Source organism: Alkanindiges hydrocarboniclasticus (genome assembly GCF_001982605.1).
GTDB lineage: Bacteria > Pseudomonadota > Gammaproteobacteria > Pseudomonadales > Moraxellaceae > Alkanindiges > Alkanindiges hydrocarboniclasticus.
This window is the reverse complement of record NZ_MLCN01000013.1, coordinates 1-56,310: the sequence shown is the minus strand read 5'-3', so window position 1 is coordinate 56,310 and position 56,310 is coordinate 1. Positions and strand designations below refer to the sequence as shown.

Annotated in this window: 62 protein-coding genes, 1 tRNA gene and 2 pseudogenes (1 of these 65 only partly in view); 50 read left to right on the top strand and 15 right to left on the bottom strand. The window is 48.1% G+C overall.

Annotated features, from left to right (window positions below; all coding sequences use genetic code 11):
- On the bottom strand, positions 1–1,575 hold the 5' portion of the coding sequence (gene recG / locus BKE30_RS05555; RefSeq protein WP_076877613.1) for an ATP-dependent DNA helicase RecG. The gene continues 474 nt to the left of window position 1, outside the view; the window shows 1,575 of its 2,049 coding nt (coding positions 1–1,575); its start codon is at positions 1,573–1,575; its stop codon lies beyond the left edge, outside the window.
- A 29-nt stretch (positions 1,576–1,604) separates the two neighbouring features.
- Between recG and BKE30_RS05550 the strand changes: the two genes are divergently transcribed.
- The 3 genes from BKE30_RS05550 (at position 1,605) to BKE30_RS05540 (ending at position 4,822) form a co-directional block, all read left to right on the top strand.
- Positions 1,605–2,426, top strand: a complete 822-nt coding sequence (locus tag BKE30_RS05550) for an SDR family oxidoreductase (RefSeq protein ID WP_076877612.1) — start codon at positions 1,605–1,607, stop codon at positions 2,424–2,426.
- Positions 2,427–2,714: 288 nt separating this feature from the next.
- Positions 2,715–3,722, top strand: a complete 1,008-nt coding sequence (locus tag BKE30_RS05545; protein ID WP_076877611.1) for a putative solute-binding protein — start codon at positions 2,715–2,717, stop codon at positions 3,720–3,722.
- Positions 3,723–3,829: 107 nt separating this feature from the next.
- On the top strand, positions 3,830–4,822 hold the full coding sequence (locus tag BKE30_RS05540; protein WP_076877610.1) for a putative solute-binding protein: 993 nt from the start codon (positions 3,830–3,832) through the stop codon (positions 4,820–4,822).
- Between the two features lie 121 nt (positions 4,823–4,943).
- On the opposite strand, the gene plsB is transcribed toward BKE30_RS05540, so the two are convergent.
- Entirely contained in the window at positions 4,944–7,541 is a 2,598-nt protein-coding gene (plsB, locus tag BKE30_RS05535) for a glycerol-3-phosphate 1-O-acyltransferase PlsB (protein ID WP_076877609.1), read from the bottom strand.
- A gap of 343 nt (positions 7,542–7,884) precedes the next feature.
- Between plsB and BKE30_RS05530 the strand changes: the two genes are divergently transcribed.
- The 3 genes from BKE30_RS05530 (at position 7,885) to BKE30_RS05520 (ending at position 11,436) form a co-directional block, all read left to right on the top strand.
- Positions 7,885–8,943 carry a magnesium and cobalt transport protein CorA gene (locus BKE30_RS05530; protein WP_076877608.1) on the top strand — a complete coding sequence of 353 codons (1,059 nt, stop codon included), beginning with the start codon at positions 7,885–7,887 and terminating at the stop codon, positions 8,941–8,943.
- 123 nt (positions 8,944–9,066) lie between these two features.
- Positions 9,067–9,930, top strand: a complete 864-nt coding sequence (locus BKE30_RS05525) for an acyl-CoA thioesterase (protein WP_076877607.1) — start codon at positions 9,067–9,069, stop codon at positions 9,928–9,930.
- Positions 9,931–10,137: 207 nt separating this feature from the next.
- Positions 10,138–11,436, top strand: a complete 1,299-nt coding sequence (locus BKE30_RS05520; RefSeq protein WP_076877606.1) for a dicarboxylate/amino acid:cation symporter — start codon at positions 10,138–10,140, stop codon at positions 11,434–11,436.
- Positions 11,437–11,442: 6 nt separating this feature from the next.
- Here the strand turns inward: BKE30_RS05520 and BKE30_RS05515 are convergent, their stop codons facing one another.
- On the bottom strand, positions 11,443–11,700 hold the full coding sequence (locus tag BKE30_RS05515; RefSeq protein WP_076877605.1) for a DUF2164 domain-containing protein: 258 nt from the start codon (positions 11,698–11,700) through the stop codon (positions 11,443–11,445).
- 42 nt (positions 11,701–11,742) lie between these two features.
- Here BKE30_RS05515 and BKE30_RS16315 point away from each other — a divergent pair, with 42 nt between their 5' ends.
- Genes BKE30_RS16315 through BKE30_RS05505 form a run of 3 tightly spaced genes read left to right on the top strand, consistent with a single transcriptional unit; the run spans position 11,743 to position 13,308 of the window.
- Positions 11,743–11,916 carry a hypothetical protein gene (locus BKE30_RS16315; protein WP_227518349.1) on the top strand — a complete coding sequence of 58 codons (174 nt, stop codon included), beginning with the start codon at positions 11,743–11,745 and terminating at the stop codon, positions 11,914–11,916.
- Positions 11,917–12,156 carry a GNAT family N-acetyltransferase gene (locus BKE30_RS16310; protein ID WP_227518348.1) on the top strand — a complete coding sequence of 80 codons (240 nt, stop codon included), beginning with the start codon at positions 11,917–11,919 and terminating at the stop codon, positions 12,154–12,156.
- Positions 12,157–12,192: 36 nt separating this feature from the next.
- Positions 12,193–13,308, top strand: coding sequence for a metallophosphoesterase (locus BKE30_RS05505; RefSeq protein ID WP_076877604.1), 1,116 nt, complete (start codon positions 12,193–12,195; stop codon positions 13,306–13,308).
- A gap of 49 nt (positions 13,309–13,357) precedes the next feature.
- Here the strand turns inward: BKE30_RS05505 and yihA are convergent, their stop codons facing one another.
- The 4 genes from yihA to BKE30_RS05485 form a co-directional block, all read right to left on the bottom strand.
- Entirely contained in the window at positions 13,358–14,218 is an 861-nt protein-coding gene (yihA, locus tag BKE30_RS05500; protein WP_076877603.1) for a ribosome biogenesis GTP-binding protein YihA/YsxC, read from the bottom strand.
- Between the two features lie 165 nt (positions 14,219–14,383).
- Positions 14,384–14,848 carry an Rrf2 family transcriptional regulator gene (locus tag BKE30_RS05495; RefSeq protein ID WP_076877602.1) on the bottom strand — a complete coding sequence of 155 codons (465 nt, stop codon included), beginning with the start codon at positions 14,846–14,848 and terminating at the stop codon, positions 14,384–14,386.
- A gap of 161 nt (positions 14,849–15,009) precedes the next feature.
- Entirely contained in the window at positions 15,010–16,224 is a 1,215-nt protein-coding gene (gene hmpA / locus BKE30_RS05490) for an NO-inducible flavohemoprotein (protein WP_076877697.1), read from the bottom strand.
- Between the two features lie 124 nt (positions 16,225–16,348).
- The gene (locus BKE30_RS05485) at positions 16,349–17,572 is read right to left on the bottom strand and encodes a PLP-dependent transferase (RefSeq protein WP_076877601.1); all 1,224 of its coding nucleotides are present in this window, start codon (positions 17,570–17,572) and stop codon (positions 16,349–16,351) included.
- Positions 17,573–17,801: 229 nt separating this feature from the next.
- Between BKE30_RS05485 and BKE30_RS05480 the strand changes: the two genes are divergently transcribed.
- From BKE30_RS05480 to BKE30_RS05335, 31 genes are all read left to right on the top strand, one after another.
- On the top strand, positions 17,802–18,599 hold the full coding sequence (locus BKE30_RS05480) for a type 1 glutamine amidotransferase (protein WP_076877600.1): 798 nt from the start codon (positions 17,802–17,804) through the stop codon (positions 18,597–18,599).
- Between the two features lie 205 nt (positions 18,600–18,804).
- Positions 18,805–19,116: a 30S ribosomal protein S10 gene (gene rpsJ / locus BKE30_RS05475; protein ID WP_026472332.1), complete on the top strand. Its 312-nt coding sequence runs from the start codon at positions 18,805–18,807 to the stop codon at positions 19,114–19,116.
- Between the two features lie 106 nt (positions 19,117–19,222).
- Positions 19,223–19,861, top strand: a complete 639-nt coding sequence (gene rplC / locus BKE30_RS05470; protein WP_076877599.1) for a 50S ribosomal protein L3 — start codon at positions 19,223–19,225, stop codon at positions 19,859–19,861.
- 11 nt (positions 19,862–19,872) lie between these two features.
- A complete protein-coding gene (rplD, locus tag BKE30_RS05465) occupies positions 19,873–20,475 on the top strand; it encodes a 50S ribosomal protein L4 (protein ID WP_076877598.1) in 603 nt (200 codons plus the stop codon).
- Complete coding sequence (rplW, locus tag BKE30_RS05460; RefSeq protein WP_026472335.1) at positions 20,472–20,792, top strand: 50S ribosomal protein L23; 321 nt, start codon at positions 20,472–20,474, stop codon at positions 20,790–20,792. Before rplD ends, rplW begins: the two co-directional genes overlap by 4 nt.
- An 11-nt stretch (positions 20,793–20,803) precedes the next feature.
- Positions 20,804–21,628, top strand: a complete 825-nt coding sequence (rplB, locus tag BKE30_RS05455) for a 50S ribosomal protein L2 (protein WP_076877597.1) — start codon at positions 20,804–20,806, stop codon at positions 21,626–21,628.
- A gap of 11 nt (positions 21,629–21,639) precedes the next feature.
- Entirely contained in the window at positions 21,640–21,915 is a 276-nt protein-coding gene (gene rpsS / locus BKE30_RS15725; RefSeq protein WP_026472337.1) for a 30S ribosomal protein S19, read from the top strand.
- Between the two features lie 9 nt (positions 21,916–21,924).
- Complete coding sequence (gene rplV / locus BKE30_RS15720) at positions 21,925–22,254, top strand: 50S ribosomal protein L22 (RefSeq protein ID WP_026472338.1); 330 nt, start codon at positions 21,925–21,927, stop codon at positions 22,252–22,254.
- A 1-nt stretch (position 22,255) separates the two neighbouring features.
- A complete protein-coding gene (gene rpsC / locus BKE30_RS05445; RefSeq protein ID WP_076877596.1) occupies positions 22,256–23,053 on the top strand; it encodes a 30S ribosomal protein S3 in 798 nt (265 codons plus the stop codon).
- A gap of 3 nt (positions 23,054–23,056) precedes the next feature.
- Positions 23,057–23,470, top strand: coding sequence for a 50S ribosomal protein L16 (rplP, locus tag BKE30_RS05440; RefSeq protein WP_076877595.1), 414 nt, complete (start codon positions 23,057–23,059; stop codon positions 23,468–23,470).
- Positions 23,470–23,667 carry a 50S ribosomal protein L29 gene (gene rpmC / locus BKE30_RS05435; protein ID WP_076877594.1) on the top strand — a complete coding sequence of 66 codons (198 nt, stop codon included), beginning with the start codon at positions 23,470–23,472 and terminating at the stop codon, positions 23,665–23,667. Before rplP ends, rpmC begins: the two co-directional genes overlap by 1 nt.
- Entirely contained in the window at positions 23,664–23,927 is a 264-nt protein-coding gene (rpsQ, locus tag BKE30_RS05430) for a 30S ribosomal protein S17 (protein ID WP_076877593.1), read from the top strand. Before rpmC ends, rpsQ begins: the two co-directional genes overlap by 4 nt.
- 82 nt (positions 23,928–24,009) lie before the next feature.
- Positions 24,010–24,378 carry a 50S ribosomal protein L14 gene (gene rplN / locus BKE30_RS05425; protein WP_005018345.1) on the top strand — a complete coding sequence of 123 codons (369 nt, stop codon included), beginning with the start codon at positions 24,010–24,012 and terminating at the stop codon, positions 24,376–24,378.
- 9 nt (positions 24,379–24,387) lie between these two features.
- Positions 24,388–24,708: a 50S ribosomal protein L24 gene (gene rplX / locus BKE30_RS05420; RefSeq protein WP_026472343.1), complete on the top strand. Its 321-nt coding sequence runs from the start codon at positions 24,388–24,390 to the stop codon at positions 24,706–24,708.
- Positions 24,709–24,722: 14 nt separating this feature from the next.
- Positions 24,723–25,259, top strand: coding sequence for a 50S ribosomal protein L5 (rplE, locus tag BKE30_RS05415; protein WP_076877592.1), 537 nt, complete (start codon positions 24,723–24,725; stop codon positions 25,257–25,259).
- A 9-nt stretch (positions 25,260–25,268) separates the two neighbouring features.
- Positions 25,269–25,574 carry a 30S ribosomal protein S14 gene (rpsN, locus tag BKE30_RS05410; protein WP_076877591.1) on the top strand — a complete coding sequence of 102 codons (306 nt, stop codon included), beginning with the start codon at positions 25,269–25,271 and terminating at the stop codon, positions 25,572–25,574.
- A 12-nt stretch (positions 25,575–25,586) separates the two neighbouring features.
- Entirely contained in the window at positions 25,587–25,982 is a 396-nt protein-coding gene (rpsH, locus tag BKE30_RS05405; RefSeq protein WP_026472346.1) for a 30S ribosomal protein S8, read from the top strand.
- 13 nt (positions 25,983–25,995) lie between these two features.
- A complete protein-coding gene (gene rplF / locus BKE30_RS05400; protein ID WP_076877590.1) occupies positions 25,996–26,529 on the top strand; it encodes a 50S ribosomal protein L6 in 534 nt (177 codons plus the stop codon).
- Between the two features lie 15 nt (positions 26,530–26,544).
- On the top strand, positions 26,545–26,895 hold the full coding sequence (gene rplR, locus BKE30_RS05395) for a 50S ribosomal protein L18 (RefSeq protein ID WP_076877589.1): 351 nt from the start codon (positions 26,545–26,547) through the stop codon (positions 26,893–26,895).
- 2 nt (positions 26,896–26,897) lie between these two features.
- Positions 26,898–27,395: a 30S ribosomal protein S5 gene (gene rpsE, locus BKE30_RS05390; protein WP_076877588.1), complete on the top strand. Its 498-nt coding sequence runs from the start codon at positions 26,898–26,900 to the stop codon at positions 27,393–27,395.
- 6 nt (positions 27,396–27,401) lie between these two features.
- A complete protein-coding gene (gene rpmD, locus BKE30_RS05385) occupies positions 27,402–27,599 on the top strand; it encodes a 50S ribosomal protein L30 (protein ID WP_026472350.1) in 198 nt (65 codons plus the stop codon).
- Positions 27,596–28,036 (top strand): 50S ribosomal protein L15, encoded by a 441-nt coding sequence (rplO, locus tag BKE30_RS05380; RefSeq protein ID WP_076877587.1) that lies wholly within the window; start codon positions 27,596–27,598, stop codon positions 28,034–28,036. The genes rpmD and rplO overlap by 4 nt, the downstream gene beginning before the upstream one ends.
- Before the next feature lie 51 nt (positions 28,037–28,087).
- Positions 28,088–29,407: a preprotein translocase subunit SecY gene (gene secY / locus BKE30_RS05375; protein WP_198938046.1), complete on the top strand. Its 1,320-nt coding sequence runs from the start codon at positions 28,088–28,090 to the stop codon at positions 29,405–29,407.
- Between the two features lie 34 nt (positions 29,408–29,441).
- Positions 29,442–29,558: a 50S ribosomal protein L36 gene (gene rpmJ / locus BKE30_RS05370; protein WP_039619814.1), complete on the top strand. Its 117-nt coding sequence runs from the start codon at positions 29,442–29,444 to the stop codon at positions 29,556–29,558.
- A gap of 113 nt (positions 29,559–29,671) precedes the next feature.
- The gene (rpsM, locus tag BKE30_RS05365; RefSeq protein ID WP_076877585.1) at positions 29,672–30,028 is read left to right on the top strand and encodes a 30S ribosomal protein S13; all 357 of its coding nucleotides are present in this window, start codon (positions 29,672–29,674) and stop codon (positions 30,026–30,028) included.
- 19 nt (positions 30,029–30,047) lie between these two features.
- Positions 30,048–30,434 carry a 30S ribosomal protein S11 gene (gene rpsK / locus BKE30_RS05360; RefSeq protein WP_026472354.1) on the top strand — a complete coding sequence of 129 codons (387 nt, stop codon included), beginning with the start codon at positions 30,048–30,050 and terminating at the stop codon, positions 30,432–30,434.
- Positions 30,435–30,446: 12 nt separating this feature from the next.
- Positions 30,447–31,070 carry a 30S ribosomal protein S4 gene (rpsD, locus tag BKE30_RS05355; protein WP_076877584.1) on the top strand — a complete coding sequence of 208 codons (624 nt, stop codon included), beginning with the start codon at positions 30,447–30,449 and terminating at the stop codon, positions 31,068–31,070.
- Between the two features lie 17 nt (positions 31,071–31,087).
- A complete protein-coding gene (locus tag BKE30_RS05350; RefSeq protein WP_026472356.1) occupies positions 31,088–32,095 on the top strand; it encodes a DNA-directed RNA polymerase subunit alpha in 1,008 nt (335 codons plus the stop codon).
- Positions 32,096–32,113: 18 nt separating this feature from the next.
- Positions 32,114–32,494 carry a 50S ribosomal protein L17 gene (gene rplQ, locus BKE30_RS05345; protein WP_076877583.1) on the top strand — a complete coding sequence of 127 codons (381 nt, stop codon included), beginning with the start codon at positions 32,114–32,116 and terminating at the stop codon, positions 32,492–32,494.
- A gap of 121 nt (positions 32,495–32,615) precedes the next feature.
- Entirely contained in the window at positions 32,616–33,299 is a 684-nt protein-coding gene (locus tag BKE30_RS05340) for an alpha/beta hydrolase (protein ID WP_076877582.1), read from the top strand.
- Between the two features lie 129 nt (positions 33,300–33,428).
- Positions 33,429–34,919, top strand: a complete 1,491-nt coding sequence (locus BKE30_RS05335) for a flavin-containing monooxygenase (RefSeq protein ID WP_076877581.1) — start codon at positions 33,429–33,431, stop codon at positions 34,917–34,919.
- A 40-nt stretch (positions 34,920–34,959) separates the two neighbouring features.
- Here BKE30_RS05335 and BKE30_RS05330 read toward each other — a convergent pair whose 3' ends face one another.
- Complete coding sequence (locus BKE30_RS05330) at positions 34,960–36,051, bottom strand: hypothetical protein (protein WP_076877580.1); 1,092 nt, start codon at positions 36,049–36,051, stop codon at positions 34,960–34,962.
- Between the two features lie 218 nt (positions 36,052–36,269).
- Complete coding sequence (locus tag BKE30_RS05325; protein WP_076877579.1) at positions 36,270–37,445, bottom strand: acyl-CoA dehydrogenase family protein; 1,176 nt, start codon at positions 37,443–37,445, stop codon at positions 36,270–36,272.
- A 212-nt stretch (positions 37,446–37,657) separates the two neighbouring features.
- Between BKE30_RS05325 and BKE30_RS05320 the strand changes: the two genes are divergently transcribed.
- From BKE30_RS05320 to BKE30_RS05295, 5 genes are all read left to right on the top strand, one after another.
- The gene (locus tag BKE30_RS05320) at positions 37,658–37,912 is read left to right on the top strand and encodes an FAD assembly factor SdhE (RefSeq protein WP_076877578.1); all 255 of its coding nucleotides are present in this window, start codon (positions 37,658–37,660) and stop codon (positions 37,910–37,912) included.
- Positions 37,913–37,933: 21 nt separating this feature from the next.
- On the top strand, positions 37,934–38,353 hold the full coding sequence (locus BKE30_RS05315; RefSeq protein WP_076877577.1) for a protein YgfX: 420 nt from the start codon (positions 37,934–37,936) through the stop codon (positions 38,351–38,353).
- Between the two features lie 327 nt (positions 38,354–38,680).
- Positions 38,681–39,277 (top strand): YidB family protein, encoded by a 597-nt coding sequence (locus tag BKE30_RS05305; RefSeq protein ID WP_076877575.1) that lies wholly within the window; start codon positions 38,681–38,683, stop codon positions 39,275–39,277.
- Between the two features lie 374 nt (positions 39,278–39,651).
- On the top strand, positions 39,652–39,834 hold the full coding sequence (locus tag BKE30_RS05300) for a hypothetical protein (protein ID WP_076877574.1): 183 nt from the start codon (positions 39,652–39,654) through the stop codon (positions 39,832–39,834).
- Positions 39,835–40,168: 334 nt separating this feature from the next.
- Positions 40,169–41,290, top strand: coding sequence for an aldo/keto reductase (locus BKE30_RS05295; RefSeq protein ID WP_227518347.1), 1,122 nt, complete (start codon positions 40,169–40,171; stop codon positions 41,288–41,290).
- 257 nt (positions 41,291–41,547) lie between these two features.
- Here the strand turns inward: BKE30_RS05295 and BKE30_RS05290 are convergent.
- The 4 genes and pseudogenes from BKE30_RS05290 to BKE30_RS16580 form a co-directional block, all read right to left on the bottom strand.
- Positions 41,548–41,623 (bottom strand) — tRNA-Lys (locus BKE30_RS05290).
- A 148-nt stretch (positions 41,624–41,771) separates the two neighbouring features.
- Positions 41,772–43,613 (bottom strand): long-chain-acyl-CoA synthetase, encoded by a 1,842-nt coding sequence (locus BKE30_RS05285; RefSeq protein ID WP_076877573.1) that lies wholly within the window; start codon positions 43,611–43,613, stop codon positions 41,772–41,774.
- Positions 43,614–43,759: 146 nt separating this feature from the next.
- Positions 43,760–44,539 carry a MerR family transcriptional regulator gene (locus tag BKE30_RS05280; protein ID WP_076877572.1) on the bottom strand — a complete coding sequence of 260 codons (780 nt, stop codon included), beginning with the start codon at positions 44,537–44,539 and terminating at the stop codon, positions 43,760–43,762.
- Between the two features lie 1,685 nt (positions 44,540–46,224).
- Positions 46,225–48,010 (bottom strand): annotated as a pseudogene (locus BKE30_RS16580) (Rne/Rng family ribonuclease); the annotation flags it as partial.
- A gap of 855 nt (positions 48,011–48,865) precedes the next feature.
- Between BKE30_RS16580 and BKE30_RS05270 the strand changes: the two are divergent.
- From BKE30_RS05270 to BKE30_RS05255, 4 genes are read left to right on the top strand one after another with little or no spacing between them, the layout of a single operon-like run.
- Positions 48,866–49,792 (top strand): RluA family pseudouridine synthase, encoded by a 927-nt coding sequence (locus tag BKE30_RS05270; RefSeq protein WP_076877570.1) that lies wholly within the window; start codon positions 48,866–48,868, stop codon positions 49,790–49,792.
- 59 nt (positions 49,793–49,851) lie between these two features.
- On the top strand, positions 49,852–50,520 hold the full coding sequence (locus BKE30_RS05265) for an HAD family hydrolase (RefSeq protein ID WP_076877569.1): 669 nt from the start codon (positions 49,852–49,854) through the stop codon (positions 50,518–50,520).
- A 29-nt stretch (positions 50,521–50,549) separates the two neighbouring features.
- Positions 50,550–51,233: an HAD family hydrolase gene (locus tag BKE30_RS05260; protein ID WP_076877568.1), complete on the top strand. Its 684-nt coding sequence runs from the start codon at positions 50,550–50,552 to the stop codon at positions 51,231–51,233.
- A complete protein-coding gene (locus tag BKE30_RS05255) occupies positions 51,230–51,880 on the top strand; it encodes an HAD family hydrolase (protein WP_076877567.1) in 651 nt (216 codons plus the stop codon). The genes BKE30_RS05260 and BKE30_RS05255 overlap by 4 nt, the downstream gene beginning before the upstream one ends.
- 35 nt (positions 51,881–51,915) lie before the next feature.
- On the opposite strand, the gene BKE30_RS05250 is transcribed toward BKE30_RS05255, so the two are convergent.
- Together BKE30_RS05250 and BKE30_RS05245 are read right to left on the bottom strand one after the other, a co-directional pair.
- Positions 51,916–53,409 carry a catalase gene (locus BKE30_RS05250; RefSeq protein WP_076877695.1) on the bottom strand — a complete coding sequence of 498 codons (1,494 nt, stop codon included), beginning with the start codon at positions 53,407–53,409 and terminating at the stop codon, positions 51,916–51,918.
- 319 nt (positions 53,410–53,728) lie between these two features.
- A complete protein-coding gene (locus BKE30_RS05245; protein ID WP_076877566.1) occupies positions 53,729–55,465 on the bottom strand; it encodes a poly alpha-glucosyltransferase in 1,737 nt (578 codons plus the stop codon).
- Positions 55,466–55,843: 378 nt separating this feature from the next.
- On the opposite strand from BKE30_RS05245, the pseudogene BKE30_RS15965 reads away from it, so the two are divergent.
- Positions 55,844–56,310: pseudogene (locus BKE30_RS15965) on the top strand (BapA/Bap/LapF family prefix-like domain-containing protein); the annotation flags it as partial.

Below are 56,310 nucleotides of genomic sequence, written 5' to 3'. Positions count from 1 at the left end.
CATGACGGCCTGTTTTTCTTCCGGCTTCATGCGGCCATGCACCAGCCCTAACTTAAGATGCGGCAAGCGTTCCGACAGGTCGGCAAAGGTGTCCTCAGCCGCTTGTGCATCCAGACTTTCTGATTGCTCTACCAGCGTACATACCCAGTAAGCTTGGCGGCCTTCGGTACAATTTGCTGCTACCCGTGCAATGACCTGTTCCCGTTTTTCAAACGGAATAGTGACCGTGGTAATCGGGGTGCGACCCGGTGGCAGTTCATCAATAATGGAGGTGTCCAGATCCCCATAAGCGCTCATGGCCAGCGTGCGTGGGATTGGCGTTGCGGTCATTACCAACTGGTGCGGTGTTGTGCCTGCACTGCCTTTTTCACGCAGGGCCAGCCGCTGGTCAACACCAAAACGGTGCTGTTCATCAATAATGACTAAGCCCAATTGTTTAAAGGTCACATTGGCCTGAAACAGCGCATGCGTGCCAATTACCAGTTGCGCCTGTCCGGTTCTGACCAGATGTTCAGCCAGCTCGCGTGCCTTGCCTTTTTGCTTGCCGGATAGCCAGGCCACCTGAATGCCCAATGGCTCAAACCACTGGCTAAAGTTAATAAAATGCTGTTCGGCCAGAATCTCAGTAGGGGCCATCAGTGCTACCTGCCAGTTGCTTTCCAGCACGTGACAGGCGGCCATGGCAGCCACCAGTGTCTTGCCTGCGCCCACATCTCCTTGCACCAGCCTTAGCATGGGCTTGCTTTGGCTTAAATCCTGCAATATTTCCATACTTACCCGCTGCTGGGCATTGGTGGGTTTAAAGGCAAGGCCCGCTAGCAGTTCTGTAATCAGTTGCTTGCTGGGCAAAATGGCAGGCGCGGCAATGGATTGAATATAATAACGGCGTGTAAGCATGCTAATCTGATGGGCAACCAGTTCCTCAAAAATCAGGCGTTGCTGGGCCGGGTGACGGCCTTCAGCCAAATCAAAGACATTGGCATCCACCGGGGGCTGATGGATATAACGCAAGGCGGCCTGCATGTCATAGTGCTTGACACACTGGCTGGGCAAAAGTTCCGGCAGATGCTGCGAATAATTGTTCAGTGCCTGATCCACAAACTGGCGCAGCTTGGCCTGCGTAAGCCCTTCGGTGGTGGGATAAATGGCAGTTAGGCGCGAGGCAGGCAGTGGTTCATCCGGACTGACGAACTGGTATTCGGGGTGATACAGCTCAAGGCCCCGCGCGCCTACCCGCACCTCGCCAAACACCCGCACGCTACTGCCGACCTTGAATCGTTCTTTAAGGCTTTTGTACACCTGATAAAACCGCAACGTGACCTTGCCCATGCCATCACTGATCTGAATGGCCATGGAGGCACGCTTGCCCGGAGGAAAGTCCACCGACTGAATAGTGCCTTGCAACAGCGCCGTTTTGCCGACAAATAGCTGGCTCATGGGAATGATGCGGCTACGGTCTTCATAGTCGCGCGGCAGGTGAAACAGCAAGTCTACAGGCGTGTAAATATGCAGCTTGGCCAGCAGTTGTGCGGCAGCTTCTCCTACACCCGACAAGTCACGAACAGTTATACTCATGCGCAAAGTGTAATGGCAGTTGATGAAAAATGCATGTGTTGATTGTAGGGCTGGGCAGCATTGGCAGCCTGCTTGCGACAAATCTGGTCGCCATGGGCCATCAGGTAACTGGTCTTAGCCGGCGCTCCCGATCCATAGCAGGAGTAACCTCAATAACACAGACGGTCCATCAGGCCAGTCTGGATCAACTGTCTCCCGTAGACTGGGTTTATGTTGTGCTGACCCCCGATGAAAGAACGGCTGACAGCTACCGGCATATTTTTATAGACAGCATTGCGCCACTGCATCAGGCACTGCGGCAGCATCCGGTGCAGCGTGTGGTTTTTATATCGTCCAGTAGTGTATACGGCAGTGGACAGGGCGAGTGGATGGATGAAAGCACGCCAGCACAGCCGGATACGCCCACTGCTCAGGTATTATGGCAGGCCGAGCAGCACTGGTTTAATACATGGGGCAGCACCCTGAGTATCGTACGGCCCAGTGGGATTTATGGACCGGGGCGCTTGCGGCTGATTGACTGGGTGAAACAGGGAAAACCCGTCAAGCACAACCAGTGGACTAACCGTATACACAGTGATGACCTTGCAGGATTTCTGGCCCATCTGACGACCTGCGCTGTACCTGAACCCCTGTATCTGGCGACAGACATGCAGCCCAGCCTGCAACATGAGGTGCTGGCTTATCTGGCACAGCAACAGGGGCTTGAACATGTGCGGGCTACTGAAGCACCCGTTACTGGAAAACGGTTGCATTGCCATGGTTTAACTCAAAGCGGCTACCGGTTGAAATACCCGGGTTATCAGGACGGCTATAGCATGATTCTGGCATTATCCAGCGAAAACAGACACTAAATGATTATTGGTAAAACAAATACCTGTCCAGCAGTTTGACTGTTTTTTTGATAAATATGGGTGGTTTTTGCACTTGCAATGTGAATGGATTTGGTTTTTGATTGGGGGTTAGCAACAGTATCTTTTTATTGCTGCTAATCAATGACAGGATTAATCCCGGGGAAAAGATTTCGGTGATAGCAAACCGGATTAAGCAGGTCAGGAAATGGCCAGTGCAGAGAAGCCGGGGATACTTTTAATACCGCGTGTAATGGGCTACACGGAACAACAAGATAGGGACTTGCTATCATGGATAAAAAAGGTAAATCGTCAGTAAAAAACCTGCTGGTACTGACTGGTCTTTTGGGGCTAATGAGCAGCGCAAGTGCACAAACCATCTGTGCGTTTGACCTTGGTGGGGCTTCTGGCGATAACTATGCGCTCATGAAAGACTACGTGCTGACTGCCAAAAAATGGAATGTGGACATTACCCTCAAGCCGTATAGTAATGAAGGTGCGGCCCTTCAGGATTTTAAGGCCGGGCAGTGTGATGGGCTGGTGGCAACCAGCTTTGTTACCCGTAACTTTAACAGCTATACCGGTTCAATCAATGCCATTGGGGCCATTCCCAGCAACGTGATTGCGCGCAACCTGATGTTACTGATGGGAAACCCCAAGGTGGCGGGCGACATGGTTGAAGGCGATTATGAAGCTGCGGGCATTATTCCTATTGGCTCTGCCTATTTGACCACCAAGGATCGCACCACCAATACACTGGCCAAGATTGAAAACAAGCGCATTGGTGTGCTTGAGGTTGATCCGGTACAGCGCCGCATGGCCATCAAGGTCGGTGCCAAGCCGGTATTGATGACCATTGATAATGCCGGCAACAAGTTTGAGGCTGGACAAATTGATATTTTACCTGCTCCCAGCATGGCTTTCATTCCACTGGAAGTCTATCGTTCCATGGGTGCCAATGGCGGGGTAGCGCGCTTTCCCTTAAGCTTTATGTCGCTTAACCTGATTTTAAAGAAAAGTGCCTATCCGGCAGGCTTTGGCCAGAAAAGCCGTAGCTGGTTTTCCAGTCAGGCCCCACGCCTGATGAGTAAGGTAGCACGGGATGACGCTAGTGTTCCTACAAAATACTGGTTTGATATTCCAAGTGAAGACCAAGTGGGCTATTTGCGTATTTTGCGCCAGATGCGTATTGAATTTGTGCAAAATAAGACTTATAACCCTCGCATGATGAGCCTGTTAAAACGCCTGCGTTGCCAGCAGGATGCCACTAATTATGAGTGCGCCTTGAAGGATGAGTAATCGCAGGATGAATAACAGAAAAAAGATAAATAACAGCCGTAGCGAGGGAAGATGAATTTTTTCAACGGAAATTTCAATTAGCGCAGCCACTGAAAAAAAAGGAATTTTTGAGGTTTGCCCTGTCATCGGTATTATTGGCAGGCAGTGTTGCAACCACCAGTACTGCCCAGGCCCAGACCCTGTGTGTGTTTGACCTGAGCGGTACTTCTGGTGATTATTATGCTTTTATGAAGGATTATGCACTGGCTGCCCAGAAATGGTCAGTCATGATTGATCTTAAAGCCTATAACAAGGAAGAAAAGGCAATCAGTGATTATAAGCAGGGCAAGTGTGATGCAATCAGCGCCACCAGCTTTAGTACCCGTGAATTTAACAAGTTTACGGGTTCAATCAATGCGGTTGGTGCCATACCCAGCAATACCGTAGCACGTAACCTGTTGCTGCTGCTGGGTCATCCCAAACTGGCCCCTGAAATGGTAGAAAATGGCCATGAAGCACTGGGGGCCATTCCCATTGGTTCTGCTTACCTAACCGTGAAGGATCGTAGTGTCAGCAGCCTGATTAAAATTGAAGGCAAGCGGGTGGGCGTGCTGGCCAGTGATCCAGTACAGCGGCGCATGATTGAACGCGTGGGTGGTGAGCCTGTGCTCATGGAAGTGGATACTGCTATCCTGAAAGTGCAGGACCCAAAAGTTGATATTGTGCCCTTACCTAGTTATTCCTTTGAAGCTTTTGAGCTGTATCGGGCACTGGGCAACAAGGGTGGCATTGCTCGCTTTCCGATCAGCTTTATGACCATGAATGTGATTGCGCACCAGAATGCATTTCCCAAGACCTTTGGGATACAAAGCCGGGCATGGTTTGCATCGCAATCCCCACGGCTAATGAAAAAAATCCAGTATTACGACAACAAGGTGCCCGCGCGCTACTGGTTTGATATTCCTGCCGATGACCAAGTGGGATACTTTCGCCTGATCCGTCAGATGCGGCTCGAGTTTGTGCAAAACCAGATTTATCATCCCAAAATGATGAATCTGCTCAAGCGCTTGCGTTGCCAGCAAAATCCGCAGGAACCAGAGTGCAAAACCAGAGGTGAATAACCTCATCGTTAGCTAGTAACGTCATCAATAAAAAATCCCCTTGGCAATATAGCAAGGGGATTTTTTATGGCGTCAGGTTGCAGCAAGCAGGGGTCAATGCCACGTTTTTAACCTGACACCATTACTTGTTGCGCTTGCGGCGGGATTTTTGTTTTTCCAGTGCAGCAATGGCAGCAATCACTTCTTCATCGCTAAAGTTGGTGATGTGCTGTAAATGATTCATGGTGTCTTCATCCAGCACCAGACGGGCGTTGTCCGCCATGTTAATCAGGCCTTCATCAAAATAGAGCACCTGATTCTCGTCCAGACGGATGTAACCCAGCTGGGTCAGGGCGCCAATAAAGCTCTGGAACAGGGTCTTATCAAAGAATTCTGGCGAATTGAACTCATACAGGACGGATAAGCGCTGGCCCAGCAGGTGGCTTAAGTCCTCAATTTGCCGTGAAGTCACCCGGCCAGATCCGCGTTGCCGTAACAATGCCAGCGTCATGAAGTAGCGTTCCAGACTTTGCTTGACCGGCGTGGCCAGTACACTGAGCTGGTTATAGCTTTCGCTGTTCGGCGCAGGGCTGTACAGGGTGCCACGGCCATCATCCATAATCAGTTCGCAACCAATCAGCGCTTCCACCACATGGTCAATTACATCCGGCAAATGATCTGCATCCCATTTGAGGAACAGCTCGGCTTTCAGGAATGGATACAGGGTCTGGATCACACTGTTGATATCTTCACGGATGATTTTGCCATTGTGCTGTACCAATGAGGCAATCAGTGACGGCAGGATAAACAGGTGCAAAATGTTGTTGCGGAAGTAGGTCAGCAGCACAGCCTGATTGTCTTCAATGGCAATAATATCGCCCAGTACATGATGCACGCGCTTGATCAGTTTGAGCTTAAGGCCATAGCCAATAATTTCCTTGCCCGGCAGGGATGTGACTTCAACGCGCTCATCATATGGGGCCATTTCAACCAGACGGCGGTAAATGTCCAGCTGCTTGATGCAGACTTCTTCATCCAGTGCATGCTTGGGCGTGGACAGCAGTACCAGCGACAGCAGCGATACCGGATTAATCACGGCAGCCCGGTTGATGTTCTGCATGATTTCTTCAGCCACTGCATTGACTGCGGCAGAGGCTTCTTCCGGCAACGGCTGATCATTGCTGGTGAGGCGAATCTTGTCAGCATTATGCCGTGCCAGCATTTGATCCAAAAACACCGGTTCGCCAAAGCTGACATGCACCTTGCCAAAAATCCGCTCAATCTTGCGTGCTGCCTGAATCAGGCCGAAAATCGACTCGGCTTCCTTGGGCTTGCCCTGCATTTCGCCCACATAAGTACCGCCTTCCATCAGGCGCTCATAGCCAAAATAGGTGGGAATAAACACCACGGGCTTGCCACCGCCACGCAGCTTGCTGTGAATGGTCATGGCCAGCATACCGGTACGTGGCCGTAGCAGGCGTCCTGTACGCGAACGGCCGCCTTCAATAAAGTATTCCAGCGGGGTATTGCGTACCAGAATGCTGTGCAGGTATTCCTTGAGTACCGCGCTATACAGCTCAAGGCCCTTAAACGAACGACGGATAAAGAAAGCACCGCCACCGCGCAGGAACTGCCCCAGCAACGGCAGGTTCAGGTTATCACCCGCTGCAATATAGGGAATCATCAGGCCGCGCTTGTAAATTACATACGACATCAGCAAATAGTCGATATGGCTACGATGGCATGGGGTATAAATAATTTCGTATTTTTCGGCCAGTTCACGCACAGTCTGGAAGTGATGCACCTCTACCCCGTCATATAACTGGGTCCACAGCCAGGCCAGCCCACGCTCAAACACCCGCACGCTGGATGGCGAGTAATCAGAAACAATTTCGTCCAGATAACCTGCTGCCATTTGCTCAGCCTGAGTCGGTGTAATGTTGCTGCGGATAACTTCCTGCTTGAGTGCACTTTGTATATCACGGGACTGAATCAGGCCACTGACCACATTGCGGCGGTCAGACAAATCCGGCCCCAGAATCACTTCACGCTGCTTGGCCAGATATTCGGTCAGGTCACTGACAATATAAGTGGCCGGGGCAAGGTTGGGATACTTGACCAAGGCTTCATTCAGCATCTGGCGCAAGGAACGCGCTTCGTGAAACTCAAGATAAGTCTGGCGGCCATGTACGCCAATATTGACCAGTTGCTTGAGCGCACTGGGCGTGGCCCATGAGTCGGTCACCAGCAGCTTGAACCAGGATTCTTCTTTTTCAGGCGCACGGCCCCACAATACAGTCACTGGCACCAACTGGATATCCAGCTCCGGGTTTTTTTCCAGTACTTCAATCAGCCTGAGCAGGCGAGGGGGAAAGGTATAGTTATTAGGATAAAAATTATTGCGTTGTGCCCGTTGCTGCAAAAAGATAATGGACGCATCTTCATTTAAAAGCTGGCTGTCCATGCTATCCAGTGCAGCAGGCAGCTCAAGGCGGCGGGTTTCGCTATCGAGCACCAGTGCATTACTGCGCGAATAATTTTGCAGGATATAGCAAACCGGCTGGGCGGGGCTGGAGCCGTTCTGGGCATCCACGGCAGCCGGAATATCCTGTTCTTTTGCACTGGTGGACAGTTTATCCGTTGCAAATGATTCACCCAGAAGTTGCGGGGTAACAAATGTACTCAGCAGCTTGCCTGAAACCCGACGATACATCTGGGAAAAACTATTCTTCTTTGCCATTCAATAATCCTGCCTGCTGATTCTGCTGGTTCAATGTTGCTTGTTCAAGCAATGCATTTGTTGATTGCGCCTATTATTACCCAGCGCTCAACAAAAAGCCTTGACCGTTTTCATAAAATTTGTCGATAAAAGCCGCAATAAGAAACAGTTGTCGATAAAACTGACTTTTTGGCACTGGGCAAGCATGCCATAACATATTGCTGCATCACATTAGCGTTTTGGATAATGAATGATACAGCCGCGCTATAACAACAGTACCATTAAAGTTATACGCAACGTTTTGTGTTTTTTTAATAGACTGATCTTTATGGATTAAATTTGTATAGCAAAATGGTTTCTGATTATGCCGCTGCAAACCTGCCAGCCCAACCGGCCTGATGAACACATGCCTGAGCAACCTGCCAGCCCCCGTGAGGTGCATTGCCTGCTGTATGACCGCTCCAGCGGCAAGGCTGTTGGCGCTGTAGCACTGGCTGAGGTCAAGGCTGCACTGGAGCAGCATCCGGATTATTTTGCATGGATTTACCTGCTGCGCCCGGAAAGTGAGGTGTTGCAGCAAATCAAGCAGGATTTTGGCCTGCATGAACTGGCCATTGAAGACACCACGGCGTTATTTCAGCGCACCAAGATTGAAACTTATGGTGACACGCTGTTTGTGGTGTTTAGTACCGTGACACAAAATACCCAGTTGGATCAGCTGGAGTTTGGCAGTAGCAATATCTTTTTAACCGATCGCTATATTATTTCGGTACGGCAAAGTGATGCGCTGTGTGAAAGACAGGTGGTCAGCCTGTGTGAAGCCAGTCCACATCAGGTAATGCATGGCCCGGCCTATATTTTTTATGCGCTGATGAACTGTCTGGTGGAGCAATATCTGCCAGCCATCGCGCACCTGCATGACCGGCTACAGGACCTCAAGCAAAATATTTTTACCGACAGGTTTCACCGGCAAACACTGGTCTATCTATATTCCCTTAAGGAAGAACTTACCAATTTTCATCTGGCGGTGGTGCCCACCAAGGAAGTGACCTGTTACCTGATTGCACACCAGTCGGCTGAACTGATGAAGGTAATTCCCAAGGAAGTGATTCCCTACTTTCGGGATATTCAGGACAAAATCCTGAGCACGCTGGACATTATCCAGAGCCAGAGTGAAATGCAAAAATCAGCCATGGATGTGCATATGGCGCAGGTGAGTTTAAGCCAGAACGAAATCGTCAAGCGGCTGGCGTCATGGGCGGCCATTCTGGCAGTTCCCACCCTGATTTCCAGCGTCTATGGCATGAACTTTGACAACATGCCGGAGCTGCACTGGCCAATTGCCTATTTTATCGTGCTGTTAATTATGGTGACTTTAAGCTCATTTCTGTATTATCGACTCAAGCAGGTGAACTGGTTATAGCAGCAACTGCCTGATGCATTTTGCTAAAATGCCAAAAGTTACTTCACAGTCATGTTTTTTGGCGGTATCTGGCCATATTTATGTTTATGGTCAAAAAAACATGAGTTATGACATGGGTTTATGATGAATCAATTAACAACCGAACTGGTTGAGCTACTTACCCTTGAGAAGCTTGAAGAAAACCTGTTCCGTGGCATTAGCCGTAATATTGTGGGCAAACGTGTGTTTGGTGGTCAGGTACTGGGGCAGGCCCTGCGTGCGGCTGCCATGACAACAGATCGTCCGGCCCACTCGCTGCATGCCTATTTTCTGCATGGCGGCGATATCAAGGCACCAATTATTTATCAGGTTGAACACCTGCGTGATGGCAAAAGCTTTGTCAGCCGTCAGGTCAAGGCCTTGCAGCATGGCAAGATTATTTTCATGGCCATGATTTCCTTTGCGCCGCAGGAAGAAGGCTTGAATTACCAGACTTCCGAGCCTGAGTATCCAGCACCGGAATCGCTCAAAACCGAGCAGGAACTCAAGGAATCAATTGTCAACTTCCTGCCGGAAAATGTGCGGGTCAATTTCATGCGCGAGCGTCATATCGACATGCGCTATGTGAGCGTCACTAATCCGTTTACCCCGCAGCCAGAAGCGCCCTCGCGTGCACACTGGATGAAAACCTGGGACAGCCTACCGGATGATGAAGGCCTGCATCAGGCCATTGTGGCGTTTAGCTCGGACTTTGCCTTAATGGGCACGGGCCTGATGCCGCATGGCATCAGCTTTATGACGCCGAATTTGCAGGCTGCCAGTCTGGATCATACCCTGTATTTCCATAAGCCGGTGCGTGCCGATCAATGGCTGCTACATGACATGGATGCCACGGTAACAGCCAGCGCCCGTGGCCTGAATTTTGGCCGCATGTGGCAAAATGGCGAACTGGTGGCCAGTACCGTACAGGAAGGCCTGATGCGCGTGCGGGAAACCGAAGAACGTTAAGCCGTCTATGCGGACGCTGTAGCTTAATAAACAGCTAATAATTTTAAAAAGCCATTCCTGAGTTCACCGGAATGGCTTTTTTATTGTTTTTAAAGGATCACCATAAAAACTTTGCAGCAAAAAAATATTTTACAGCTCAGCCAAAACTCGCCATGATGCCTGCATACTTTAAAAGCTAAACACTGGTTTATGCGATAGGTCTATGCCATGCCGTGGATAAAATCATTAAATACCCAAATTTTTGTTGCTGCGTTACTGGGCATTGTTTTTGGCGTACTGCTTACCCAGCTTGCTGCTGATTCTGTCATTTATCAGGCCAGCATGTATGGTCTGGGCATTGCCAGCAGTATTTTTATTGGCCTGCTTAAACTCATTTTAATTCCACTGATTTTTACCTCTATTGTGGTTGGTGTGGCCAATTTGCAGGCGCATGCACAAATCCACCGGGTATGGAAAGTCACGCTGCTGTGTTGTCTCACCACCACCACGCTGGCGGTAAGCTTGGGAATTATCTGTGCACACCTGTTTGAGCCGGGGCAGGGCTTGCGTATTGAGCTGTTCCAGCAGGCCATGAGTGGCTTTGAGGTCAAGCAGCAGTTTTCTCCCTCTGAGTTTATTGGCCAGTTTATTAATGGCGTACTGGTAAATCCCTTTAAGGCCATGGCGGAAAATAATGTACTGGCCGTGGTGGTGTTTGCCTTGCTGGTTGGTGCGGCACTGGTGGCTGGTGGCCCGCGCTATCAGGTTATTCATGGTTTTTTTAAACAGTCATTTCAGCTCATTATGCAAATAGTTAGCTGGATTATGTGGCTGGCACCCATTGGTATTTTTGCCTTAATGGCCAAACTGATTGCCAGCGAAAGTCTGGATGTACTGGGCAGTCTTGCCACATTTGCTGTGGTGGTGACTGGCAGTACTATTTTTCATGGTCTGGTGGTGCTGCCCGCCCTGTTATGGATTTTTGGCAGAATGTCGCCGCTAAGATTTTTTCGGGGAGCGCGGCCTGCACTGATTACTGCATTTGCAACCAGTTCCAGCTCAGCCACCATGCCGGTGAGCATGCGCTGTGCCGAGCAAAATCTGGGGGTTAATCCGGGCGTGGTGGGCTTTGTAGTCCCGCTGGGTTCACAAATGAACATGGATGGCACGGCATTGTATGAAGCGGCGGCCGCCTTGTTTATTGCCAATCTGGTGGGAATGGATTTAAGCATTGGCCAGCAGGTTATTGTGTGCCTGACCGCCATGATTGCGTCCCTTGGCGCACCGGGCATTCCCAGTGCCGGTATGGTGACCATGATTATGGTATTGCAATCAGTGGGCCTACCTGCTGAAGCCGTGGCGATTTTATTGCCCATTGACCGTATTCTGGATACGGTGCGCACCGTGGTAAATGTGCAGGGCGATATGATGATTAGTGTGGTGGTACAGCGTTTTGCCGGACTGGACAACGCAGCAACCCAAAGTACAGCAGCAGTTCAAACCACACCTTCGCCGCCACTGGATTAATATAAGTTAGCGCGCTGAAAAATCAGTAGGTTTTTCCAGTTGATAAATAGCATCGCTCAGGTCATCCATTTTTTGGCTTAAGATGGCTTGGGCATCATACAGTCCGCGGTTATAAAAGAAATGACCAATTTCCACAGCAAAAAAATCCAGCAGGAATTCAGCATCAAAGCCACCAATATCCTGACCTAACTCTTGATTGAAGTAGCGCTGGATTTTTTCCACAATCAGGCTTTTTTCAGCCTCTGAAAATGTCGTGGCCTGCATGATTAACCTCGGCAATGAAAGGCAAACACTGAGTATAAACCCATGCAAACCGAAATACGCAGCTTAACAGCAGATGAATGTGATGTCGCTTACCGGCAGGCCGCGTATGCGCTTCTACAGGACAATGGCTGGTCGCAGCGGATTACCAGCCTTGAGCAGTTTGACGCCTTGGTGAATGCCTCGTCATGTAACTTTATTGCGCTACATGAGGGGTAGGTGATTGGCTATATTCGTGCAATCACCGATGGCTTGTCGAATGGCTATATTTCCATGCTGGTGGTTGCGCCAGCTCATCGCAATCGGGGGATGGGCCGTGATTTGGTGCAGGCTGTGATCAATAGCGCACCCAATGCAACATGGGTACTGCGTGCAGGACGTGAAGGCTCAGCCAATTTTTTTGAGAAACTGGGCTTTGAAGTGTCTACGCTGGCGATGGAGCGAAATCGCAAGTCCTAGATGTTCCAGATTTAAAACCTTAACAAGAGAAAATGCATGCGCTGGCTGTTTGTAGGAATTCTGGTGGTATTGTTTGAGCTGTTTACTTATGCCGCAGCACAGGGCTTGCGCTGGGGCTTTGCCAGTATGTTAAGCCCGCAACTGGCGCAGTATCTGTTATGGAGCCTGTTTGCCATCAGCAATGGCTTATTGCTGGTAGCGATCCTGCGGATTTTTAGCTTGGGTCTTAAAATTGCCATGACATGGCTGACGCTATTGTGGCTGGTAATTTTAACCACCATTGCCGTGGTACTAGTCAACATCATGCTTGGCTATGGCATGGATGCCCTGTATCAACAGCCATTTTACCAGAATTATGGCGTACTGCTGCTAATGGTACTGGGCTTTACAGGGCTGGTTGGTCTCAGCATTTATAACGCGTATAGCCCTATTGTGCGCAGGCTACGTATTACTACTACCAAACCATTAGACACACCGCTACGCATTGGCATGGTTTCGGATTTGCACTTGGGCCTGCTGGTGGGCAACCGGCAACTGGATCAACTAAGTGACATTGTTCAGCGTGAAAAAGTGCAGCTGCTGTTGATGCCGGGCGATATTATGGATGATGACATTAAGCATTATCAGGCCCGCCAGATGCAGAAAAACTTGCAGCAATTGGTGGATCAGGTGCCGCTTGGTGTATATGCCACCTTGGGTAACCATGACTTGTATGGCAATCGGGCACAAATCACTGATGCACTGCGGCAGGCCGGTGTACAGGTGCTGATTGATGAAAGCGTGCTGGTCAATAATCAGGTCTGGCTGGCCGGACGACTGGATGATATGGTGGGCAATCGCAAAGCCACCACGGAATTAATGCCTGCAAACCTGAATCAACCCATCATTGTGATGGATCATCGGCCCAGTGGTATTCATGAAAACAGCCAGTTACCGGTTGATTTGCAGGTATCCGGCCATACTCACAATGGGCAGATTTTCCCCGCCAATTTTATTGTAAAATACTTAAATACTGTGGCGTATGGCTATAAGAAAATCCGCAATACCCATGTGGTGGTCAGCTCAGGTTTTGGCTTTTGGGGCGTCCCGTTTCGCTTGGGATCACAATCGGAAGTGTGGGTCATTGAGATGATAGGGGAGAGTGAGCGATGAGAAATGAAATAAATATTAAAGTATCTATTTCATTTTCATACACTATCGTTTACTCATCCAGATCCTCATCACCCACTTCGGGAATATCGTCAATATTAATGCCTTCAAGCCCTGAGGCATCACTATTAATATCGGGATGAAGCAAGCTGATTTCCTGAATATCCAGGGTATTTTCCATCGGATTAATCGGCTTGCCATTCTCATCCACCACATAGTTCAGGCGGCCAGCCATCACCATGGCCAGTTCTTCCAGACCCAGCTTGCTTAACGATGAAAACAGCTGAATGGAAAAATCCAGCTTCATTTTTTTGAGTTCTTTTTTCACTTCCAGCAATACAGTGCTGGCTGGCCCACGATTGAGCTTGTCCGCTTTGGTCAGCAGGATATGCACAAACAGGTTACGATCTTTGGCCCATTCCAGCATCATGCGGTCAAAGTCCTTTAAGGGATGACGCACATCCATCAGCAGTACCAGACCCGTCAGGCTTTTGCGTTCAATCAGGTAATTCTGTAGCTCTTTTTGCCAGACTTTTTTCATTTCTTCCGGTACGGCGGCATAGCCATAGCCGGGCAAATCAACCAGACGCTGGTCGGGATTGCCCAGACTAAAAAAGTTGATCATCTGGGTACGACCCGGACGTTTGGATGCGCGCGCCAATTGATTTTGATCGGTAATGCAGTTAATGGCGCTGGACTTGCCGGCATTGGAGCGGCCCGCAAAGGCAATCTCAAAGCCGCTGTCTTCCACACACAGGTTCAGCTTGGGTGCGCTCATTAAAAACTCGGCCTTGCGCAACCAGTTCAGGGCGCTGCTGGCATAGGCAGAGGTGGCCGTATCTTCTTTTTTGGCGTAAGAAATCGGCTTGAAGTCGTGACGCTGAAACTTGGGTATTCTGGCTTTAGGGCGCATAGTCAAACAGGGCTCTAATGATCTAGGAGAGTGTTATCTGGGATGGTATGAGGTGAGAAATCATCTGGGTGCAGTATAAAGCCTTTTGCACGGCCTGTGTTTTTTCTTCGTGGCCTGTCGTGGTGATTGGGTTAGCCTTGCTCGGTCCAAATGATCAGGTCATCGCTATTGCGCCAGCAGCAAGTCCAGCACCGGAATGCGGTTATCGTGCTTAATGGCTTGATGCAGCGGTGTTTTAATCATGTCTGCCAGTGTGTATTGATCCAGATAGTCAAAAAACACCTGCAAGGCCTGATCCAGTGCCGGCTTGAGGATACAAATATTGATGAGGGTACAGGGCGTTGTGTGACAATCCACCAGTTGGTTCTGGGTGTTTTTTTCCAGCATTTTAATCGCCTCACCCATGCGGTATTCACTGGCAGGCCGCGCAAGGCTAATGCCGCCGCCCTTACCGCGCGTGGTTTGTACCCAGCCCTGCTTGCCCATAAAGTGCACTACCTTCACCAGATGGTTATGCGACACCATAAGCTCCTCTGCCATCTCACTGATGGTAAAGGGGGTTGAGCGGGCCGGCTGGGTCAGGTAAATCAGTACCCGCAAGCCAAGATCGGTAAACCGGTTTAATTGCATGATTCAGGTACACAAGCCTAAAATTACACAGAAACAGAAAATAGGTTGCTTAACATAAAAGCAAGGGTTAATCCTATCACAGATTAACCCTTGCTCGCAGAATAACTAAATCACCATCCGCTAAAGTGCAGTTGTGCTTAATATCAGAAGCGAAGACACTGTTAGCTAAAGTGTACCCCGCCAGTGCCAAAGGCTTCACTGTGGATTTGTTCAGGTTTAATGCCGCGTGCCACCAGTGCCTTATGTTGTTCCTGCATGAACGGTATCGGACCACACAGGTAATAATCGGCATCTACCGGCAATTGTTCAGCAGGCAACTCGGCCAGATTCAAACGGCCGGCACAGTGGTAATCCTGACCCAGCACATCACTGTCCTGCGGCTGCTCATAGGCCGTCCACAGGCTTAAATTGGGCTGCTGGGTTTTTAAGTCATGCAAGTGCTGCTTCATGGCATGCACCTGACTACCACGACAGGCATGAATAAAGTGTACCGGCTTTGGCATGTCCAGACTCACCAGATGATTCAGCATGGCAATCATTGGGGTTAAGCCCACACCGCCACTAATCAGTACATTGGTCTTAGTGCTATCAAACAGGAAGAAATTACCAGTTGGTGCAGTGACTTCAATCTCATCATTTTCCTGCAGGCTGTGCAGGGTATTGGATACCCAGCCGCCAATTTTGTCACCTTGGGCTTCTTCACGCTTTACTGAAATGCGCAAATGATCCGCACGCGGGCTATCCGATAAGCTGTACTGGCGAGGCTGCTTGTGACCCAGCTCAGGCACAGTCACCCGTACCGAAATATATTGTCCGGCCTGATGCGGTGGCAGTTTGCCCCCATCGCTGGGAACCAGATAGAACGAGGTAATCTCGCTGCTTTCCTTGACCTTTTTGGCAATTTTAAAGGTGCGCCAGCCCAGCCAGCTGCCTTGGGTTTGCTGATGTTCCTGATAAATCTTTTGTTCAGTTTCAATAAAGACATTGGCCAGTTGCCCATAAGCCGCTGCCCATGCTGCAATCAGTTCATCTTCCATCGGTACTTTCAGCACTTCGCTAATGGAATGCAGCAGGTTTTCACCCACAATATTGTAATCCGGGGCCTGAATATTCAGGCTCACATGCTTATGGGCCACCAGTTCAATCACAGGAGCCAGTACAGACGGGTCTTCAATGTTCTCGGCATAGGCCAGTACGGCGCCTGCCAAAGCCTGAGCCTGAGCGCCACTGCGCTGATGTGCCAGATTAAATGTTTCTTTTAAGTCCGGGTTATTGGTCAGCATCCGGTTATAAAAATAGCTGGTTAAGGCAACCCCATGTTCACGCAATACAGGAACAGTGGCTTTAACAAGATCTTTTTGGCTCTGGGTTAACATGGCAAGCATCTCTGGCTGTGCTATAAGATGTATATAAAATACATTTTATGAAATCCTGTTGTCAATATTTAATCCCATAATTTCTTTAAGTGATTGGTAAAATTTAATTAACCATTTGAAAAAATTATATTAATAATTTGTAAAGTGCTTGGTTAATGTCTGCAATAAGGTCTTCAATATGCTCCAGTCCAATACAAAAGCGAACTAGTACACCATTATAGGTTGGGCTAATTTGCCGCATGGAATTTAACTGATAGGGCATTACGAGACTCACTGGGCCACCCCAGCTATAACCCAGTTTAAATAGCTGTAAGGCATCACAAAATGCATCAACCTGCTCTAGTGAAAACTCTGGCTTAAACAGCACACTCACTAGTCCGGCTGCGCCATTGCTGACACCACACACCTGTTGCCAAAATGCATGTCCTGCGGCATCGGGCAGGGCAGGGTGCAGCACGTGTGCAAAGCAATCCTGCTGGCTTAACCAGTCTGCCAGTTGCCGGGTATTGTCATCCTGCTGGGCATAACGCAGCTGGATACTGGGCAGACTGCGAATAATCCGCTCTGCATCATCGCCACCAATGCCAATTCCCTGTAAGGCGTGGGTACGCAATAGCGCCAGATGCAGCTTACGTTGCCGTGTCACCATACTGCCCATCAGTACATCGGCACCCCCGCTGGGATATTTGGTTAAGGCATGCACACTGATATCCACACTTAAGTGTTCAACCGAAAAATCAAACGGACAAAAAGCCAGCCCGGCACCCCAGGTATTATCCAGTACGGTAAGAATATTGGCCGCCTGTGCCTTTTTTACCAGCCCGCACAGGTCGGGAAATTCCAGTGTCACCGACCCGGCCGCTTCCAGCCAGATCAGTTTAGCCTTGGGCGTAGGCTTAAAGCTGCTGACATCCAGCGGGTCATACAGGTAATATTCAATCCCAAACTGCGCCTTAAGCTGCTTGATCAAATCCTTGTTGGGGCCATAAATATTATCTGGTAGCCAAACTTCATCACCTTGCTGCAAAAACGTAAAGTTCACTAGGCTAATGGCAGACAAACCACTGGGGGCCAAAATGCAGTACTCACCCCCTTCAAGTGCGGCAATCCGGTCAGCCAGTGCATAGGTAGTTGGGGTGCCATGCAGCCCGTAGCTATAGTCATAATCATCCTGCCAGTTACGCTGGCGCATGGCCTGTGTAGATTCAAAAAACACGGTAGAGGCACGGTACACGGCAGGTTGTACACCCCGAAAACCTTCTGGAACCTGTTTATTAGGGTGAATCAGGCGGGTGCTTGCATGAATGTCAGCTAGGATGCTGGTTTTTGGTCTGGCTGAATCCGGCATGGCAAATCCATAAGGCAATATATGTTTGCACGCTAAATAAAGAATGCTGTTCTGGCAAGCTTAACCGTGCTTTATTTTTGTGGGCCATACAGAAAACAACATTAAGAATAGGCTGCAATTTGGCAACGGTTTTGTCTGTAAAGATAACACAGTCACAAAATGGCTCATGTTCTAATGATCGTTTTAGTCATGAGTTCAGACATCTAACTAAGCAGCCGGAGGAAAACTGATGCAGACAGCACTACGGGTCCATTATTTCCAGCACATCTTGCATGAAGGCTATGGCAGCCCGGAGCATTACCTGAAACAAAAAGGCGCTGTACTCAGCCACACCGAATTTTTTGCACTGGAAAAAGGGCAGCAGGCCAGTCATCTGCCCAGTACCGATGAGATTGACCTGCTGATTGTTATGGGCGGGGTCATGAGTGTCAACGATGAAGCCACCTATCCGTGGCTAAAGCAGGAAAAACAGTGGATTCGTGACTTTATGGCCAAGGACAAGCCGATTATTGGCTTATGTCTGGGTGGGCAGCTCATTGCCAGCAGCCTGGGCGCCCCCATTCATAAAAACAAGTATGAAGAAATTGGCTGGTGGTCTATTTTTAAGGTCGATGGTGCCGCGCAGCATGACCCTTCACAGCATATCTTTGATTTCCCTGACGACCTGATTGCCCTAAGCTGGCATAACGAAACCTTTGAGCTACCCGAAGGAGCAGTGCTGCTGGCTGGTAGTGCAGCGTGTTCAAAGCAGGCCTATCAGTACCAACACAATGTACTGGCCTTTCAGTTTCATCCGGAAATCACGCCTATCAATCTGGCCCTGTTTCTGGAAGAAAAGCCTGACATGGAAAACAAGGACGGCACGTATATCCAGTCATTCCATGAACTCATGGATACCTCACTGGATGTGTTCAAGCCTGCCAATATCATGCTGAATCGTGCCATCGATTTTGTGCTGCAAGCCACTGCGCGCCATCAAAAACCGGCTGCCTTGCAACCCGCCAAAAACAACGTACAGCCTACATAAGATTGCTTGCTTTTAAGCCAGTTTATCCATACAATAGCCAGCCTTCGAGAAACTCGTGTTTCTCAAGCGGCTGTGTTTTGCTTGTCAAAACCAGCCACCACAGTCGGGGCATCGTTCTCGACCTTAGTGATTTTCACTGCCTTTGACCCTCTTTGCCGAGGCGCGTCAAGGGTGATTCTTTATTATTTGGCTTGGAGTAACTGGTATGGCTAACCAGAGAATCCGTATCCGCCTGAAGTCGTTTGATCATCGTCTGATTGATCAATCTGCCCAGGAGATCGTAGAGACCGCTAAGCGCACTGGTGCGCAAGTTTGCGGCCCGATTCCGATGCCTACTCGCATCGAACGCTTTAACGTACTGACTTCCCCGCACGTTAACAAAGACGCGCGTGATCAGTATGAGATCCGTACCCATAAGCGCATGGTTGATATCGTACAGCCAACTGATAAAACAGTTGATGCACTGATGAAACTTGATCTTGCTGCTGGTGTAGACGTACAGATCGCACTGGGCTAATCCTCGATTAGTTGGTGTAGTGTTAAGGCTTTCGGTAAGTTGATGCAACTAAATGCTTTTAAACAGCAAAACTGCTCAACAAGCCGCTTTTTAAGAGGTTAAACAAATGGCTATTGGTCTAGTCGGTCGTAAGTGCGGTATGACCCGTATCTTCACAGAAGCCGGCGTCTCCGTGCCAGTCACGGTGATCGAAGTCGATCCAAACCGTATTACTCAAATCAAAACACTGGATACTGATGGCTACCAAGCTGTGCAGGTTACCACTGGCGAACGTCGCGATTCTCGCGTAACCAACGCCCAGAAAGGTCACTATGCAAAAGCTGGCGTTGCTGCTGGTCGTGTTGTGAAAGAGTTTCGCGTTAATGAAGCAGACCTTGATGGTCGTGAAGTTGGCGGCACTATCGGTGTGGACGTGTTCACAGTAGGTCAGATCGTTGACGTTACTGGTCAGAGCAAAGGTAAAGGTTTTCAGGGTGGTGTTAAGCGCTGGAACTTCCGCACACAAGATGCAACTCATGGTAACTCGGTTTCTCACCGTGTACATGGTTCTACTGGTCAAAACCAGACACCTGGTCGCGTGTTCAAAGGCAAGAAAATGGCCGGACACATGGGTGACGAGCGTGTAACCGTACAAGGTCTTGAAGTGGTATCTATTGACGCTGAACGTTCTGTTCTGGTGGTTAAAGGTGCTGTACCCGGTTCGATTGGTGGCGACGTTATCGTTCGTCCTACCATCAAGGCCTGAGGGATATTAACGTGAATCTGAAGACTGTTTCTGGTGCAGCTGTTGAGCTGTCCGACGTTGCCTTCGGCAGAGAATTCAATGAAGCCTTGGTACACCAAGTAGTAACTGCTTATCTGGCAGGTACTCGTCAAGGCTCTAAAGCACAAAAATCTCGTGCTGAAGTTTCTGGTGGCGGTAAAAAACCTTTTAAACAAAAAGGTACTGGTCGCGCACGTGCGGGTTCTATTCGTAGCCCTATCTGGCGTGGTGGTGGTAAAACTTTTGCAGCCCGTCCTCAAGACTGGTCTCAAAAAGTAAACCGCAAAATGTATCGTGGTGCGATGCAATGTATTCTGGCTGAACTGGTTCGTCAGGAACGTTTGGTACTGGTTGAAGATATTGTTGTATCTGCACCTAAAACCAAAGAATTGCTTGGCAAACTAAACGACCTGAATGCAACTCGTGCATTAATCGTGACTGATGCTATAGATGAAAATCTGTATCTGGCCGCACGCAATATTCCTCACGTTGACGTGGTGGATGCTGCTGCAGTTAATCCGGTTAGCCTGATCGCGTTTGATAAAGTTGTGATGTCCGTAAATGCTGCCAAGAAACTTGAGGTAGAACTAGGATGAATAACGCACGCTTGTATCAAGTCCTAAAAGGACCACACTACTCGGAAAAAGCTCAGGTACTGGGTGACACCCTTGGCGTTCAGGTTTTTAAAGTTGACGTCAATGCCACCAAGCTTGAGATTAAAAAAGCGGTTGAAACTCTTTTTGGTGTTCAGGTTGAATCTGTGAACACACTAAACCAGAAGGGTAAAACCAAACGCTTTGGTCGTACTGTTGGACGTCGTTCCGACAGCAAAAAAGCATACGTCACCCTGAAAGCTGGCCAGGATGTTCAAATGGCTGACTTGGGCGATACCGCTGAGAGCACAGCGGAGTAAGGACGAAAATTATGCCTATTCAAAAATGTAAACCAACGTCTCCAGGACGTCGCTTTGTAGAGAAAGTGGTTCATCCACATCTGTTCAAAGGCCGCCCTTTAGCCGCGTTGACTGAAAATAAGAAAAAAACTGGTGGCCGTAATAACAACGGTCATATCACCACACGTCACGTAGGTGGTGGTCACAAGCAGTTGTACCGTGTTATTGACTTCAAACGTACCAAAGATGGCATTCCAGCCACTGTTGAGCGCATTGAATACGATCCTAACCGTACCGCCCACATCGCACTGTTAAAGTATGCTGATGGCGAACGTCGCTACATCATCGCCCCTAAAGGCCTGAATGTGGGTGACAGTGTACAGTCAGGTAATGATGCGCCCATCCGTACTGGTAACTGCTTGCCGCTGCGCAACATGCCACTGGGTTCTACCCTGCATAATCTGGAACTGAAAATCGGTAAAGGCGCGCAATTGGCACGTTCTGCTGGTACTTCTGTTCAGTTGCTGGGTCGTGACGGTAGCTACGCAATCATCCGTTTGCGTTCTGGCGAAATGCGCAAAGTGCATATCGAGTGTCGTGCAGTTCTGGGTGAAGTTTCCAACTCAGAAAACAACCTGCGCTCACTGGGTAAAGCTGGTGCAAGCCGCTGGCGTGGTGTTCGTCCTACCGTTCGCGGTATGGCAATGAACCCGGTTGATCACCCGCATGGTGGTGGTGAAGGCCGCAACAAGGGTATGCATCCAGTAAGTCCTTGGGGTCAAAAATCCAAGGGTTATAAGACTCGTAGCAACAAGCGTACGACTAACATGATCATCCGTGATCGTCGCGTCAAGTAAGGAATTAGAATATGCCTCGTTCTCTGAAAAAAGGCCCGTTCGTCGATGCGCATCTGTTTGCCAAAGTCGAAGCTGCTGTAGCTGCAAACTCTCGCAAGCCGATCAAAACCTGGTCACGTCGCTCGATGATTCTGCCGGACTTTGTGGGTCTAACCCTCTCTGTTCACAATGGTCGTAACCATGTTCCTGTGATTATCACTGAACACATGGTTGGTCATAAACTTGGTGAATTTGCGCCAACCCGTACCTATCGCGGTCACGGTGTTGACAAGAAATCCAAACGGTAAGGTGTCAAAATGGAAGTAACTGCTAAATTACGCGGTGCGGCCATCTCGGCCCAGAAAGCTCGCCTGGTCGCTGACCTGGTTCGTGGCAAGCCGGTTGGACGCGCACTCGAAATTCTGTCTTTCAGCAATAAAAAAGCAGCTGTTCTGGTCAAAAAAGCACTGGAATCTGCAATTGCGAACGCAGAACACAACAATAGCTTGGATGTTGATGATCTAAAAGTCTCTACAATCTATGTAGATGAAGGCATTACCTTAAAACGCATTTTACCGCGTGCTAAGGGTCGTGCAGATCGCATCAGCAAGCGTACCTGTCACATCACCGTTAAGGTAGGGGTTTGATATGGGTCAGAAAGTTCATCCAATCGGTATCCGCCTTGGTGTAGTGAAGCGTCATAACGCCAACTGGTATGCCAATCCGAAAAACTATGCTGAATATTTGCTAAAAGACCTACAGGTTCGTGATTTCTTGTATAAGAAATTAAAATCTGCCATGGTCAGCAAGATCCTGATTGAGCGTCCTACTGGTGCTGCCAAAGTCATCATTAGCACTGCGCGTCCTGGTATTGTGATTGGCAAAAAAGGCGAAGACATTGAGAAATTGCAGCGTGAGCTGACCCAGATTATGGGCGTGCCTGCGCAAGTCAGCATCAATGAAATTGACAAGCCTGATCTTGATGCCCGTCTGGTTGCTGAAAGCATTGCTTCGCAACTGGAAAAGCGTGTGATGTTCCGTCGTGCCATGAAGCGCGCTGTACAGAATTCCATGCGTGCTGGTGCCAAAGGGATCAAGGTAGAAGTATCTGGTCGTCTGGGTGGTGCAGAGATTGCCCGTACCGAATGGTATCGTGAAGGCCGTGTGCCATTGCATACCTTACGTGCAGACATTGACTACTCCACCATGCGTGCTGAAACAACCTACGGTACGATTGGCGTTAAAGTGTGGATCTTCCGTGGTGAAATCCTGGGCGGTATGCGTCAGGTATTAAACCCGGCTCCAGCTGAAGAGCGTCAGCCTAAGCGTCGCGGTGGTCGTGATGACCGTCGTAACGAAGGCCGTAATGACGGTGAAAACCGTCGTGGACGTGGTGAAGGCCGTGGACGTGGTGAAGGCCGCGCTGCTGCAGACAAGGGAGAATAATCCATGTTGCAACCAAAACGCACCAAATTCCGTAAAGTGCATAAAGGCCGTAATACTGGTCTGGCGAATCGCGGAAGTACAGTCGCATTTGGTACGATTGCGCTAAAATCTATTGAGCGTGGTCGTATTACTGCCCGTCAAATTGAAGCAGCCCGTCGTGCTATTAACCGTCGTGTAAAACGTGGCGGTAAAATCTGGATCCGCGTATTTCCGGACAAGCCGATTACCCAGAAGCCTCTTGAGGTTCGTATGGGTAAAGGTAAAGGTAGCGTGGAATATTGGGTTTGCGAGATCAAGCCTGGTAAAATCCTGTACGAAATGGAAGGGGTTTCAGAAGAACTGGCTCGTGAAGCGTTTACACGCGCAGCAGCCAAGCTTCCGTTCAAAACCGCTATTGTGACTCGGACGGTAATGTAATGAATACCAAAGATTTACGTGAAAAATCGGCTGAAGAGTTGAATGCTGCGCTTGATGAGCAACAACTAAATCAATTTCGCCTGCGTATGGCGAAAGCAACTGGTCAACTGGGCAAAACGCACGAAGTGCAATTAGCTCGTAAAGCCATTGCACGCATTAAAACTCTCCTCACCGAGAAACAGGGGAACGGACAATGAGCGAACAAACTACTCAACGTACGCTGACTGGCAAAGTGGTTAGTGACAAAATGGAAAAATCCATTACTGTCCTGATCGAACGCCGTGTTCAGCATCCTGTGTATGGCAAAATGATCCGCCGTTCCACGAAGTTACACGCCCATGATGAAAACAATGTAGCCAAAATTGGCGACACCGTTACCATCAAAGAAAGCCGTCCTATTTCTAAAACCAAAGCTTGGACTTTGGTTGAAGTTGTAGAAACAGCTGGGCAAAACTAGTTCTTATTGCATCATCGGTTAAATTCAGGTAGCATTTGCGCCTTTCGAATTGACCGATGATGCTCGGTTTTGGAGTAGGGCAATGATTCAGACCGAAACGATGCTCGACGTGGCAGACAACAGCGGCGCTCGCCGTGTTCAGTGCATTAAAGTACTGGGCGGTTCGCATCGTCGTTACGCTTCCGTTGGCGACATTATCAAAGTGACCGTGAAGGAAGCAATTCCACGTGGTCGTGTCAAGAAAGGCGATGTAATGAACGCAGTTGTCGTTCGTACAAAATTCGGTATTCGCCGTCCGGACGGTTCTTTGATCCGTTTTGACGACAATGCTGCCGTGTTGTTAAACAACAACAAGGCACCGATTGCCACCCGTATTTTCGGGCCAGTGACTCGCGAACTTCGTACTGAACAGTTCATGAAGATCATCTCATTGGCACCAGAAGTTCTGTAAGAGGCAGTCATGGCGAAGATCAAAAAAGGCGATCAGGTTATCGTGATCGCAGGTAAAGAAAAAGGCAAACAGGGTACTGTTCTGTCTGTTACTGGTGACCGTGTTAAGGTTGAAGGCCTTAATCTGGTTAAGAAGCACAAAAAAGCTAACCAGGCTACGGGCGCCGAAGGCGGTATCGTAACTCAGGAAGCTGCGCTTCATATTTCTAACGTGGCGGTTTTTAACGCTACAACCCAAAAGGCTGACCGTGTTGGTTACCAGATTGATGAAAACGGCGTTAAAACCCGTATTTATAAATCAAATGGTGAATCAGTGGCGGTGGCGAAGTAATAGGTTGATGGGCAATGGCCAGACTTAAAACACGTTACAACGAAGAAATCAGAGCCCAATTGCAAGAGCAATTAGGCCTGAAAAATGTGATGGAAATTCCTCGCATTACCAAAATTACCCTGAACATGGGTGTGGGTGGCGCAACTCAAGACAAGAAATTGTTGGAAGGTGCGGTATCTGATATGACGTTAATCGCTGGCCAAAAGCCTGTGGTAACGCATGCACGTAACTCTATTGCTGGTTTTAAAGTCCGTGAAGGATGGCCAATCGGCTGTAAGGTTACCCTGCGTGGTGACCAGATGTACGAATTTCTGGATCGTTTGATCGCTATTACTATTCCGCGTATTCGTGACTTCCGTGGTTTTTCGCCTAAGTCTTTTGACGGTCGTGGTAATTATTCACTAGGTCTCAAGGAACAGATTGTATTCCCTGAAATCGAGTTTGATAAAATTGATCGTATCCGTGGTATGGACATTACTGTTACTACTACTGCCCGTACAGATGACGAAGGCCGTGCACTATTGCGTGCGTTTGGCTTCCCGTTTAAATAAGAGGTCAATATGGCTAAGAAAAGCATGATTAATCGCGAGTTAAAGCGCGAAAAAACAGTTGCTAAATATGCTGCCAAGCGCGCTGAACTGAAGGCAACTATTGCTAACGGTAATGCAAGCGATGAAGAGCGTATGGATGCAATGCTAAAGCTGCAAGCATTGCCGCGTAATGCATCTCCTGTTCGTCAACGTAACCGTTGTGGTTTAACAGGCCGTCCGCATGGCTATTTCCGCAAGTTCGGCTTAAGCCGTAACATGCTGCGTTTAATGGTTATGCAGGGTGATGTCCCTGGCGTGGTTAAGGCAAGCTGGTAAGGAGCAACATACATGAGTATGCAAGATACCGTTGCCGACATGCTAACCCGTGTTCGTAACGCACAAATGGCAAAGAAAGCTACTGTTTCAATGCCGCAATCCAAACTGAAGCAAGCCATTGCTGGTGTGCTTCAGTCTGAGGGTTATATTGCCAGTACTGAAGTTACCGATGTTGAAGGTAAACCAACACTGACATTGACCCTGAAGTACTTTGAAGGCAAGCCAGTTATTGAAACCGTTAAACGCGTAAGCCGTCCAGGCCTGCGTCAGTATCGCGGCAAAAATGACTTACCGCGCGTTAAGCAAGGTTTGGGCATTGCAATTGTTTCAACAAGTAAAGGCATCATGACTGACCGCGCTGCACGTGCTGCTGGCGTTGGCGGTGAAGTGATTGCTTTTGTTTCCTAATAGGTGATTCCTCATGTCTCGTGTGGCTAAAGCCCCGGTTACTGTACCATCCGGTGTTACAGTAACCCAGAACGGCCAGCAGGTCGAAGTGAAAGGCAGTAAAGGTGTACTGGCTTTCAACCTGCATGCGCTGGTCGAGCTAAAACAGGAAGACGGTAAATTACTGATTGCTCCAGCAAATGATAACCAAGAAAGCTGGATGCAGGCAGGTACCGCTCGTGCCGTTTTAAATAACTTGGTGACTGGTGTTAGCAACGGTTTCGAACGTAAGCTGCAATTGGTTGGTGTAGGTTATAAAGCTCAGGTTAAAGGTACTGTTGTAAACCTGAACCTGGGTTACTCACATCCTATTGATTTCCAGCTTCCAGAAGGCGTCACTGCCGAAACCCCAACCCCAACAGAAATTGTTTTGAAATCTATTGATAAACAAGCGCTGGGTCAGGTTGCTGCTAATATCCGTTCTTTCCGTCCACCAGAGCCTTATAAAGGTAAAGGTGTACGTTATTCGGATGAAGTCATTCTCCGTAAAGAAGCTAAGAAGAAATAAGGCGCGAGGTTCTATATGAACGACAAGAAACAATCCCGTTTGCGTCGTGCGAAAAGCACACGCTTGCACATCCGTGCATTGGGTGCGACTCGTCTGTGTGTAAACCGCACACCGCGTCACATCTATGCTCAAATCATTTCCCCAGAAGGTGGCAAAGTACTGGCGCAAGCTTCTACTTTGGACGCACAATTACGTTCTGGCGCAACTGGCAACATTGATGCAGCTACCAAAGTGGGTGCCTTAATTGCTGAGCGTGCTAAAGCTGCTGGTATTACCAAAGTAGCGTTCGACCGTTCTGGTTTTAAATATCATGGTCGTATTAAAGCCTTGGCTGATGCTGCCCGTGCTGGCGGTCTGGAGTTCTAATCATGGCAAAAGTTGAACAAAACGAAGGCTTTGTTGAGAAGCTGGTTGCTGTAGACCGCGTTGCCAAGGTAGTTAAGGGTGGCCGTATTTTCTCTTTCACCGCGTTAACCGTGGTGGGTGATGGTAATGGCCGCGTTGGCTTTGGTCGTGGCAAGGCCCGTGAAGTTCCTGCTGCTATTCAAAAAGCACTGGAAGCTGCACGTCGCAACATGATCAGTGTAGACCTGAATGGTACAACCCTGCAGCATCCGGTTAACTCTTCCCATGGTGCCAGCCGCATTTACATGCAGCCTGCGTCTGAAGGTACTGGTGTAATTGCCGGTGGTGCAATGCGCGCCGTACTTGAAGTTGCTGGTGTACAAAATGTACTGGCAAAATGCTACGGTTCTACCAATGCAACCAACGTGGTGTATGCAACTTTCAAAGGTCTGAAAAACATGACCTCTGCTGAAAAAGTTGCTGCAAAACGTGGTAAGACTGTCGAAGAAATTCAAGGGTAATTTGACATGAAAACAATCAAGGTTACCCAGATCAAATCTTCTGCACATCGCTTAAAAAATCATAAGCTTTGCCTGCAGGGATTAGGTCTGCGTCGCATTGGTCACACTGTTGAAGTGCAGGATACGCCTTCAAACCGTGGTATGATCAATAAAGTATACTATATGGTAAGCGTTGAGCCCGTTGATAATGGAGTGCAGCCATGACTTTGCGTTTAAATGAGCTTGCACCTGCTGAAGGTGCAAAGCGCGAACATCGCCGTTTGGGTCGTGGTATTGGTTCCGGCTTGGGCAAAACCGGTGGCCGTGGTGTGAAAGGTCAAACTTCACGCTCAGGTTCTGGAATTCGTGCCGGCTTTGAAGGCGGCCAGATGCCAATTTACCGTCGCTTACCCAAGTTCGGTTTTACCAGCCAACTGGCACTGAAAACCGCTGAAGTACGTTTATCTGAGCTGAACAAGGTTGAAGGCGATGTTGTTAGCCTGCAAACCTTGAAAGCTGCCAATGTGGTTCGTCAGGACAAGATCCGTGCGCGCATTGTACTTTCAGGTGAAATTACTCGTGCATTCACAGTGCAGGGTGTTGCTCTGACCAAAGGCGCTAAAGCTGCAATTGAAGCAGCTGGCGGCAAGGTTGAGGAGTAATCCCCTGTGGCTATGCCCCCGAATACAACGTTAGATAACATGCAAAAAGCAATAAAAGGTCCTGCGTTTCATCGGAAATATCAGGAAATCATTCAACGAATGCTTTTTTTGCTTGGCGCATTATTAGTGTTTCGTTTGGGTGCGCATGTTCCAGTTCCGGGGATTAATCCAGAACGGTTGGCACAGCTGTTTGAACAGAATAAGGATACTATTCTTAGCCTGTTCAATATGTTTTCGGGTGGTGCCCTCGAGCGCATGTCTATTCTGGCGCTGGGCATCATGCCTTATATTTCTGCTTCGATTATTGTTCAATTGATGGCTACAGTTGTACCCTCACTTGAAGCACTTAAAAAAGAAGGTGAGGCAGGACGCCGCAAAATCAATCAATACACCCGGCAAGGAACTTTGTTTCTTGGTCTGGTTCAGGCGATTGGTATGTGTGCAGGCCTGCAAAGTCAGGGTATTACCCTGTCTACAGGCTTAAGTTTTTATGTTCCTGCAGTAACTTCTTTGGTAGCGGGTACCATGTTCCTGATGTGGCTTGGTGAGCAAATCACCGAACGCGGCATTGGTAATGGTATTTCAATGATCATCTTTGCAGGGATTGTGGCGGGGTTACCCGGCATTGTCTTGCAGTCTTTTGAATCTATTCAGCAGGGCCAAAGTAGTTTGATTGGTCTGTTACTGCTTGGAATTTTAAGTCTTGCTGTGATTGCTGCCGTAATTTTTATCGAAAAAGCACAGCGCCGTATTCCTGTGAACTATGCACAAAAGCAACAGGGTCGGAAGGTATTTACTGCACAGCAAACCCATTTGCCATTAAAAATTAATATGGCTGGGGTTATTCCTGCAATTTTTGCCAGTTCCTTGCTGTTATTTCCAGCAAGTCTGGGTCAATGGGTGGGAAGTGCTGATCCAAACGCGGGCTTTATCAAGCGTTTTTTGCAGGATATGGCATTGGTGTTATCACCAGGTCAGCCTTTGTATCTCGTGCTGTTTGGCGGTTTGATCATTTTCTTTTGCTACTTTTATACCGCTTTGGTGTTTAGTCCAAAAGAAGTGTCAGAAAATTTAAAACGTAGCGGTGCCTATGTGCCTGGAATTCGTCCTGGTGATCAAACAGCCCGTTATTTGGACCATATTCTCAATCGATTGACTTTTATTGGGGCAATCTACATTACCGTGGTGTGTTTAATGCCAATGGTATTGCAAAGTGCATTTGGTGTGCCATTCCATTTAGGGGGTACTTCATTGCTCATTGTGGTGGTTGTCGTGATGGACTTTATGGCGCAGCTACAGGCGCATTTAACCTCACATCAGTACGAGAACCAGTCATTGATGAAAAAGTCACCTTCCTTGCTGAACAAGTAAGTGCTTGCGTGATTCAACCTGAAGGGTGTTTAACATGAAAGTTCAAGCTTCTGTTAAAAAAATTTGCGGTAACTGTAAAGTGATCCGTCGTAACGGGGTAATTCGCGTAATTTGTAGCGCAGAACCTCGCCACAAGCAGCGTCAAGGATAGTTTTTTAATAAGCTAACTTACCTGTTGATTTCACTAGGTGAATTGCGTTATTATCCGCCCCCTCATAATTGATGGGGCGGTTGATTTTTCAATTGCCTTTTTGGAGAAAATGAATGGCTCGTATTGCCGGTGTTAACATTCCGGATAACAAGCACGCTGTCATTTCTTTAACTTACATTTTCGGTATTGGCCGTCATACTGCTGCTAACATTTTAGCTGCTGTAGGAATTACTGCTACTACCAAAATCCGTGAGTTATCGGATGCGCAGTTGGATGCGATTCGTGCCGAAGTTGCCAAGGTTCCTACCGAGGGTGATCTTCGTCGTGAAATTTCCATGAACATTAAACGTTTGATGGATTTAGGCTGCTACCGTGGTCTTCGTCATCGTCGTAGCTTGCCTGTTCGTGGTCAGCGCACCAAAACCAACGCTCGTACTCGTAAGGGTCCGAAAAAACCAATTAAGAAATAATTGCTCTGGAAGCTAAAAGATGGCTAAAGATACCCGCGCCCGCAAGAAGGTCACCAGGACCGTTTCTGAAGGGATCGCTCACATTCATGCTTCTTTTAATAACACCATTGTGACCATTACCGATCGTCAAGGTAATGCACTGGCCTGGGCTACCTCTGGTGGACAGGGCTTCCGTGGCTCGCGTAAATCTACTCCGTTCGCTGCTCAGGTAGCGGCTGAAGTTGCTGGTAAAGCTGCTTTAGATTACGGTTTAAAAAATCTGGATGTTCTTGTTAAAGGGCCAGGTCCAGGTCGTGAGTCTGCGGTTCGTGCATTAGGCGCAGTGGGTTATAAAATTAACAGCATTACCGATGTGACACCAATTCCTCACAACGGCTGCCGTCCGCCTAAAAAACGTCGCGTATAAGGAGACTCATTCATGGCTCGCTATATAGGTCCAAAATGCAAGCTCTCCCGCCGCGAAGGGACAGACTTGCAGTTAAAATCTGGCGTTAAACCTTTTGACGTCAAAACTAAAAAGGCTGGTAAACCACCAGGTCAGCATGGCCAAAGTCGTGGTAAGCAGTCTGAGTATTCGTTACAGTTACGTGAAAAACAAAAAGTACGTCGTATGTACGGTGTTTTAGAGCGTCAATTCAGTAACTATTACAAAGAAGCCGCTCGTTCCAAAGGCGCAACAGGTGACAACCTGCTGCAACTGCTGGAAAGCCGTCTAGACAACGTGGTGTATCGCATGGGCTTTGGCTCTACGCGTGCTGAAGCGCGTCAGCTGGTTAGCCATCGCAGCATTACCTTGAATGGTCGTCGCGTAAACATCGCGTCAATCCAAGTTAAAGCTGGTGATGTGATTGCTGTACATGAAGGTGCAAAAAATCAGTTGCGTATCAAAAGTGCAATTGAGCTTGGTACTCAGCGCGGTATTGCTTCCTGGTTGGAAGTGGATCATACCAAGATGGAAGGTACGTTCAAGTCTGCACCTGATCGTTCCGATCTGCCTGCCGAAATCAACGAAAGCTTGATTGTTGAATTGTATTCGAAATAATCCCTTGAGGTGGCAATATGACGCGTACTGCAAACGAGTTTCTGACTCCGCAAGCGATTAAGGTCGATGCGGTCAGTGGAACCTCGGCAAAAGTAATTCTTGAGCCTTTAGAGCGTGGTTTTGGCCACACTTTAGGTAATGCCTTGCGTCGCATTTTACTTTCGTCACTGCCTGGCGCTGCCGTGGTTGAGGCAGAGGTAGAAGGTGTTGAGCATGAGTACAGTACTTTAGAAGGCTTGCAGCAGGACATCGTCGAGCTCTTGCTGAACCTTAAAGGATTGTCAATTAAACTGTTCGAACAGAACGAAGCGTATTTGACATTGGATAAACAGGGTCCCGGTGAAGTCACTGCCGCGGACCTGCGTTTACCGCATAATGTTGAGATCGTCAATCCAGAGCATGTACTGGCAACGCTGGGTGCTAATGGCCATTTAAAAATGCGCCTGAAAGTAACCCAGGGCCGTGGCTACGAGCCTGCTGATGTGCGTTTTCCGGAAGGGGAAACCCGTCCGGTTGGCCGTTTGCAGCTTGATGCCAGTTACAGCCCAATCAAGCGTGTTTCCTACACTGTAGAAAATGCGCGGGTTGAGCAACGTACTGATCTGGATAAACTGGTTATTGATCTGGAAACCAATGGTACTGTAGATCCGGAAGAAGCGATTCGTAAAGCTGCAACTATTTTGCAGCAACAAATTGCGATTTTCGTTGACCTGCAAAAAGACCATGCGCCAGAGCCTGTACAAAGTCGTGAAGAAGTTGATCCGATCTTGTTACGCCCAGTTGATGATCTGGAATTAACCGTTCGTTCTGCCAACTGTTTGAAGGCAGAAAACATTTACTACATTGGTGATCTCGTACAACGTACTGAAGTTGAGCTGTTAAAAACGCCTAACTTGGGTAAAAAGTCATTAACCGAGATTAAAGATGTGTTGGCTTCCAAAGGCTTGTCGCTTGGCATGCGCTTAGATAACTGGCCACCAGCCAGCTTGCGCGTGGATGATCGCTTTGCTTACCGTAGCCGTTAATTAGTAGGACTATTCACCATGCGTCATCGTAATAGTGGTGTGAAATTAGGTCGTACCAGCAGCCACCGTAAGGCCATGTTCCAGAATATGGCTAACTCGCTGTTTGAACACGAGCTGATCAAAACAACCTTGCCTAAAGCTAAAGAGCTTCGCCGTGTTGCTGAGCCTTTAATCACTTTGGCAAAACATGATACTGTCGCTAACCGTCGTCTGGCTTTTGCCCGTACCCGTAGTGCAGCGATTGTTGGTAAGTTATTTACTGAGCTTGGCCCTCGCTACAAAGAGCGTCAAGGTGGCTATTTGCGCGTACTTAAAGCTGGCTTCCGTGCCGGTGATGCTGCGCCAATGGCTTATGTTGAATTAGTGGATCGCTCCATGACTCAACCTGCTGCTGAATAAGCAGTACAGTAGAAAAGACCGGCCCTAGCGCCGGTTTTTTTATGCCTGTTTTATGCCTGAATATTTTTATAAGAGCAGTTTCTTATATGATAGAGGCATCTTCCTTGAAGCAATTCCTCTTATGTCGACCTTATCTGTAATTGAACTTGAAACCGCAGAAAATCCGCAGTTTACTGTTATCTGGCTACACGGACTGGGTGCCAATGCCAATGATTTTGTACCGGTAATTCCTGAGCTTAAACTAGCAGCGGATATGCCGGTGCGCTTTGTATTCCCCAATGCCCCTGAAATTCCGGTTACCATTAACGGGGGCTATGTGATGCCTGCCTGGTATGACATTCTGGAAATGTCAGCCGATCACCGCAAGGTCGATCAGGCCGGAATCCAGCGCAGCGTTGATCAGATCAGGCAGCTCATTGTGCGGGAACATCAGCGTGGTATTGATGCATCCCATATTTTTCTGGCAGGTTTCTCTCAGGGTGGGGCCATTGCCTATCAGGCGGCTTTAAGTCACGAGCAGCGTCTAGGCGGTGTGATTGCCCTATCGACCTATATCCCGGACGCACAAGCGCTGAAAACGCAGTTTAATACCGTGCAGCAGCAACTTCCGGTATTTATTGCGCATGGCCAGTATGATGGGGTAGTCCCCCTACAAATGGGAGCAAGCGCTTGTGCCGTTGCGCAACAATTAGGCTGTTCGGTGAACTGGCAGGAATATGCCATGGAGCATCAGGTTTGCCTTGAGGAAATCCATGCTATCGGTGACTGGCTGGTGACGCAGTTTAAACAGATAAAAAATCTGTAACGGTCATATCGTTCTGTGCAAATATATCCTAAATTATTAGTGTATTTACTCTAATGGCCTAAATTGACATTGACTATTGTCAATTTAGTGACTATGTTTTGTGCAGGTTAATTCGGATTGATAATACAGATGGCTCAACATTTTGATGTATTGATTATTGGTGCTGGTATTTCGGGTATTGGCAGCGCGGTGCACTTGAAACTTAAAGCCCCGCAGAAAAAATTTGCGATTTTAGAGCGTCGTGAAAGTATTGGTGGAACCTGGGATTTATTTCGTTATCCGGGCATCCGTTCGGATTCTGACATGTCTACTTTCGGTTTTGAGTTTAAACCATGGACTCAGTCCAAAGTACTGGCCGATGGGACATCAATCCGTAATTACGTGAATGACACGGCAAAAGAATATAATATTTTTGAGTATATTCATTTTCAGCGTCAGGTTAAAACAGCCAACTGGTCTTCTGCCAAAAAACTATGGGAACTGGAAGTACTGAATGTGGCTGATAATACCACCGAGCAGTGGACGGCCGGATTCCTGCTGGGCTGTACGGGTTACTACAATTATGATCAGGGCTTTAAGCCAGCTTACCCGGATGAAGACAAGTTTAAAGGCACTGTCATTCAGCCCCAGCACTGGCCAGAGAATCTGGATTATAGCGGCAAAAAAGTGGTAATTATTGGGAGTGGCGCGACAGCAATCACACTAGTGCCTTCCATGGCTAACAAGGCAGCGCATGTCACCATGCTACAGCGTTCGCCAACTTATATTGCTACTGTGCCTGCCATTGATGCCTTATACGACAACATGAAGAAATTCATGCCGGAAAAAGTAGCGTATCAGTTGACCCGCAGTCGTAATATCGGGGTGCAGCGTCTGGTGTTTAAACTGTCGCAGGAAAAACCCGAACTGGTGAAAAAATTCCTGTTAAAGACTGTTAAGCTACAGGTGGGCAAGCATGTCGACATGAAGCATTTTACCCCGAATTATAATCCATGGGACCAGCGCCTGTGCGTGGTGCCGGATGGTGATTTGTTTAAAACCATTAAACGCGGTAAGGCATCAGTGGAAACTGACCAGATTGAACGCTTTACTGAAAATGGTATTTTGCTGAAGTCTGGCAAGCAGCTGGATGCTGACATTATTGTGTCCGCAACTGGTCTGAATATCCAGATTCTGGGTGGCTTGCAAGCCACCATCGATGGCCAGCCAGTGAATACTTCCAATCACATGCTTTACAAAGGTGTACTACTGAGTAATATACCCAATGCGGCCATTATTATTGGTTATACCAATGCATCTTGGACATTAAAAGTAGACGTGGCGGCTGATTATTTGGCCCGCATGTTTAACTACATGGACAAGAAAAACTATAAGGTGGTGGTGGCCAAGGCTGATGCCAGCGAGTTAACAGATGACACGGTAATGGGCAGCTTGGCATCCGGCTATATCAAACGTGCTGCGGATGTGATGCCACGTCAGGGTAAAAGTGATCCATGGCGTGTTTCCATGAATTACCTAAAAGACAAGGCTGAGCTTCGTAGCAGCAGCTTTGAAGATGATATCCTGACCTTTGATGGTAGCAAGGCAAAAAACAAAAAACGCTTTAAGTTGTTTGATTAAGTCTTGTTTTAAGTATAAAGAAGTGCCTTAGGGCACTTTTTTATTGGATGATATAAGATTTGCAGTATTCGTAAATTTCTTGACTCTCCCAATTGCTAGGATTATAAGTGGGTATAAATTTAAATAAGTACCTTGTAAATTCTTTATCATTTGATCTACAGGAAATTTCTGCAAAATGCGTGTAGTTCCACTGATCAGGATATTTTTTTAATACCTGTTTCATAGAAGCTTTCATACGTGGCCAGTTTACTAAAGTATTACCTTTTAAATTATCAACTCCAAAATAAGAAGAAATAACCCAGTAAACCCTTGCATACAAAGCATCACCATCTATGGTTTTATTATTTTTAGCTGCAAGATTAGCAATGTATTCCCATTTTCTTAAGCGTTCTTGCTTATCGTTACCTAAGTGACAGGGTATCGTTTCAAAGTATAAGTTATAGTAATTTGGATATTTTTTGATGCCTTCATTAAATATAGTAAGGCAGGAAGTTTTATCTCCTTCCTTACTAGCTTGACGAATTTTGGTAGTAAACCATTCAGGATCATATGTGACTCTATTTTCCATATGTAATATAGAGTCTTTAACGAATTGGTCATATGCAAAATAGCAAATACTTCCGATAAATTCTGCTTTATCACTTTTTGAAGTTTGTTTAAGAGTTGAGAGTAATTTTACCTGGGTTCTATCTAGTAACGATAATATGTCATCACATGATGCCTTATCTAAATTTTTAAAACGTGCGTTGCTATAAGAATTTGATTTTACTTGCATTAACCTAATGAGAATTATTTTTGGAGCGGCACTTTGAGGGTAAAGCTTTTCCCATTGCTTTAGACCTTTTTCTGCCTCTTTCCATTGTAGGTTTTCATCAACGTATAGTGTTTCATAATATTTTTCAAATACTCGGTAATAGTCCCATAGCAACAGCGTGCCGCTACTACTTTTGCTTTTTTTGTTTAAAACGTTTAAATATATATTATTTAAAGTTTTAAAATCTTGTCGTTCATATGCCCTTAAAACCTGCTGCTTAAATACTGTACGATCTGTTATCTCATCTGCGTAGACCACATGAGAAGTGAAAGCAAGGATAATACAAAAAAAACTATATATTTTAACTGATGCGTTCATTGCTTATCTTTCTGTGCTTGTATGATAATTAATTGAAAAAACTAATGTTAGTATAGGGCTGGTTGTTTTGTATAAGGTATTTAATTTTGAATACTACTAACCACCTTAGCGTAACTAATATATTATTTTTTTATTCATAACTAAATTTACATCATGTAACCATAAAAAAAGGCCACCACCATAAGGTGATAGCCTTTATAAAATAGTATTTTCTATTCTTACAGGGTACGTGCAATCAGCTCTTTCATGATTTCGTTGGTGCCGGCATAAATACGATGCGCACGGTTGTCCACATATGCACGGGCCACTGGATATTCCATCATGAAGCCATAGCCACCATGCAACTGCACGCACTCATCCACAATCTGGTTAACCATGTCAGACAGCCAGTACTTGGCAGCAGCAGCAGCTTCAACGCTCAATGCATTTTGAACCTGTAGTTCCATGCAGCGGTCAGCATAGGTGCGGCCAATGTCAATTTTGGTACGCAGTTCGGCCAGTTTAAAGCGGGTGTTCTGGAACGCGCTAATGGGCTTGCCAAAGGCTTTGCGGTCCTTGGTGTACTGAACGGTATGGGCAAATACGGCTTCTGCTGCTGCTTGAGACATCAGGCCAACCATCAGGCGCTCCCAAGCCAGTTCTTTCATCAGCATGATAAAGCCCATGCCTTCCATGCCCAGCAGGTTGGCTTTTGGCACACGCACATTATCAAAAAACAGCTCACAGGTATCCTGACCGTGCATGCCCACTTTTTTCAGGGGTTTGCCTTTGGTAAAGCCCGCTGCCTTGGCATCCATAATCAGCAGGGAAATATTTTGTGCACCTTTTTCGCTGTTGCCGGTTTTTACTGCCACCACGGCCATGTCACACAGGTAGCCATTGGTAATAAAAATTTTGGAACCATTAACAATATAGTCATCGCCATCTGCAACAGCCGTGGTGCGGATACCTTGCAGGTCAGAACCAGTACCCGGTTCAGTCATGGCAATGGCACCAACCACTTCACCGGTGGCCATTTTGGGTAGCCACGTGGCTTTTTGATCTTCGTTACCAAAGTTAAAAATATAGTTGGCCACGATATCAGAGTGTAGGGCAAAGCCAGAGGCAGAATCCAGCGCGTAGGCTTGTTCTTCCATTAAGATGGCACTGTATAGACGGTCTACACCGCTGCCGCCGTACTGTTCCGGCATGGTGGCGCACAGCAGGCCCAGTTCACCAGCCTTGTTCCATAGGTTACGGTCCAGATGTTGCTGCTCGGCCCATTTTTCATGGTAAGGGGCAATTTCAGTTTCAAAGAAACGGCGTGCCGTATCGCGGAAGGCTTCGTGCTCTTCGTTATAAATGGTACGTGGTGCCATTGGTGGCAAAGGACGGAGTAAATTGGCTGCGCTCATGGGATTCCTTGCAAATAATCAGTTTGGTCAGCAAAAATGCTAGTAAAGCCTGGCACACAGTAAAAGAGATTATGCCCAGAGCAACAATGGGTTTTATTGCCAAAAACTGAGCAGTATCTAATGTTTTTGCCAATTTTCAGTACAAGGCAAGCCCGTGGTTAAACAGGCAGCGTGCTACACTACGCCACGTTTGTAATCTGTTGGAGCAAGGCATGAGTGATGAAATCAGTTTGCACGACCGCAAGGTTATTTACCGTGCTCGTCGTGGCTTAAAAGAACTGGATATTTATTTTGATCCTTACGTGCGCCAGCACTATTTGACTGCACCCGAGGCAGAAAAACAGGCATTTGCCCTGCTGATTGAACAGGAAGACCCCGATTTGCTGGACTGGTTTATGGCGGTGAGTGAGCCGGAACAGCCAGAACTGGTGCGCATAATTGAAAAACTAAAAAACCTGCTTCATTAATTTGACCAGCAATTATTAACCATGCTGGTTGATCTCACTTTAACTCCAAGCCGTGTGCAGCCAGTTATTCATGTGCTGGCACTGCTGCTGTTGAGTGCCATGATCTGGGCCAGTGGTTTGGCATGGCCGCTGCGTGGTGGGCTGATCAGCCTATTACTGGGGATCAGCTGGTGGCTCAAAAACAGTGCTGTTACCCATCGGATTGATGCCTTGTGGCAGGGTGATAGCCATACTTGGTACTGGCAGCAGCGTCAGGGCAAACGACATACCGGACAGTTGCTTGGGGTTCGGCATTTGGGACTGGTCATCCATTTAACCCTAAAAACAGCCAGTGGAAAACGTATATTCCTGTCGGTCTGGCGTGATCAGGTGAATGAGCAGCAATGGCGGCGCTTGTGTGTGCTGCATGTATTAAACGATTCACAACAAAACTGGTTTTAAAACAGTCCATACCCTGCATTTCATTACAGCATTACATCAAAATATCAGTGCTTTAGCGTCGCTCATCTTTATATAGTGACACGATGAGTCATCTAAACAGATCATCCCATTAAATGACCGGTTTGAACACTGTTTTTTAATGATGGTAGTGAAGTACTGATATTGAGTCATCATTGATTTCAAAATTGTTGATTTAAAGCTTATCGTAACTATCCGCACCGCAGCGAAATATTTGTGTTGAACATCAGGCGAATTACCCATCATTAAAGCCTTAGACACCGGCACAGTACAGGCGTAAATCGTTCGAATACGAGGGAGAGGGCAGCAATGGCAACATTAACAACCATGGTAGATGCATTAATTCAGCAGGCCAGTGGCCAGCATTCCGCACTGGCCAATACCGCTTTAGACGGGCAGGTATTGGGGCTTGGCACCAAACATGACCATGTGACGCATACTGATCCCGCGCATATTGACCGCACGGTCGTTAATCAGGTGATTGATTCGGCACTGGGTGGGCTGGCAGGTAGTGATATGCACGAAAACGCCTTTGCCCAGCCCGAACGGCAAGCTTCCTTTATGCTTAAGCTGATTCCACTGGTGTTGCACTGGATCAAGCAGCAAGGTGGCTTAAATCAGGCCTTGCAGGCATTGCGGCAACAAGGGCTGGAAGCGCAGGTCGCATCGTGGGTTGGGCCTGGGGTAAATGACCGAATTACCCCGGATGTGCTGAAGGATTTGTTTGAACACTCCAGCATTGATGCGCTGGCCCAGCAGTTTGGTATTGGTGCTGACACGGTTGAAACTGGCCTTGCAGTGGTGTTGCCACAGGTGATTGATATTCTCACCAATTCTCGCAATGAGGATTGGTTCCATGCTGATATTGAAACCAACAACGTACTAACCCGGCTTAATCATTTATAAAACTCGTCAGCCCTGTAACGATACGGTTATAGCCTGCACACGCAGGCTTTTATTTTTTGGAGATTTTTAGTGTAAAAGTTTTGGTGTAAAAGGAGTTTACACATTGTTACGTTAGGGGCTTCTAAACTGTCAGGCAAGCTTTAGGCTGTAAAAAAACTGAAATAATTTAAAAAAATCTTTAAAAACATGAAATTAGCTATTTTTTAATTAAAAAGCCAATAAATTGTCTGACAATTACTCCGGATTATTGTTATGGATGAGAACTTGTCTGACAATCTATGCTCAAAAACTCCAAAAAATGCGTACATTTAAGCCATGAGAAACGTGGCTGTGACTCATATTACATTTAATTTTTTCAAATAGAGGTGAAGATCATGATGACAATTCCTGCTATTTTATATCCTGTATTGGCGTTCCTGTTTGCAGTGGTGGTGGGTCGCATCGGCACCATCATTATGGATCATTTCCGTAAGGATGAAATGCAACTGGACTCAACTTCGGCCACCCTGAAGTCAACCTCATCCCGCGCGGGTATGCCGGTTGCAAAGCATGGCTAATCACTTTATAACCCACAAGAAGCCTTGTAGACATTAATGCGTACAAGGCTTTTTTATTACCCATTTTTTATGGTCATGTTTAATCATAACACCGTTAAGTGTCCGTGCTGTTATTTCAATAATTATATTACCTACAGACTATTCTGAATACAACAAATCACCTCTTAATAAAGCCTGCCAAGCACGCTAGTTTGAAGCATTCTCCACGGCACCTATCAGGAAAAACCAGCAGGTTGAGTTGCTACAGGATTTTTTCGGTGCTGATGCAGTGAGTGAAAACTCAGGCGACTTAGAGATCGCCCAAGCTAACTAAATGCCAAATTAGGAGCTAACGATGTCAATTTCTGATACTGACCAGTATGCCAGCCTTAAACAGCCCGGTACGGTAATGCCCACGCAGGGTTATCAGCATGGTACGGCACAAATACCCCGTAACAGTACCGCCAAGAACAGCCCAGCCAGTACACGCTGCCGTCCTGTCGCACGTTTAGGGCTAGGGGGCGTGGCCATTGGCAATGGATTTACCCCAACCGTTGATGCAGCAGCCCAGCACACCCTGCAAGCTGCCATTGATGCCGGTATCCGCTATTTTGACACCTCGCCCTGGTATGGACTGGGTTTAAGCGAACGCCGTTTTGGCCATGCCCTGCATACGCTCAAACCTGAGCACTATACGCTATCGACCAAGGTCGGGCGCATCCTGACAGCCACCCATCAGATTCCAGACACCATGTGGACTGATCCGGCCCCATTTGACTATCGCTATGATTATTCGGCAGACGGGGTCAGGCGTTCCATTGAGGACAGCTTGCAGCGGCTGGGCGTGTCACAAATTGATATTGTGTATATCCATGACTTATCGCCAGACAATGAAAAAGACCTTGGAATGCCCTGGGAGCAACGCTTTGAGGAGGCTGTTAAAGGTGCCATGCCTGAACTCACCCGCATGCGTGAGGAAGGTATTATCAAGGCGTGGGGTTTTGGGGTAAACAGCCCTGAACCGGTGTTAAAGGCACTGGAAGTGGCTGACCCGGACATCTTTTTGCTGGCCTGCCAGTATTCATTGCTGGATCACAGCCGCGCCTTGCATGAAACCCTGCCAAAAATTGCTGAAAAGGGTGCTTCTGCGGTAATTGGTTCACCTTTGCTGGCAGGCTATCTGGGTGGGCGTGAGCGCTATTTGTATGACGGCACTATTCCTGAGTGGGCACCGGACAAACGCGCGCGGGTACAGCGGGTGCTGGATGAATACGGTATTGATTTACGCACCGCGTCGTTACAGTTTGCCGAGGCGCATCCCGCAGTGGCTGCCATTATTCCCGGTGCGCGTACCGCAGCGCAGGTGGAAGCCAATGTACAATCATTGGGTGTTGAAATTCCGCAAAGCTTCTGGGATGAACTCAAGTCTGAAAAACTGATTGAGATTGATGCACCAGTGCCGATGTCCAAACGGTAATTTATAGAAAATTAATTGAAATAAAGCCATGCGCAGTCGTAATGCTACTGCTGTGCCTGGCTTTTATTTTATAATTTTAATTGGTCATCTAAAATCCGTGTCTTTAATAAATTGTTTTTATGTGATAAATGCCTTGATCAGGTTTAAAGCATTATAAGGTCTATAAATATTCAGCCATAAAAAAAGGCCTAAACCGTGAAGTTTAAGCCTTTGATCACCATACCACACCTTACGGCAGCATATGGATTTGAAGTATATGGTGGGTCGTCCGCGACTCGAACGCGGGACCAATGGATTAAAAGTCCAGTGCTCTACCAACTGAGCTAACGACCCATAACACAACGCTTCGTTGTGGCGCACATTCTACCAACTTATTCAAAGATGGCAAGCACCAATGTGGCTTTATTTCATTGTTTGGTCATAAAAAAACCGCCGAGTGCATTGCAAGCGGCGGTTTGCTGGGTTTTTAAACGATTCTGGCTTAAAAACGATATTGCGATGCCTGAATATTGCTGTGAATGTCAGAAGTCACTACACAATACTGCTTTTCACCCGGCAACCAGACCAGAATGGTTTCATCAGTTTTGCTGGGATCAAATGCCTGCGTTTTTAAGGTATTCTTCTGATACTTGAAGGTGCCCGTGGTTTCCATTTGCTGCTGGATGCGCAAGAATACCGGTACGGCGTAGGCAGGCATGTTTTGCTGGAAGAAACTCAGCAGCTCGGCATAATCGGCTTCGTTCAGACTCTGGCCTTCATGCGGGGTAATAGCGCACATGCCAGCGCGGCCATTGGTATTGGGGATTTCCACACCATACACCACCGCTTCACTGATTTTTGGATGCTCGGCCACCAGATTTTCGACTTCGGTGGTAGACACGTTTTCACCTTTCCAGCGGAAAGTATCCCCCAAGCGGTCAACAAACTGGGCATGACGATAGCCAATGTCGCGCACCAGATCGCCTGTATTGAAATAGCTATCGCCTTTTTTGAACACGTTTGCAAATACCACGGATTTATTTTTTTCCGGGTCAGTGTAGCCATCAAAGGGTGCGCGCTTGGTAATCTTGCCAATCAGCAGGCCGGTTTCACCGGTTTTAACCTTGATAAAACGGCCCTTGCTGTCCTTGATGGGTTCGTTCTTTTCCTTGTCAAATTTGACAATGGCATACGGGGTTGGAGAGAAGCCCACAGTATTGTCAAAGTTGAAAATATTGCTAAAGCCCACGTTGCCTTCACTGGAGGCATACAGCTCCATCACTTCTTCCACCCCAAAACGCTGCTTGAACTTGCTCCAGATGGTTGGACGCATGCCATTGCCAATCATTTTGGTCACGCGATGATCTTTGTCCATGGACGTTGGCGGAGTTTCCAGCAGGTAACGGCACAGCTCGCCCACATAGCCAATGGCCGAGGCATCAAAGCGCTGCACATCAGCCCAGAATTCACGCGCAGAGAACTTGCGGCGAATGGCTAAGGCTGAACCACCGGCCAGCACTGCTGCCCAGCACACCACCATCGCTGTGGCATGGTAAAACGGCAGGGTGGCATACAGGACGTCATGCTGGTTTAAATCCATGATATGGCCATAGGTACCATAGGCACGCATCCAGCGACCATGGGTGAAAATCACAGCTTTTGGCAGGCCAGTAGTGCCGGAGGTATAAATGTAAAACAGGCCGTCGGCAAAATACACGCTATTGGTGGTTGGCGGATTAAAGCTGGGGTACTGCTGGATAATACTGGCCAGATTCTGGTAGCCCGCTGGTGCGGTGCCTGCATCTTTTAAGGTGTCCTGATCTGCAAACCAGTACACTTCCTGCTTGTTAATATCCAGACTGTCCAGAACTTCATGGATGGCAGGCTGTACTTCAGCGCCCACGACAATGGCGCGGGGTTGCACCAGATTAATGCTGTGTGTGAGTACCTTGCCGGTTTGGGCAGTATTTACCAATGCGGCCGTCACGCCAATCTTGGCCAGTGCCACTACAGTTGCCAGCAGTTCGGGACGGTTTTCTACAAAAACAGCAACCACATCCCCTTTTTGCAGTCCTTTGGACAAAAAGAAATGCGAAATCTGGTTAATCCATTCATTGAACTGCACATAGTTCAGTTCAGTGTCTTTATATAAAATGGCTTTGCCGTAGGGGTTTTGCCGAACCGTTTTTTCAAAGGCCCAGCCTAGGCCCATAGGCTTGCTGGCGCGGGTATCATTAGCCAGAATCAGGCCATTGAGCACATGAGGCAGTTTTTTGAGTAAACGAGGAACCCGCTTTGCCACTTCGCTTAAGGTAATAACATCTTTCTGATTAGACTGGCTCATGGACAGCGATCCTTTATTTTAAGTTGGTACAGGGTTTTAAATCGGCAGGGCCTGCTGCTTGCATGACAACAACAGGTTGGCGAATCGTGCATGGTTACAAAAATATGCCCGATTATCCGTTAAATCTGGCGTGGGTCAAGAGCCCATTAGGACGAATTATCAGACTGTTTAAGCACATGGCTGATCATATACTGGGTCATTTGCTGTTTTAAGGCCCGCGACAGGGCATTATTGAGTTCGGTCGTAACGGTGGCTGCAAATAGCGGACGTAACTGTTCAACCAGTGTGGTGGCCTGATTCAGGTTAAAAAGCTGCACTTCCGGTGCTTTGGGAAAAATAATGGACAGGCCAATTTCTGCCACAGAGGCCGCGGCAGTATCCAGATTTTTACGCAGGCTAACCACAATATCCAGCAACTGACGGAAGCTGAACTTGTAATCAATAAGTGTGGTGGCAAGCTGAAGCAGGCCGGCATGGCTAATTTTAACCAGATCATTGTGGGCAGGTTCCAGCACCCCAACTTCAAACGCGTATTGAATATCCTGCGGGGTAGGCGCAGTGCTAAAGCGGCTGGCCAGTGCGTCGAGGCTTAAATAAAGCGGTAGTTCTTCAGTCCAGATGTTGGCAACTGCGGTATTGAGGCCAATGAGCTGATTGAGATTATGGCCCTGTTCATGGGCATGCAGGATTTCACTGATATTGGCAATGGAGTAGCCACGGGTAAGTAACTGCTGAATCATGCGCAGGCGAACCAGATGGTCTTCGCCGTAGATGGCAATGCGTCCGCGCTTAACCGGAGCTGGCAGAATGCCTTTTTCCTGATAGGCGCGGATATTGCGAATGCTGGCAAGGGTGAGCTCAGCCAGTTGAGTAATGGTGTACTCAGGACTGGCTGGCGGGTCACTGGTGAGTGAGCTTTTCCCCATGGCACCACCTATTTAAGAGGAAGTGCCTTGTTTTTTTGGTGGGCGGCCACGTGGACGGCGAGGACGAGCAGGTTTGTCCTTGTCGGCCTTGGACGCTGCATCATCGCTGTCAGCCTGTTCATCAATGGATAGCTGTTGGTGCTGGTCATGGGATGATGTGTCATCTGCATCTGATGGTGCTGCGGTTTCGGCACTGGCTTCAACGACGGCTTCCAGATTGGCTTCAGATTCACCCACAGGCAGGGCAGCCTGCTGGTTTTGTTCAGCCGGTGTATTGGCCGCAGTGGTAACAACCGGATTGGCCTGTACTGTTTCAACGGCCGGGCTGGCGTCAATTGCTTGCTCAGCTTGAGATTCAGCAGCGCTGCTGTCTATAGCATCAGCCACTGGAGTCTCATCTGCTACCGGCTGTTCAGCGATTGCCTGTTCGGCAGGAGCCTCACTGGCCGGACTTGTTTCAGGTACTACACTATCAGCTTGTGCTGCTTGTGCCGCCAGTCTGCGACGTATGCGCGGATCGTTGGCTGCACGTTGTACCGGTGTAGCAGGCGGCGTAGTCGGCAGCAATTCAACCGGGTCCTGTGTAACAGAAGCAGTTTGCTGCGGCGCTGGCTGTAACACTGTTTGCGACGGATTAGCTACCTGATGACGCTGTTGCAGGGCTTGCAGGAATGCGGCAATAACATTGCCATCAGTGAGCAGATCCTGAGCGGCATCACCCAGCACGGCACGGATAAATTCACCCGTAGTGCCCTGTATAGGCAGTGACTGAAGCTGCTGCTCACTGGTGCTGGCAACTTCGTCCACCTGTGGGGTGATCAAGGCCGGATCAACTGCAAATTGCAGGGCTGGCTCATCCAGACCCAGTTCACGGCGACGGCGACGTTCGCGCGGGTCATTTAGCGCACGTTGCGGCTCTGAGCTGTCAGAACCTGTTACGGGTTGTTCAACCGCTGGAGTTTCACCCACATCGGCTGCATGATTAGGGGCTGCTTCATTAACCACCGGTTCAGGCTGGTCAAGGCTGATCAGGCTGGACTGGTGAGAATCAATGTTAATCACCAGTGCTTCAACCATCTGCACCTGGCTTTCATGCTCAACAGCCAGCAGACGTGGTGCGTGATTGGCACGGTCTGTATTACCTACAGGCTGTGCTACAGCGACAGGTTCAGCACTTTCAACAGGGGTACTGCGGGTTTCAGTGACGACCGTTGAGGCTTGTTCCGGGATTTCTGCCAGAACGCTTTGGTCACGGTGGCGTGGGCCTCGTACTGGACGGTTACTGGCCTGACGGTCACGACGTGGCACGGCATTGTCAGTATTGTCGGTTCTGTCCGGACGTTCTGAGCGCTCTATCCGTTCTGGTCTGTCCTGATTAGGCTGCTGACGACGACCACGGCCACGCGCTGGTGGTGCAGTATTGTTGTCTTCAGGCACTGGGGTGATTTCAATGGTTTCAACCACCTCACGTTCACGCGGGGTATGCTCGCGTTCGCGCTGCTGGTCACGCTTGCGGTTATTATTGCGCTGGCGGCCATTGCTGGAGCTGGAACGTCCATTGCTGTCATTGCTGGACGAGATGCTGGCAGGTGTAATGGCATCCTGTACCGGGGTGCCTTTGCTATACACATTAACGGCTTCAGGCTTTTCTTCCTGAGCCGCGGCCACCTTGTTCAGGCTGCCATAAACGCCTTTGCTCACCGCACCTTCATTGACCAATTGCTCAATGGCAGAGGCTGCATCTTTGGCACTTACTGCGTCCTGAGTTTTGGCCTGCTTGGTAACAAACAGGTTTTCCAGCCAGGCACAAGCACGATTGTCTGCCTTGGGCGCGGCAACCGGCTGGGCCGCCGTGGCTTTTACGGCTGGTTCTGTATGGCGGGTTTTCTCGCTTACCGCTGCCGCTTCAATGGCAACAGGTTGCTGTTGCCAGTCTGTGGCTTCATAGCCCAGTTCGGATTCACTGGCACGGGTGGCTTCGGTGCGCTCATAGCTAGCCGGGCCAAAACCATCACGGTTGTACTGGATATGGTAGTGTGGAGTTTCCAGATGCGGATGCGGCAATACGGTAATACGAACCTGACTATTTTGTTCCAGATACATAATGGCATTGCGTTTTTCATTCAGCAAAAATGCTGCAATTTCAACCGGTACTTCAATTTGCACCTCACCCTGACGTTCCCGCAGGGCAATTTCCTCAATGGAGCGCATAATTGACAAAGACAGCGAACGCAGGTCACGCACCATGCCAGTACCGTGACAGCGTGGGCACACATAGCCGGTGGCTTCTTCCAGCGATGGACGCAGACGCTGGCGGCTCATTTCCATCAGGCCGAAACGCGATAACTGGCCAAACTGGATCCGCGCACGGTCACTCTGGGTGGCTTCACGCAGCTTGTTTTCAACCAGTCGCTGGTTGCGGTCTTTGGTCATGTCAATGAAGTCAATGACAATCAGGCCACCAATATCACGCAGGCGTAACTGGCGCGCGATTTCTTCAGCAGCTTCGATGTTGGTATTTAGTGCAGTGTCTTCAACATCATGACCACGGGTTGCCTTGGCCGAGTTGATGTCAATGGAGACCAGCGCTTCAGTCTGGTCAATGACAATAGAACCACCCGAGGGCAGTTTAACTTCGCGCTGGTAGGCCGTTTCAATCTGGCTTTCAATACCAAAACGGGCAAACAGTGGTTCGCTAGCCGTGTATTTTTTCAGCTTGTCGATCTGGTGTGGCATCACCTGTTGCACAAAATGATGGGCTTCATTAAATGCCTGTTCATTGTCAATCAGGATTTCGCTAATGTCATCGCGCAGGTAATCACGCACGGCCCGGGTAACAACACCGGCTTCCTGATGAACCAGAATGGGCGATGGACTGCTGGATGCGGTATTCTGGATTTGCTGCCACAGGGTCAGCAGGTGTTGCAGGTCAAGCTGTAGTTCTTCTGGCGTGCGGCCAATCCCGGCAGTACGTACAATCACGCTCATGCCACGCGGAATGTTCAGGGTTGCCAGAATTTCCTTCATTTCTTCACGCACGGAACCGGCGATCTGACGGCTAATGCCACCACCCTTGGGGTTGTTGGGCATTAATACCAGATAGCGGCCAGCCAGTGAAATAAAGGTAGACAGGGCAGCACCCTTATTGCCACGCTCTTCTTTTTCAACCTGAACCAGCAGTTCAGTGCCTTCTGAAATCAGGTCACGGATATTGTGGGTCGAACGGGCATCGGCCTGTAGATAGCTATTGGCAATTTCGCGCATGGACAGGAAACCCTGCCGGTTTGCGCCATACTCGACAAAGACAGCTTCTAAGGAAGGCTCTACACGGGTAACGTGACCCTTATAGATGTTGGATTTCTTTTGTTCGCGGGTGCGGTTTTCAAGGTCAAAATCGTATAGACGATTACCAGTGATGAGTGCAACGCGAATCTCTTCAGCATGCGTCGCATTAATCAGCATACGTTTCATGGGTGTGACACCTAATAGTGACGCACACACACAGATCGGTTCGCAATATAATCGCGCGAACGGCGAGCTTTCTTAGTACATATCTGTTGTTGGGCGTAAAGGGGATAAACCACATTTACGGATATGTACTAATTCCTTTTAATCAAAGGTCAAAGTCTTGCTCTGGCACCGGATAGCGGTGCCTTGTCCAATCAAATGGATTGGGGCTACCTGTTATTTGGCTAAAATCGCAAAACGCTTACCGTAACCAAGTTAAGTTATTCCTTAAGACTGCATCACCATGTTGACTATGGTGTCTGCCGCAATTACGGATCACGTAATATGGCGCATGGCAGTTGGCATGATACGGTAAGTTGTTTTGTCTTCTGATTTTAAAACACCAAAAACAGCGGATCGCGACCTGTTATGTGTGTATCAGTTTTCATTTAAACCTGCATAAAGGCAGGGTTCATTTAAACTTGTAAGCCAGATTAGTTTGTATTTGATAAAACCCATACAGGCTGACAAGATTTGCCGATATACTTAACCCTCGGCCAGGATGTATTCCTTAGGCAGTGCTGCGCATTATCAGGGATAACCATTATGCATTTACCATCAGGGTGCAATTGGCACAACTGAACCGGTAAAGCAATGGGCAATCACCGCCGTGCGCTGACTATATCAGACCTTTTCGTTTAAGCATACGGGAAGGCAGGATTTTTTAAGGCATGTTTGTTATTTTTGCTAACATTCGGGCTTGGCTTAACAGGCTGCTTGCATCACCCGCACTGGTTCTTCTTTGCAAGGACAAATTCAGCGCGATGAACTGATTGCTGCAAGTGGTGAATTCACATTTTTTATAAATACAGGTTAGGTATGGCTGAACAAGGCTGGCAGCAGGTAAGTTGGTTTGACGTCGATGAACATCAGGACGGCCAGCGCATTGATAATTATTTGTTTAGCCGTTTAAAGGGTGTACCCAAAAGCCGTATTTATCGCCTGATCCGCGAAGGTGAGGTGCGGGTGAACAAGGGTCGGGTCAAGGCTGAAACCCGCTTAAAAACAGGTGACCAGATTCGGGTGGCGCCCATACGCCGGACCACAGCAGACGAGCAGGTGCCGATTAAGGTGGGTGATGAACTGGCCCAGAGCCTGACCCAGCGTATTGTGTTTGAGGATGAAGGACTGATTGTACTGGATAAGCCAAGCGGTATTGCAGTGCATGGTGGTAGCGGGGTAGCTTTTGGGGTCATTGAGGCACTACGTCAGGCGCTGGGTAAGCCTTATCTGGAACTGGTACACCGCATTGACCGTGACACCTCTGGCCTGCTAATGATCAGTAAAAAGCGCAGTACGCTAAAGCTGTTACAGGATTATTTGCGTACCGGGAAAATCCGCAAGACTTATCAGGCACTGGTTAAGGGCAACGTGTTGCTGGACAGCCAGATGGTTGATGCGCCGCTACTGCGCTATGAGCTGGCCAATGGGGAGCGGCGGGTCAGGGTGTCACGCGAGGGCAAGCCCAGCCAGACCCTATGGCAGGTGGCCGAGCGCCTCAGGCACGCCACGCTGGTGAATGCCAGCCCCTTAACCGGACGTACCCACCAGATCCGGGTACATGGCCTGTTTATTGGCCATCCACTCGTAGGGGATGACAAGTATGGCCATGACGTAGCGTGGCAGGCAGCCCCTGTACGCCGCCTGTGCTTGCATGCCACCCAGCTTGAAATTCCAGGTTATTCAATTATTAAGGCTGAATTGCCGGACGATATAAAAAATTTGATCCAGCAGTTGCGTTTTTAGGTTGAGGGCGGCATAGTCGGGAAGGATTAGACTTTAGTCAAAATGGAGCTACAGAAAATTTGATTACTTCATTTGGTTCATTTGACTTAATTATTTTCGACTGGGACGGTACGCTGTTTGATTCGGTATCACCCATTATTGACCTGCTGTTTGATGCCAAAAAAGAACAGCCGGAAAGCCCGCAGGGAGTGGCCTTGCAGGAAAGCGGCATGGTCCCGGTGCTGGAGCAGATCATTAGCGCTGATCATGCGGTACAGGTCAATGACCTGAAAATGCTGCTGAACCTTGAGGGGTTTACCACATTTCGCAAACCCACGACCCTGTATGCAGGCGTTGCCGAATTGTTGCAGGCACTGTGGTCATCCGGCCAGAAAATGGCCGTGGTGGCTGGCCGTGCACAGGCCGAAGTGCTGGCAGAAATGCGTGAGCTGAACATTGACGATTATTTTTTTTCTGTGGTGGGTTCCGATCAGGGGCCTGTCAAGCCTAATCCGGCCATGATTCATGCCATTCTGGCATTGGCGGAATGCGTGCCAAACCGTGCGTTGATGGTGGGTGATTCTGCCATGGATATGGAAATGGCGACGCTTGCCCGGGTTTCCATGCTGGGTACGGCCTATGTAACCCATGACCATGAAGAATACTGCCTAAGGCGTCTGGAACCATGGCAACCACTGGCTATTGCAGAGTCTGTTAATGAGCTAAGCCAGTTCCTGCTAGGCCGATAGCACTTGCCAGCAGTATTTGAAAAATTGTCATGGATGAGATAACGGCTTCACCTCTACTAGCGTTTGACCTAATTGTTTTTGACTGGGATGGCACGCTGTTTGACTCGATTGCCCCCATTGTCAGACTTATTAATGATGCCAAAAGCCCAGTAGCCAGTATGCCGGATGCCGTGCTATTGCAGCACAGTGGATTGCTGCCTGTCATTGATCAGCTTTTACGTGATAAGCAGACCATTCAGCTAAATGATTTGCAGCTGATTCTTGAGCTGGCCGGATTGGCCCGGGTATTTCAGCATGCCGAGCTATATGAAGGTATTGGCCTGTTACTGCAAAAGCTGCATGAACTGGGCTACAAGCTGGCACTGATTTCAGGGCGCATGCAGGCCGAAGTACATGAAGAACTCAGCCGGTTGGCCATTGGGCATTATTTCTCGTGTATCATGTGCGCTGACAAAAAGCGGATTAAACCTGATCCAGCCATTTTGCTTGATGTGGTGCGGCAGGTTAATTGTGAGGCCGCCCGAACCCTGATGGTGGGTGATTCTGCGCTGGACATGGAAATGGCAATGCTGGCGGATGTTGCCCGCATGGGCACAGCGTATCTGACCGGCCATAATCCTGATTATTATATTCAGTGCCTCAAGCCGTGGGAACCCCTAGCCATTGCACGGTCAGTGGTAGAGTTGCAAGGCTTGCTATTAGGACATTCATGAGTAGTAAAAACCAGTTTGACCTGGTCATTTTTGACTGGGATGGCACCCTGTTTGATTCAGTATCGCAAATTGTGCAAAGCCTGCAATGGGCCGCACAGCAATATCAGATTGATCTGTGTGCAAATGCTGCCAAGAACATTATTGGGCTTGGGCTGCCTGAGGTGATGCAGACCCTGTTTCCGGCACATGGAGAGTTGCATCCACTGATTCAGGCTGAATATTCCAGGCATTATGTGGCCAATTCGGCCACGCAACGCTGGTTTGGTGGTGTGGATGAGCTGCTAACCCGCTTGCAGCAACACGACATTCTCTTGGCTGTTGCCACCGGTAAAAACCGTATTGGACTGGATCGGGTACTGGCCCTGACCCAAAGCCAGCACCGCTTTAAGGCCACACGCTGTGCCAATGAAGCCCGCTCCAAGCCGCATCCGCTGATGCTGGAGCAATTACTTGAAGAAACCGGGATTAGCGTTGAGCGGGCGGTAATGGTAGGGGATACGACCTATGACCTGCAGATGGCCCAAGCCATTGGCATGCCGCGCATTGGTGTTAGCTATGGGGTGCATTCCGAAGCTGAGCTGGCCCAGTACCAGCCGTTAGCCATCGTGCATTCGGTGGCTGAGCTGGCGCAGGTACTATTGCCCTAGAGTTCCTGTCCTGAAAAGCAACAGGCTATCTCACTTTAATAGCTTTCCAGTTCAGCTTGTTGTGGCGCACTGGCTTTATCATCAGCCAGCGCCTGCCGCACGCCGTTGCCATAATCCGGATGCACGCGGTCAAACAGGGCCAGCTGGCGCTCAATAATAAACGGTGCGACACCTGCCATGGCTTCACTGATATTGCGGTACAAGCGCTGCTTTTGTTTGGCATTAAACAGGTTGAACAGGGCTGTTACCTGAACAAAATCATTGTTGCCTGCATCCTCGCGGTGATTAAAACGATCTGCAAAATCGGCATGCAGGCGCAACGGGGGTTCGGTAACCTGTGAGTCTGCCACCGGGCCACCAAATGAATTGGGTTCATAGTAAGCATCCGCATGCGGCATGTTTGGGGTAAAGCGCATGGCCCCATCCTTATGGTAATGATGTACCGGACATTGGGGTGCATTGACTGGCAGGGCCTCATAATGGGTGCCAATCCGGTAGCGGTGTGCATCGGCATAACTAAAAATACGTGCCTGCAATACGTGGTCTGGTGAAAAGCCAATGCCCGGAACAATATTGGAGGGCGACATGGCCACCTGTTCAATTTCCGAGAAATAATTATCGGCATTGCGGTTCAGCTCAAACACTCCCACTTCAATCAGCGGGTAATCTGCATGTGGCCACACTTTGGTCAAATCAAACGGGTTATACGGCGTATTTAGGGCTTGCATTTCCGGCATGACCTGCACATACATTGTCCAGCGCGGGTAGTAGCCGCGTTCAATGGAAGCATATAAATCTTCCTGTGTGGACTCCCGGGTTTTGCCAATCACCTGCGCCGCTTCACGATTGGTATAATGCCGATGGCCTTGCTGGGTCTTAAAGTGGAATTTTACCCAGAAGCGTTCACCTGCCTTGTTCCAGAATGAATAAGTATGTGAACCATAGCCGTTAATATGGCGTACATCAGTTGGCAAGCCGCGATCTGACATCAACATGGTCACCTGATGCAGGCTTTCCGGGGATAATGACCAGAAATCCCACATGGCTGTGGCCGAGCGCACATTGGTTCGGGGATGGCGCTTTTGGGTATGGATAAAATCCGGAAACTTGAGCGGATCACGGATAAAAAACACAGGGGTATTATTGCCCACCATATCCCAGTTGCCCTGTTCGGTATAAAACTTGAGGGCAAAACCGCGTACATCACGTTCAGCATCTGCTGCACCCAGTTCCCCGGCAACCGTAGAAAACCGCGCAATGAGTGGGGTTTGCTTGCCCACCGTGTCAAAGATTTTGGCACAGGTATAGCGGGAAATATCATGGGTTACGGTAAAGGTGCCATGCGCACCCCAGCCTTTGGCATGTACAACCCGCTCAGGAATCCGCTCGCGGTTCTGGTGGGCCAGCTTTTCAAGCAGTTGCCAGTCCTGTAGCAGAACCGGGCCACGTGGCCCTGCGGTTAGGCTGTTCTGGTTGTCGGCAACAGGTGCGCCTGCCGTCGTGGTGTGGTGATAAGGACATTGGCTCATTATAATTTCCCCGGATTCATTAAAGGTTGGGTTATCAAACACGAAGGATTAGTGGTTTTGTGCCAGCGCGGCGTAATGCTGCAAAACAATATGCAGCGTGCGTTGTGGGGTACTCATGGTCTGCTCCTCAGGGCAAGCAAGTGCTGGCTGGCGACTGGCCAGCAGCAGTGTTTGTCGATGAGTTCAGCGTAAGGGATATTGTAAAATTCGTAAAACAGATAATTTTTATTTTTTAATCGTTTTTTTAGATTTATAGTGGTCATTTTAAACGCCAGCAATTTCTTACAGCACTAAAACGAATTAGTAATCTCCATCCTCATTAGACCAATGAGGATGCTTGTGCCAAATGGTGTTGGGGCTGGGATTGCCGCTCAAAATGCAAATAATAGGCAATATAGCCTGACAGGTTATGCTCACTGTCATCAATGCGGGTACGGAAGCGGTCATGCCGCACGAAGAAGGCATTTAAAATGGTTTGCGGACTGCCAAAATACATGGCCATTTCCGGGTAGAAGAAACCAATGCGCTGATAATGTGCCCGCAGCTCAATGGTGTCTTCCAGTTCGGACAGGCGGGCCTGTTCCAGCAGTGCAGTTTGCTGTGCATCCTGATGCGGACTGGCTTGCAGGCGACGAACCATCTTATGTGCAGACATCAGCATTTCCAGAAAGGTGGCATAAGCTGTCTGGCGGTTTTTAATAAACTTCAGGTTTTTAAGGTAATTGTTGAGGCCAAATTCAAAGTAGCGCGGGTCTGGCTTTAGCATGCTGAGTTCATTGGTGCAGTAGCTCAGCCAGTGATCGTGATATTTCCAGTAATCCTTGGCAATAAAATGTTCGAACATTTGCTCCACTGTGGCCAGTAGTTCAGGCGACTGGTTGATTTGGTACAGGCGTAGCAAGGCAAATGCCGCCTCACCATCATAGTAAACAATACGGAATTGCTCCTTGAGTTCAAGTGAAGGGTAGTGCAGCACATGGGTGGTTTCACCACGGGAAGACACCATCGACAGGATGCCTTTGGCAATTTTTTCTGCATACGGCAAATACTGGGCATCCTGCGTCATCTGGTAATACTTGGTGATCATCAGGATAGCCGCAGCATTGGCGCCTAGCTTAATTTCCTGTTGGGGGGCGTTGCCATCCAGCATATAGCCTAAAATCTGCTGGTCTTTTTGCACCTCGGCATATAAATGTTTCAGGGCGTACTCGATAGCTTGCCTAATTCTGGGCAGGTAATGTGGCTGCTGACTGACTTCCAGACTCTCAATTAAGGCATACAGGGAAGTGCAGTGCCGCACCGTATTGTAGCTTTTAAGGGTTTTATTATAGGTGGGAAAATAACCATAAATAAATTTGCCATTGGGCTGGATTTGCTGATAAAGAAAATCTGCGTTGGCTATAATTAAATGACGAATATGTGATTTAAAGTTGTGTTCTTCAATAATGCGAATACCATTAAGCATACCTACAGAATGCAGCTTAATAATAGTATTTTTCTGAATGAATAGGCCAAAAGTATCAAATAAAATGATTGATTGGTTCTTTATGCTAGTTAATAATAAATTTGGCTGATGTTTATATTTCTTTTTTAAATAGCTATTTAAATTGGCCTGATCAAAATAACCGGGCTGGGTGATTTTTTCACTTTTAATAATGGCGTTGCCATACAATTCCTGTTCTAAAAAGGCCAGCTCAAAACGCGAATCAAAGGCGATGCCACGCCGGAAATGATTATTGTGCGGCTGCGTCTGAATGAGCTGCTGGAGTGCCTCAAAACTGGTTTCTTCAAACTGGTAAGCTAGATCAATTTTGGTAAACTCAGGCAGGGATTGATTTTTTTCATAAAGTTTACCTAAGAAATTCTGGCAGCGTTTCCATGCCAGCTCAAAATTTTTGTCAGCAGTTTGCCATACCTGCGCACGCTGGCTGCTAGTGCCATAGGACACAAAAAAGACGAAAGGATAGATGGGGGAGGTTAAAATATCTGTCTGCTTAAGACGAAAGTACTGATTAATTTCTTCCACTAAATCTTTAAAATCAGGGGATTGGCTCATTATTTTAAATCCTGAAAACAGCTGTCCAACATAAATTTTTAAAACCCTAAATTTTGTAATAGCCTAAAAACTCTTACATGGTGGAAGTTATTTTGTTAAATAGTGTTATTGCTGGTTTTTTAATCTATTTATTTCAGGCTTGAAATAATGTAATAAAATATTTACTTGGTAATGCTGATTAGTATTTAGGCAGTATTAATTGTAGAATTACTTTTCATTTACATTAAGTGCTCATAAGTACAAATAAATTCACATTAATGACAAAAATAATTTCATATATTAAAAAACATCAGTATTAATTACTTAATTTGTGAGTTTTTTCTACTGCTAAATTAATAAAGGACTAATTAAGAACCCCGCTAAAAGAGGTAAAACCCCATGGCCGCCAATATTCTCGTTGTTTCTAAAAATACTGCGGATACACTATTAAATACAGTCAGTAACCGTATCTCTCTCAATGAACCTTCTATTGTCCAGATGGGGGTAAACCGTGCTGATGTCGCGAAAATGGAGTGACTCGACAATTCGCTGGTGGTGACTTTAAAAGATGGTGATGTCGTCACACTGGATGGCTTCTTTGATGCGGCTAATAGCACCAGTAACAGTCTGGTATTGCGGGATGCAGATGGCTCATTCTGGCTTGCTGAAATTAATCCACAAAGCGGAGCGTTTGCTTTAATTGATTACTTGCCACTGGAATCACTTGAGCCTTTATTACTGGCTGAGGGGACAGGTATTGCAGCAATGCCCTGGTTACTGGGTGCATTAGGGGTCGGTGGCGTGGCGGCCCTGGCGGGTTCTGGTGGTGGTGGTTCAGGTGGTGGTGGTTCAGGTGGTGGTGGTTC

Coding starts and splice junctions, on each gene's coding strand:
- BKE30_RS05305 (WP_076877575.1), top strand. CDS start 38,681: ATGGCAACATTAACAACCATGGTAGATGCATTAATTCAGCAGGCCAGT.
- rplN (WP_005018345.1), top strand. CDS start 24,010: ATGATTCAGACCGAAACGATGCTCGACGTGGCAGACAACAGCGGCGCT.
- rpsJ (WP_026472332.1), top strand. CDS start 18,805: ATGGCTAACCAGAGAATCCGTATCCGCCTGAAGTCGTTTGATCATCGT.
- rplW (WP_026472335.1), top strand. CDS start 20,472: ATGAATAACGCACGCTTGTATCAAGTCCTAAAAGGACCACACTACTCG.
- rpsS (WP_026472337.1), top strand. CDS start 21,640: ATGCCTCGTTCTCTGAAAAAAGGCCCGTTCGTCGATGCGCATCTGTTT.
- rpsN (WP_076877591.1), top strand. CDS start 25,269: ATGGCTAAGAAAAGCATGATTAATCGCGAGTTAAAGCGCGAAAAAACA.
- BKE30_RS05335 (WP_076877581.1), top strand. CDS start 33,429: ATGGCTCAACATTTTGATGTATTGATTATTGGTGCTGGTATTTCGGGT.
- BKE30_RS05545 (WP_076877611.1), top strand. CDS start 2,715: ATGGATAAAAAAGGTAAATCGTCAGTAAAAAACCTGCTGGTACTGACT.
- rplO (WP_076877587.1), top strand. CDS start 27,596: ATGACTTTGCGTTTAAATGAGCTTGCACCTGCTGAAGGTGCAAAGCGC.
- rplE (WP_076877592.1), top strand. CDS start 24,723: ATGGCCAGACTTAAAACACGTTACAACGAAGAAATCAGAGCCCAATTG.
- BKE30_RS05530 (WP_076877608.1), top strand. CDS start 7,885: ATGCCGCTGCAAACCTGCCAGCCCAACCGGCCTGATGAACACATGCCT.
- BKE30_RS05285 (WP_076877573.1), bottom strand. CDS start 43,613: ATGAGCCAGTCTAATCAGAAAGATGTTATTACCTTAAGCGAAGTGGCA.
- rpsK (WP_026472354.1), top strand. CDS start 30,048: ATGGCTAAAGATACCCGCGCCCGCAAGAAGGTCACCAGGACCGTTTCT.
- rpsC (WP_076877596.1), top strand. CDS start 22,256: ATGGGTCAGAAAGTTCATCCAATCGGTATCCGCCTTGGTGTAGTGAAG.
- rplC (WP_076877599.1), top strand. CDS start 19,223: ATGGCTATTGGTCTAGTCGGTCGTAAGTGCGGTATGACCCGTATCTTC.
- plsB (WP_076877609.1), bottom strand. CDS start 7,541: ATGGCAAAGAAGAATAGTTTTTCCCAGATGTATCGTCGGGTTTCAGGC.
- BKE30_RS05485 (WP_076877601.1), bottom strand. CDS start 17,572: ATGCCGGATTCAGCCAGACCAAAAACCAGCATCCTAGCTGACATTCAT.
- rplP (WP_076877595.1), top strand. CDS start 23,057: ATGTTGCAACCAAAACGCACCAAATTCCGTAAAGTGCATAAAGGCCGT.
- rpsQ (WP_076877593.1), top strand. CDS start 23,664: ATGAGCGAACAAACTACTCAACGTACGCTGACTGGCAAAGTGGTTAGT.
- rpmC (WP_076877594.1), top strand. CDS start 23,470: ATGAATACCAAAGATTTACGTGAAAAATCGGCTGAAGAGTTGAATGCT.
- rpmJ (WP_039619814.1), top strand. CDS start 29,442: ATGAAAGTTCAAGCTTCTGTTAAAAAAATTTGCGGTAACTGTAAAGTG.
- BKE30_RS05300 (WP_076877574.1), top strand. CDS start 39,652: ATGATGACAATTCCTGCTATTTTATATCCTGTATTGGCGTTCCTGTTT.
- rpsH (WP_026472346.1), top strand. CDS start 25,587: ATGAGTATGCAAGATACCGTTGCCGACATGCTAACCCGTGTTCGTAAC.
- rpsD (WP_076877584.1), top strand. CDS start 30,447: ATGGCTCGCTATATAGGTCCAAAATGCAAGCTCTCCCGCCGCGAAGGG.
- BKE30_RS05350 (WP_026472356.1), top strand. CDS start 31,088: ATGACGCGTACTGCAAACGAGTTTCTGACTCCGCAAGCGATTAAGGTC.
- rplR (WP_076877589.1), top strand. CDS start 26,545: ATGAACGACAAGAAACAATCCCGTTTGCGTCGTGCGAAAAGCACACGC.
- rplX (WP_026472343.1), top strand. CDS start 24,388: ATGGCGAAGATCAAAAAAGGCGATCAGGTTATCGTGATCGCAGGTAAA.
- BKE30_RS05505 (WP_076877604.1), top strand. CDS start 12,193: ATGCGCTGGCTGTTTGTAGGAATTCTGGTGGTATTGTTTGAGCTGTTT.
- rplV (WP_026472338.1), top strand. CDS start 21,925: ATGGAAGTAACTGCTAAATTACGCGGTGCGGCCATCTCGGCCCAGAAA.
- BKE30_RS05245 (WP_076877566.1), bottom strand. CDS start 55,465: ATGAGCCAATCCCCTGATTTTAAAGATTTAGTGGAAGAAATTAATCAG.
- BKE30_RS05315 (WP_076877577.1), top strand. CDS start 37,934: ATGCTGGTTGATCTCACTTTAACTCCAAGCCGTGTGCAGCCAGTTATT.
- BKE30_RS05520 (WP_076877606.1), top strand. CDS start 10,138: ATGCCGTGGATAAAATCATTAAATACCCAAATTTTTGTTGCTGCGTTA.
- BKE30_RS05550 (WP_076877612.1), top strand. CDS start 1,605: ATGCATGTGTTGATTGTAGGGCTGGGCAGCATTGGCAGCCTGCTTGCG.
- BKE30_RS05270 (WP_076877570.1), top strand. CDS start 48,866: ATGGCTGAACAAGGCTGGCAGCAGGTAAGTTGGTTTGACGTCGATGAA.
- BKE30_RS05515 (WP_076877605.1), bottom strand. CDS start 11,700: ATGCAGGCCACGACATTTTCAGAGGCTGAAAAAAGCCTGATTGTGGAA.
- BKE30_RS05525 (WP_076877607.1), top strand. CDS start 9,067: ATGAATCAATTAACAACCGAACTGGTTGAGCTACTTACCCTTGAGAAG.
- BKE30_RS05495 (WP_076877602.1), bottom strand. CDS start 14,848: ATGCAATTAAACCGGTTTACCGATCTTGGCTTGCGGGTACTGATTTAC.
- BKE30_RS05340 (WP_076877582.1), top strand. CDS start 32,616: ATGTCGACCTTATCTGTAATTGAACTTGAAACCGCAGAAAATCCGCAG.
- BKE30_RS16315 (WP_227518349.1), top strand. CDS start 11,743: ATGCAAACCGAAATACGCAGCTTAACAGCAGATGAATGTGATGTCGCT.
- yihA (WP_076877603.1), bottom strand. CDS start 14,218: ATGCGCCCTAAAGCCAGAATACCCAAGTTTCAGCGTCACGACTTCAAG.
- BKE30_RS05255 (WP_076877567.1), top strand. CDS start 51,230: ATGAGTAGTAAAAACCAGTTTGACCTGGTCATTTTTGACTGGGATGGC.
- BKE30_RS05320 (WP_076877578.1), top strand. CDS start 37,658: ATGAGTGATGAAATCAGTTTGCACGACCGCAAGGTTATTTACCGTGCT.
- BKE30_RS05295 (WP_227518347.1), top strand. CDS start 40,169: ATGTCAATTTCTGATACTGACCAGTATGCCAGCCTTAAACAGCCCGGT.
- BKE30_RS05325 (WP_076877579.1), bottom strand. CDS start 37,445: ATGAGCGCAGCCAATTTACTCCGTCCTTTGCCACCAATGGCACCACGT.
- BKE30_RS05250 (WP_076877695.1), bottom strand. CDS start 53,409: ATGAGCCAATGTCCTTATCACCACACCACGACGGCAGGCGCACCTGTT.
- rpsE (WP_076877588.1), top strand. CDS start 26,898: ATGGCAAAAGTTGAACAAAACGAAGGCTTTGTTGAGAAGCTGGTTGCT.
- rpsM (WP_076877585.1), top strand. CDS start 29,672: ATGGCTCGTATTGCCGGTGTTAACATTCCGGATAACAAGCACGCTGTC.
- BKE30_RS05280 (WP_076877572.1), bottom strand. CDS start 44,539: ATGGGGAAAAGCTCACTCACCAGTGACCCGCCAGCCAGTCCTGAGTAC.
- rplF (WP_076877590.1), top strand. CDS start 25,996: ATGTCTCGTGTGGCTAAAGCCCCGGTTACTGTACCATCCGGTGTTACA.
- BKE30_RS05260 (WP_076877568.1), top strand. CDS start 50,550: ATGGATGAGATAACGGCTTCACCTCTACTAGCGTTTGACCTAATTGTT.
- rplB (WP_076877597.1), top strand. CDS start 20,804: ATGCCTATTCAAAAATGTAAACCAACGTCTCCAGGACGTCGCTTTGTA.
- rpmD (WP_026472350.1), top strand. CDS start 27,402: ATGAAAACAATCAAGGTTACCCAGATCAAATCTTCTGCACATCGCTTA.
- BKE30_RS05330 (WP_076877580.1), bottom strand. CDS start 36,051: ATGAACGCATCAGTTAAAATATATAGTTTTTTTTGTATTATCCTTGCT.
- BKE30_RS05480 (WP_076877600.1), top strand. CDS start 17,802: ATGCAGACAGCACTACGGGTCCATTATTTCCAGCACATCTTGCATGAA.
- rplQ (WP_076877583.1), top strand. CDS start 32,114: ATGCGTCATCGTAATAGTGGTGTGAAATTAGGTCGTACCAGCAGCCAC.
- hmpA (WP_076877697.1), bottom strand. CDS start 16,224: ATGTTAACCCAGAGCCAAAAAGATCTTGTTAAAGCCACTGTTCCTGTA.